Annotated in this window: 48 protein-coding genes and 1 tRNA gene (1 of these 49 running past the window's edge); 23 read left to right on the plus strand and 26 right to left on the minus strand. The window is 59.2% G+C overall.

The genetic code is table 11. The features are described from left to right. Positions 1-84: 84 nt before the first annotated feature. Positions 85-168, plus strand: a tRNA-Leu gene (locus G5287_RS12435). Positions 169-386: 218 nt separating this feature from the next. On the opposite strand, the gene G5287_RS12440 is transcribed toward G5287_RS12435, so the two are convergent. Next, a complete protein-coding gene (locus tag G5287_RS12440) occupies positions 387-2,219 on the minus strand; it encodes an SLC13 family permease (RefSeq protein ID WP_040066935.1) in 1,833 nt (610 codons plus the stop codon). A gap of 263 nt (positions 2,220-2,482) precedes the next feature. On the opposite strand from G5287_RS12440, the gene pnuC reads away from it, so the two are divergent. The 7 genes from pnuC (at position 2,483) to nifJ (ending at position 11,135) form a co-directional block, all read left to right on the plus strand. Then, complete coding sequence (gene pnuC, locus G5287_RS12445) at positions 2,483-3,199, plus strand: nicotinamide riboside transporter PnuC (protein WP_227341138.1); 717 nt, start codon at positions 2,483-2,485, stop codon at positions 3,197-3,199. Positions 3,200-3,202: 3 nt separating this feature from the next. After that, positions 3,203-3,928 carry a nucleoside phosphorylase gene (locus tag G5287_RS12450; protein ID WP_421231376.1) on the plus strand — a complete coding sequence of 242 codons (726 nt, stop codon included), beginning with the start codon at positions 3,203-3,205 and terminating at the stop codon, positions 3,926-3,928. 105 nt (positions 3,929-4,033) lie between these two features. Continuing rightward, positions 4,034-4,705 carry a Crp/Fnr family transcriptional regulator gene (locus G5287_RS12455; protein ID WP_371166999.1) on the plus strand — a complete coding sequence of 224 codons (672 nt, stop codon included), beginning with the start codon at positions 4,034-4,036 and terminating at the stop codon, positions 4,703-4,705. A 42-nt stretch (positions 4,706-4,747) separates the two neighbouring features. Then, the gene (yqfB, locus tag G5287_RS12460) at positions 4,748-5,071 is read left to right on the plus strand and encodes a N(4)-acetylcytidine aminohydrolase (RefSeq protein ID WP_421231377.1); all 324 of its coding nucleotides are present in this window, start codon (positions 4,748-4,750) and stop codon (positions 5,069-5,071) included. A 67-nt stretch (positions 5,072-5,138) separates the two neighbouring features. After that, positions 5,139-5,519, plus strand: a complete 381-nt coding sequence (locus G5287_RS12465; protein WP_080768662.1) for a DUF1622 domain-containing protein — start codon at positions 5,139-5,141, stop codon at positions 5,517-5,519. Positions 5,520-5,719: 200 nt separating this feature from the next. Beyond that, a complete protein-coding gene (locus G5287_RS12470) occupies positions 5,720-7,360 on the plus strand; it encodes an alpha-glucosidase (RefSeq protein ID WP_421231378.1) in 1,641 nt (546 codons plus the stop codon). A gap of 229 nt (positions 7,361-7,589) precedes the next feature. Beyond that, positions 7,590-11,135: a pyruvate:ferredoxin (flavodoxin) oxidoreductase gene (nifJ, locus tag G5287_RS12475; protein ID WP_421231379.1), complete on the plus strand. Its 3,546-nt coding sequence runs from the start codon at positions 7,590-7,592 to the stop codon at positions 11,133-11,135. Positions 11,136-11,246: 111 nt separating this feature from the next. On the opposite strand, the gene G5287_RS12480 is transcribed toward nifJ, so the two are convergent. Continuing rightward, on the minus strand, positions 11,247-12,611 hold the full coding sequence (locus G5287_RS12480) for an MDR family MFS transporter (RefSeq protein WP_421231380.1): 1,365 nt from the start codon (positions 12,609-12,611) through the stop codon (positions 11,247-11,249). A gap of 185 nt (positions 12,612-12,796) precedes the next feature. Between G5287_RS12480 and G5287_RS12485 the strand changes: the two genes are divergently transcribed. After that, positions 12,797-13,399 (plus strand): HAD family hydrolase, encoded by a 603-nt coding sequence (locus G5287_RS12485; protein ID WP_421172810.1) that lies wholly within the window; start codon positions 12,797-12,799, stop codon positions 13,397-13,399. Between the two features lie 54 nt (positions 13,400-13,453). Here the strand turns inward: G5287_RS12485 and G5287_RS12490 are convergent, their stop codons facing one another. After that, on the minus strand, positions 13,454-13,801 hold the full coding sequence (locus G5287_RS12490) for a hypothetical protein (RefSeq protein ID WP_254204217.1): 348 nt from the start codon (positions 13,799-13,801) through the stop codon (positions 13,454-13,456). An 858-nt stretch (positions 13,802-14,659) separates the two neighbouring features. Between G5287_RS12490 and G5287_RS12495 the strand changes: the two genes are divergently transcribed. Next, a complete protein-coding gene (locus G5287_RS12495; protein ID WP_421172809.1) occupies positions 14,660-15,925 on the plus strand; it encodes a RidA family protein in 1,266 nt (421 codons plus the stop codon). Between the two features lie 72 nt (positions 15,926-15,997). On the opposite strand, the gene G5287_RS12500 is transcribed toward G5287_RS12495, so the two are convergent. The 4 genes from G5287_RS12500 to G5287_RS12515 form a co-directional block, all read right to left on the minus strand. Next, positions 15,998-16,222 (minus strand): response regulator transcription factor, encoded by a 225-nt coding sequence (locus G5287_RS12500; RefSeq protein ID WP_421231381.1) that lies wholly within the window; start codon positions 16,220-16,222, stop codon positions 15,998-16,000. A 35-nt stretch (positions 16,223-16,257) separates the two neighbouring features. Beyond that, a complete protein-coding gene (locus G5287_RS12505; protein ID WP_421231382.1) occupies positions 16,258-16,467 on the minus strand; it encodes a hypothetical protein in 210 nt (69 codons plus the stop codon). 241 nt (positions 16,468-16,708) lie between these two features. After that, complete coding sequence (gene hchA / locus G5287_RS12510) at positions 16,709-17,572, minus strand: glyoxalase III HchA (RefSeq protein ID WP_120414986.1); 864 nt, start codon at positions 17,570-17,572, stop codon at positions 16,709-16,711. A 145-nt stretch (positions 17,573-17,717) separates the two neighbouring features. Then, positions 17,718-18,590 (minus strand): LysR family transcriptional regulator, encoded by an 873-nt coding sequence (locus G5287_RS12515; RefSeq protein ID WP_005358736.1) that lies wholly within the window; start codon positions 18,588-18,590, stop codon positions 17,718-17,720. A gap of 135 nt (positions 18,591-18,725) precedes the next feature. Here G5287_RS12515 and G5287_RS12520 point away from each other — a divergent pair, with 135 nt between their 5' ends. Then, positions 18,726-19,754: an NAD(P)H-quinone oxidoreductase gene (locus G5287_RS12520; protein WP_421231383.1), complete on the plus strand. Its 1,029-nt coding sequence runs from the start codon at positions 18,726-18,728 to the stop codon at positions 19,752-19,754. A gap of 280 nt (positions 19,755-20,034) precedes the next feature. Here G5287_RS12520 and G5287_RS12525 read toward each other — a convergent pair whose 3' ends face one another. Together G5287_RS12525 and tkt are read right to left on the minus strand one after the other, a co-directional pair. Then, positions 20,035-20,706, minus strand: a complete 672-nt coding sequence (locus tag G5287_RS12525) for a DNA-methyltransferase (protein WP_041201823.1) — start codon at positions 20,704-20,706, stop codon at positions 20,035-20,037. 536 nt (positions 20,707-21,242) lie between these two features. Next, positions 21,243-23,234 carry a transketolase gene (gene tkt / locus G5287_RS12530; protein ID WP_108539323.1) on the minus strand — a complete coding sequence of 664 codons (1,992 nt, stop codon included), beginning with the start codon at positions 23,232-23,234 and terminating at the stop codon, positions 21,243-21,245. A 349-nt stretch (positions 23,235-23,583) separates the two neighbouring features. Between tkt and metK the strand changes: the two genes are divergently transcribed. The 7 genes from metK (at position 23,584) to ruvX (ending at position 29,328) form a co-directional block, all read left to right on the plus strand. Then, positions 23,584-24,735: a methionine adenosyltransferase gene (gene metK / locus G5287_RS12535; RefSeq protein WP_005343827.1), complete on the plus strand. Its 1,152-nt coding sequence runs from the start codon at positions 23,584-23,586 to the stop codon at positions 24,733-24,735. A gap of 68 nt (positions 24,736-24,803) precedes the next feature. Beyond that, positions 24,804-25,331 (plus strand): SprT family zinc-dependent metalloprotease, encoded by a 528-nt coding sequence (locus G5287_RS12540; protein WP_266134109.1) that lies wholly within the window; start codon positions 24,804-24,806, stop codon positions 25,329-25,331. A gap of 73 nt (positions 25,332-25,404) precedes the next feature. Then, the gene (locus tag G5287_RS12545; RefSeq protein ID WP_421231384.1) at positions 25,405-26,109 is read left to right on the plus strand and encodes an endonuclease; all 705 of its coding nucleotides are present in this window, start codon (positions 25,405-25,407) and stop codon (positions 26,107-26,109) included. 118 nt (positions 26,110-26,227) lie between these two features. Continuing rightward, entirely contained in the window at positions 26,228-26,959 is a 732-nt protein-coding gene (gene rsmE / locus G5287_RS12550) for a 16S rRNA (uracil(1498)-N(3))-methyltransferase (RefSeq protein ID WP_421231385.1), read from the plus strand. 196 nt (positions 26,960-27,155) lie between these two features. After that, positions 27,156-28,106 (plus strand): glutathione synthase, encoded by a 951-nt coding sequence (gene gshB / locus G5287_RS12555; RefSeq protein ID WP_159158357.1) that lies wholly within the window; start codon positions 27,156-27,158, stop codon positions 28,104-28,106. Positions 28,107-28,307: 201 nt separating this feature from the next. Next, positions 28,308-28,862: a YqgE/AlgH family protein gene (locus G5287_RS12560; protein ID WP_266134113.1), complete on the plus strand. Its 555-nt coding sequence runs from the start codon at positions 28,308-28,310 to the stop codon at positions 28,860-28,862. Positions 28,863-28,905: 43 nt separating this feature from the next. Next, the gene (gene ruvX / locus G5287_RS12565; RefSeq protein ID WP_005343821.1) at positions 28,906-29,328 is read left to right on the plus strand and encodes a Holliday junction resolvase RuvX; all 423 of its coding nucleotides are present in this window, start codon (positions 28,906-28,908) and stop codon (positions 29,326-29,328) included. Positions 29,329-29,385: 57 nt separating this feature from the next. Here ruvX and dtpB read toward each other — a convergent pair whose 3' ends face one another. The 3 genes from dtpB to G5287_RS12580 form a co-directional block, all read right to left on the minus strand. Continuing rightward, positions 29,386-30,891: a dipeptide/tripeptide permease DtpB gene (gene dtpB / locus G5287_RS12570; protein WP_274160236.1), complete on the minus strand. Its 1,506-nt coding sequence runs from the start codon at positions 30,889-30,891 to the stop codon at positions 29,386-29,388. A 699-nt stretch (positions 30,892-31,590) separates the two neighbouring features. Further along, positions 31,591-32,553 carry an HTH-type transcriptional regulator YidZ gene (gene yidZ / locus G5287_RS12575; protein WP_139735835.1) on the minus strand — a complete coding sequence of 321 codons (963 nt, stop codon included), beginning with the start codon at positions 32,551-32,553 and terminating at the stop codon, positions 31,591-31,593. A gap of 18 nt (positions 32,554-32,571) precedes the next feature. Beyond that, the gene (locus G5287_RS12580) at positions 32,572-33,744 is read right to left on the minus strand and encodes an MFS transporter (RefSeq protein ID WP_421231386.1); all 1,173 of its coding nucleotides are present in this window, start codon (positions 33,742-33,744) and stop codon (positions 32,572-32,574) included. Positions 33,745-34,099: 355 nt separating this feature from the next. Here G5287_RS12580 and G5287_RS12585 point away from each other — a divergent pair, with 355 nt between their 5' ends. The 3 genes from G5287_RS12585 to G5287_RS12595 are packed head-to-tail and all read left to right on the plus strand — an operon-like array spanning position 34,100 to position 38,026. Then, the gene (locus G5287_RS12585; RefSeq protein WP_408082963.1) at positions 34,100-35,029 is read left to right on the plus strand and encodes an AAA family ATPase; all 930 of its coding nucleotides are present in this window, start codon (positions 34,100-34,102) and stop codon (positions 35,027-35,029) included. Then, on the plus strand, positions 35,029-36,024 hold the full coding sequence (locus tag G5287_RS12590; RefSeq protein WP_421231387.1) for a DUF58 domain-containing protein: 996 nt from the start codon (positions 35,029-35,031) through the stop codon (positions 36,022-36,024). The genes G5287_RS12585 and G5287_RS12590 overlap by 1 nt, the downstream gene beginning before the upstream one ends. Then, on the plus strand, positions 36,011-38,026 hold the full coding sequence (locus G5287_RS12595) for a transglutaminaseTgpA domain-containing protein (protein WP_421231388.1): 2,016 nt from the start codon (positions 36,011-36,013) through the stop codon (positions 38,024-38,026). The genes G5287_RS12590 and G5287_RS12595 overlap by 14 nt, the downstream gene beginning before the upstream one ends. Before the next feature lie 62 nt (positions 38,027-38,088). On the opposite strand, the gene G5287_RS12600 is transcribed toward G5287_RS12595, so the two are convergent. After that, the gene (locus tag G5287_RS12600) at positions 38,089-39,519 is read right to left on the minus strand and encodes an alanine/glycine:cation symporter family protein (RefSeq protein ID WP_041234090.1); all 1,431 of its coding nucleotides are present in this window, start codon (positions 39,517-39,519) and stop codon (positions 38,089-38,091) included. 701 nt (positions 39,520-40,220) lie between these two features. Between G5287_RS12600 and tal the strand changes: the two genes are divergently transcribed. Together tal and G5287_RS12610 are read left to right on the plus strand one after the other, a co-directional pair. Continuing rightward, a complete protein-coding gene (tal, locus tag G5287_RS12605; protein WP_139443195.1) occupies positions 40,221-41,171 on the plus strand; it encodes a transaldolase in 951 nt (316 codons plus the stop codon). A gap of 160 nt (positions 41,172-41,331) precedes the next feature. Beyond that, positions 41,332-41,514 carry a DUF3545 family protein gene (locus G5287_RS12610; RefSeq protein WP_005338547.1) on the plus strand — a complete coding sequence of 61 codons (183 nt, stop codon included), beginning with the start codon at positions 41,332-41,334 and terminating at the stop codon, positions 41,512-41,514. Positions 41,515-41,824: 310 nt separating this feature from the next. Here G5287_RS12610 and accA read toward each other — a convergent pair whose 3' ends face one another. The 13 genes from accA to uppS form a co-directional block, all read right to left on the minus strand. Then, positions 41,825-42,775, minus strand: a complete 951-nt coding sequence (accA, locus tag G5287_RS12615; protein ID WP_368226934.1) for an acetyl-CoA carboxylase carboxyl transferase subunit alpha — start codon at positions 42,773-42,775, stop codon at positions 41,825-41,827. Positions 42,776-42,790: 15 nt separating this feature from the next. Further along, complete coding sequence (gene dnaE, locus G5287_RS12620) at positions 42,791-46,270, minus strand: DNA polymerase III subunit alpha (RefSeq protein WP_421231389.1); 3,480 nt, start codon at positions 46,268-46,270, stop codon at positions 42,791-42,793. Between the two features lie 38 nt (positions 46,271-46,308). After that, positions 46,309-46,899 carry a ribonuclease HII gene (rnhB, locus tag G5287_RS12625; protein ID WP_042081102.1) on the minus strand — a complete coding sequence of 197 codons (591 nt, stop codon included), beginning with the start codon at positions 46,897-46,899 and terminating at the stop codon, positions 46,309-46,311. 118 nt (positions 46,900-47,017) lie between these two features. Next, positions 47,018-48,157 (minus strand): lipid-A-disaccharide synthase, encoded by a 1,140-nt coding sequence (lpxB, locus tag G5287_RS12630; RefSeq protein ID WP_040098041.1) that lies wholly within the window; start codon positions 48,155-48,157, stop codon positions 47,018-47,020. Further along, positions 48,150-48,941 carry an acyl-ACP--UDP-N-acetylglucosamine O-acyltransferase gene (gene lpxA, locus G5287_RS12635; protein ID WP_005338557.1) on the minus strand — a complete coding sequence of 264 codons (792 nt, stop codon included), beginning with the start codon at positions 48,939-48,941 and terminating at the stop codon, positions 48,150-48,152. The genes lpxB and lpxA overlap by 8 nt, the downstream gene beginning before the upstream one ends. A gap of 5 nt (positions 48,942-48,946) precedes the next feature. Continuing rightward, a complete protein-coding gene (gene fabZ / locus G5287_RS12640) occupies positions 48,947-49,408 on the minus strand; it encodes a 3-hydroxyacyl-ACP dehydratase FabZ (RefSeq protein WP_005338559.1) in 462 nt (153 codons plus the stop codon). Positions 49,409-49,432: 24 nt separating this feature from the next. Further along, positions 49,433-50,452, minus strand: coding sequence for a UDP-3-O-(3-hydroxymyristoyl)glucosamine N-acyltransferase (gene lpxD / locus G5287_RS12645; protein WP_219263302.1), 1,020 nt, complete (start codon positions 50,450-50,452; stop codon positions 49,433-49,435). A gap of 3 nt (positions 50,453-50,455) precedes the next feature. Then, on the minus strand, positions 50,456-50,968 hold the full coding sequence (locus G5287_RS12650) for an OmpH family outer membrane protein (RefSeq protein WP_005338563.1): 513 nt from the start codon (positions 50,966-50,968) through the stop codon (positions 50,456-50,458). 149 nt (positions 50,969-51,117) lie between these two features. Next, on the minus strand, positions 51,118-53,649 hold the full coding sequence (gene bamA, locus G5287_RS12655; RefSeq protein WP_421222304.1) for an outer membrane protein assembly factor BamA: 2,532 nt from the start codon (positions 53,647-53,649) through the stop codon (positions 51,118-51,120). Between the two features lie 34 nt (positions 53,650-53,683). Further along, entirely contained in the window at positions 53,684-55,036 is a 1,353-nt protein-coding gene (gene rseP, locus G5287_RS12660) for a sigma E protease regulator RseP (RefSeq protein ID WP_421222306.1), read from the minus strand. Beyond that, positions 55,036-56,232, minus strand: a complete 1,197-nt coding sequence (ispC, locus tag G5287_RS12665; RefSeq protein ID WP_421231390.1) for a 1-deoxy-D-xylulose-5-phosphate reductoisomerase — start codon at positions 56,230-56,232, stop codon at positions 55,036-55,038. The genes rseP and ispC overlap by 1 nt, the downstream gene beginning before the upstream one ends. Continuing rightward, complete coding sequence (locus G5287_RS12670; protein ID WP_026034918.1) at positions 56,232-57,089, minus strand: phosphatidate cytidylyltransferase; 858 nt, start codon at positions 57,087-57,089, stop codon at positions 56,232-56,234. The genes ispC and G5287_RS12670 overlap by 1 nt, the downstream gene beginning before the upstream one ends. A gap of 27 nt (positions 57,090-57,116) precedes the next feature. Continuing rightward, on the minus strand, positions 57,117-57,671 hold the 3' portion of the coding sequence (gene uppS, locus G5287_RS12675; protein ID WP_216951881.1) for a polyprenyl diphosphate synthase. The gene runs 222 nt beyond the window's last position; the window shows 555 of its 777 coding nt (coding positions 223-777); its start codon lies beyond the right edge, outside the window; the stop codon is at positions 57,117-57,119.

A 57,671-nucleotide genomic window follows, 5' to 3' on the forward strand; every position in this document is an offset into this window, starting at 1 on the left:
GCTATGTAGCTCAGTTGGTTAGAGCATCGCACTCATAATGCGGGGGTCACAGGTTCGAATCCCGTCATAGCCACCATTAATATTGCGGAAGTGGCGAAATTGGTAGACGCACCAGATTTAGGTTCTGGCGCCCTAGGCGTGAGAGTTCGAGTCTCTCCTTCCGCACCATTAATAGCAGTACCAAACAGACCAGCTCATGCTGGTTTTTTTGTATCTGAAATTTGCCTCTCCCCAGTTTTTCTCTCGCTCCTCTATTAACCCATCTCCACGTTAATTCCCGTCCATCTCACTCTTCACTGATTCCGAGCACGCCTTGCCACTCTTGTCTCCCGGCCACAAAAAAGCGGCCCGCAGGCCGCTGGTGCACAGATTCATCATCCCGGTTATCAGAACGGGAAGAACCAGGGGATCGCTACCACGCTGACCGCCATCACCAACAGGGTGAATGGCACCCCGATACGGATAAAATCGGCAAACTTGTAGTTGCCCGGCCCCAGTACCAGGGTATTCACCGGTGACGAGACCGGCGTCATAAAAGCGGCCGAGGCGGCAATGGCAATGGTCATGGCAAACGGATAGGGCGATACCCCCATCTGCTGGGCCGTACCCAGCGCAATGGGCGCCATCAGCACTGCGGTGGCGGTGTTGGAGATAAAGAGCCCGATCACCGCGCATAGGGCAAACAGGCTGGCCAGCATTACCCTTGGCCCCATCTCCCCTACCGCATTGATCAGACCACCGACGATCAGATCCACCCCGCCGGTTTTTTGCAGCGCCAGCGCAAAGGGGAGCATACCGACGATGAGGATCAGGGTCGGCCAGTGGATCGACTTGTAGGCACTCTCCATATCGATGCAGCGAAACTTGCCCATCAGCAGACAGGCGATCAGCGCGGCAATCACGTTGGGCACCGGATCGGTCACCATCAGCAGGATCATCACTCCAAGACAGAAGAGGGCATGAATGGCCTGACTGCGGGCGGGGGCCATCTCGTCCACTTCGGCGGGCAGCCCCATCAGCAAAAAGTCGCGGCTATGGGTCTGCAATTGTCTGATGTGGCTCCAGTTCCCTACCACCAGCAGGGTGTCGCCCATCTGCAGCGGCTCATCCACCAGCTTGCCTGCCAGTGCCTCACCGTCGCGGCGCAGCCCCACCACGCTCAGGCCATAGCTGGAGCGGAAGGTCACCTCACGCACGCTTTTACCCAGCAGCTTGGACTCAGGGATCAGCGATACCTCGGCCATCCCTACCTCCCGCGCCTGATCGGAGAAATACTCCCCGCGCAGGATCATGGGTTCAAGCCGCGCCTCGGTGCAAAACGCCCGCACATCCACCTCAGGGTCTGACATGTCGATCAGCAGCACATCCTTGGCCTGGAACTCACTGATCCCGGACACCGGCACCATCACCCGGCGAAACTTGCGCCAGCGCTCCACCCCGATGACGTGGGCACCATAACGGGCACGCAGTTGCAGCTCATCCAGGGTATGGCCAATCAGCGGGGAGTCAGGCCGCAGCGCCAGACGACGAGCACGGCCGGCCAGCCGGTAGTCTCGGATCAGATCGCGCAGGGTGCGGCGCCCGGTCGGCTTGCCTTTGCCCTCTTCCCCTTCACCCACCAAGGAGCCGCGCACTAGCAACATGTAGAGGATGCCCAGCCCCAGGATCAGCACGCCCATGGGGGTGAAATCGAAAAACCCGAAACCATGTATGCCGTGGCGCATCAGCTCGCTGTTGACCACCATGTTGGGGGGCGTGGCCACCAGCGTCATCATGCCGCTGATCAGCCCGGCAAAGCCGAGGGGCATCATCAGGCGACCGGCCGGGATCCCCATCCGGTTCGCCACACTCAGCACCACCGGGATAAAGATGGCGACCACCCCGGTGCTGCTCATCACAGCTCCCAGACTCGCCACCGCCACCATCAGCAGCACCAGCAGCTTGGTCTCGCTGCTACCCGCCACCTTCACCAATGCATCCCCCACCTGATAGGCGATGCCGGTGCGCACCAGCCCCTCCCCCACCACAAACAGGGCGGCAATCAGAATGACGTTGGGATCGCTAAAGCCCGCCAGCGCCTCCGGCAGGGTGAGGGTGCCGCTCAGCACAAAGAGGATAATGATCAACAGGGCGACCACGTCCATGCGAACCTTGTTGGTCATAAAGAGATAGATGGCGCCAGCCAGCAGACAGAGCACCCAGACAAGCTCGGAATTCAATACAACCTCCTTTTATCACGTGATTCTCCTCCCGGAGAGTGGACTCTATCAGACCACAGCCACGGCGCTATCATCTTGCTACATATCAATAAAGTCCGGCCCGCCGGGGCACCATAACCCATCACTGCTGGAATAACCGGGCGGCAGCGGCGATTTCTTTGATATGGGCCAAGCCCGGGGCGGACAAAAGTCCTGCCCCTCCTCCCCCTCACCCCTTAGAATGGCGCCCTCGCATACTAACCCTCATGCCCAAGGATCAGAAAATGAGCATATTCGAGCTGTTCAGCATCAATAACACGCTAGTGACCATACCGCTGGGTGGCGGCTATGCCATGTCATGGATTGAAGCCATCGGCACCCTGTTTGGTCTGGCCTGTATCTGGTTCGCCAGTCAGGAGAAAACCATCAACTACCTGTTCGGTCTGATCAACGTCAGCCTGTTTGCCATCATCTTCTTCCAGATCCAGCTCTACGGACTGTTGATGCTGCAGCTGTTCTTCTTCTGCGCCAACGTCTACGGCTGGTACGCCTGGACCCGCCCGGCCAACGATCAGGGGGATACCCTGCAGATCCGCTGGCTCAGCAAATCCAAACTGATGGTGACCGCCGCCGTGAGCGTGCTGGCCATCGCTCTGCTGACCCGCTATATCGACCCGGTCTTCGCCACCCTGGCACGCACCTCGGTCTCCCTGCTCAACCTGTTTGGTGCCAACCTTGCCATCCCCGAGCCCTCCCCCGATGCCTTCCCCTTCTGGGATGCCAGCATGACGGTGCTCTCGGTGGTCGCCCAGATCCTGATGACCCGCAAATATGTGGAGAACTGGATCCTCTGGGTCGTCATCAACATCATCAGCATCGGTGTCTATGCCGCGCAGGGCGTTTACGCCATGTCGCTGGAGTACCTGATCTTGCTCTTTATCGCCGCCAACGGCACCCGCCTCTGGGTGATTGCCGCTAAGCGCCAGCCACAGGGGGTATAAGCCATGACGCTGTTACCCCATCTCCAGTGCCGCCCCGACCAGATTGCCGAGCGGGTGGTACTGTGCGGCGACCCGGCCCGGGTCGATCGCATCGCCAGCCAGCTCGAACAGTGTGAAGTGCTGGGGCAAAACCGGGAGTTTCGCCTCATCAACGGCCACTATCAGGGGCTGCCCATCACGGTCTGCAGCACCGGCATCGGCGGCGCCTCGGCCATCATAGCGCTGGAGGAGCTGGTGCAAGCCGGTGCCCACTCGCTTATTCGGGTCGGCTCCGCCGGTGCCCTGCAACACGACATCGGTCTTGGCGATCTTATCGTGGTGGAAGGGGCGGTACGCAATGAAGGGGCCTCACAGGCCTATCTGCCCGCCGAGTACCCCGCCTGCGCCGATATCTGGCTGCAAGCGGCCCTGCTCAACCATGTGGCGACCGGCAGTCAGCCTCATTGGCATGGGCTGGTGCGCTCCCACGACAGCTTCTATCGGGATGATGAGCAGGAGGTGTGCCGCTACTGGCATGCCCGTGGTGTGCTCGGCGCTGACATGGAGACCGCCTCCCTGTTGACCGTGGGTCGCCTGCGCAAGGTGCGGGTCGCCGCCGTGCTCTGCAACGTGGTGCTGTTCGAGCAGGATGTGCAACAAGGGGTAGCGGATTACGCTAGCGCCGAACAGGCGATGATGACCGGTGAGCAACACGCCATCGCGGCCGCCCTCCACGCTCTGGTGCAATAAACCGCAAACCGTTAACTGCGGCACATCCGCTACCGTGCGGGCTGGTATCCGGCCCGCACTCTTGCTAGCCTCATGGCCCTCGTCATCCGGTGCGACAGGCAAGTCATGCAGCAACAGCCCTACCCCCTCGGCCGTTTTCACGCCGAACTCCAGCAGCTTGAACCCCGCTTTGCCGCGGCGCTCGACGCCTGCACCCTGTTTCTGCGCCGTTACCTACCGGGCGAATTGATCATGCGGCAGGGGGAGCAGAGCGAGCAGCTCTATCTGGTCGAACATGGCCGGGTCTCCCTCAACAGCACGGTACACTCTGGCCGCCGCTTCCAGCTTGGCGAAATTGAGTGCCACAGCCAAATCTTCGGCGAGATGGAGTTCTTCAGCGCAACCCCGGTACAGTGGAACGTGGTGGCCGAGACCGAGCTGGATGCCCGAGTCATCTGCGCCAACAAACTAGCCCAGCGCCTGCTGGCAGAACCTGAGTTGACCCTCTTTTTCGCTGCGGCGCTTGCCAGCGACTATCTCGACACCCTGGAGATCACCACCAGCCGGCTGCTCCACCCCATCGCCTACAACATCGCCTATGAGCTATGGCGTGAGCGCCAGCGCACTCCGATGCTGGGATCGCGCAAGCGGGCCCATGAGGCGGCGCGCTTCGGCACCACCGAGCGGGTTTACCGCCGCGCCCTCAAGGAGCTGGTCGAACAGGGCATAATTGCCGACAGCAGTGACGGCCCCGTTATCGCCGATCTGGCCAAACTGCGCGCCTATCTCGATCTTTGATTTCCATTCATCCCATTTCGATTCACCCTGTCAGGAGTCACCATGTCTGCCCATCCCTATCCCGAATTCACCTTCTTCAGCCGCTTCGTTGCCGATATTCAGGCGGGCCGCAAGACCATCACCATCCGCGACGAGAGCGAGGCCAACTGGCAACCCGGCCAGCGGCTGGCGCTGTTTACCAACCCGGAGCACCAGCCCTTCGGCACCATAGAGGTGCTCTCGGTCAAGGCGGTCACCTTCGATGAACTGAATGACGAGCACGCCCGTCAGGAGAACATGACCCTCCCCGAGCTCAAACAGGTGATCCGCAATATCTACCCCGATCTGCCGCCGCTCTATGTGATTGAATTCAAAATGATTGCCTGAACCGGATTTGGCCTTTGCCGAGCGATGTGTTAATAGTGTCCTCTTTTGAATCAGGGAGGTGACCCGAGTGTTTGAGATAGCGAGCCTGAAAGAGGGGATGATGCACGGGGTCGAGCTGTTCCAGCTGCTGCTGGAGATCATCTCCATCGCCTGTGTGGTGATAGGGCTTGGCAAGACCCTCTGGCTGGCGGCAAGAGTGCGGGATCACCAGCCCGGTTTTCCGCGTATTCGTCTCTGCTTTGGCAGTTGGCTCATTCTGGCGCTGGAGTTCCAGCTCGCCGCCGACATCTTGGCCACCACGGTCGCACCGAGCAAGGAGGAGCTGATCCGCCTTGCCATCATCGCGGTGATCCGCACCTTCCTGAACTACTTCCTCGGCAAGGAGCTGGAAGCACAAGCGGAACGCCAGCAGGAACCAAACGCCGAGCAGGCCAAGGCTGCTCAATAGCCTGTATCGCTGCGGTGCATCAGCGCTAAGTGCCGTGCCATCCCGACCACCTCCGTGGCTCGGGATGGCGCCTGTGTGACCCTCCCCGCACTTTTGGAAATCAGCCAACAATGGAACCCTTTTCAAGGTTTCCCCTGCCCTGTTGAGGGCCAGATCATCTGGGTAAGATAGGAATAACTCCCCCTCAACCGGCCGCACTGATGAATACGCACTCCCTCCACACGCCCGATATCGACCTCGATAGCTGTGTCATCTATCAGATCTACCCCATGAGTTTTCAGGACAGCGATGGCGACGGACTGGGCGACATCAACGGCATCCGCCAGCGCCTCGGTTATCTGGCCACCCTCGGGGTCGATATGCTCTGGCTCACCCCCATCTATCGCTCCCCCAAGCGGGACAACGGCTACGACGTGGCGGACTACCGTGCCATCGACCCCGCCTTCGGCACCCTGACCGAGATGGAGCAGCTGATAGCCGAAGCGGCCGCCCACGGCATCGGCATCATGATGGATATCGTCGCCAACCACACCTCCACCGAGCACGAGTGGTTTATGAAGGCACTGGCCGGGGATCCCCGTTATCAGAGTTATTACGTGTTTCGCGACCAGGCCTTCGTTGACGCTCACCCCATTACCTCGATTTTTGACGGCAGCGGCTGGCAGTACGTGCCGGAGCTTGATCGCTACTACCTGCACAACTTCGATCCCAGTCAGGCCGATCTGGACTGGGATAACCCGGCGGTGCGGGCCGAGATGGCAGAGGTGATCAACTTCTGGCTGGGCAAAGGGATCAAGGGATTTCGCTTCGATGTGATCGACATGGTGAGCAAGGAGTGGGACCGACTGGCCATGAACAACGGCCCGCGCCTGCACGACTATATCCGCGAGCTCAATGCCGCCAGCTTCGGCGGCAAGGGGATCATTACGGTGGGGGAGACCTGGGGAGCCGATCTTGCCCATATGCAGAACTATTCGAACCACGATGGCAGCGAGTTCAGCATGGTGTTCAACTTCGAGCATCTGGGGCTGGGCAGTGACAAGTGGTCATCCCGCTTCGATCCCCTCGCCTTCAAGCGAGCCATGGCCCGCCACCAGCAAGGGCTACATGGCCGTGGCTGGAACAGCCTGTTTCTCGGCAACCACGACCTGCCTCGCGCCGTCTCCCGCTTTGGCGATGACAGGCCTGAGTGGCGGGAAACCAGCGCCAGGCTGTGGGCCATGGTGCTGCACATGATGCAGGGCACGCCCTTTATCTATCAGGGGGAGGAGCTGGCCATGACCAACCGCCACTGGCAGCCGGACGAGCTGCGCGATGTGGAGGCAATCAACTACCGCGCCAGCCAGTCAGGGCTGGATCCTGCCGAGCTGAGTCGGCGGCTCGATGCCATCAGCCGCGACAATGCCCGTACCCCGATGCAGTGGGATGCAGGTCCCCACGCCGGTTTCACCTCCACCACACCCTGGATTGCCCTCAATGCCAACCACGTCGAGATAAATGCTGACGAGCAGCTGGCCCGCCCCGACTCGCCGTTTCACTGCTATCGCCAGCTTATCGCCCTGCGCAAGGCCCACCCGGTCATTCGCCACGGCAATTTCGAGCTGCTGGATGGGGATGATCCCGAGCGCATCAGCTATCGCCGCCACTGGCAGGATCCGGCGAACGGCGAGCAGCACACCATGCTGCTGCTCGCCAATCTCACTGCGAACCCCTTGCCGATGCCCCACTTCGACAAGGTGACAGACAAGATGCGGTTGCTGCTGGCCAATTACCCTGGCGAACCACTGCCACTCTTCGCCCCTTATCAGTGTGCCATCTGGCTGCGAGTGGATCAGGATTAACCCCGTGCTGACGGGCCATGCCAATGGCCCGTCAATCGCCACGCCACCGGCTACCAGCAGAAAATCATTCCCCCACGCGGCGGGATTAAATTAACCACTATTACTGACTTATTAATTGATTATTTATCCCGTTTGATACGCTCTCATTGCCCCTCTTACTATGCCTGCGACCTATCCATTGCCGATGCAACTATCGGCCTTCAAACTGGCATAGCAAAGTGGAAAACAGATGATCACCACAGACGGGAATAACGCAGTCGCCTCGGTGGCGTACCGCACCAGCGAAGTCATCGCCATCTACCCCATCACCCCCAGCTCGGCCATGGCTGAGCAGTCGTCGGCCTGGTCGAGCGAGCGGGGCAAAAACCTTTGGGGGGATGTGCCCCGGGTTGTCGAGATGCAGTCGGAAGGGGGCGCCATCGCCGCCGTCCACGGCGCCCTGCAGACCGGCGCGCTGGCGACCTCGTTTACCTCGTCGCAGGGTTTGCTGCTGATGATCCCCAACCTCTACAAGCTGGCGGGTCAGCTCATCCCCTTCGTGCTCCATGTGGCGGCGCGCACCGTGGCGACCCACGCGCTATCTATCTTTGGCGATCACTCGGACGTGATGGCGGTGCGCCAGACCGGCTGTGCCATGCTCTGTGCCAGCAATGTGCAGGAGGCGCAGGACTTTGCCCTGATCTCCCAGATAGCGAGCCTCAACAGCCGCCTCCCCTTTATCCACTTCTTCGACGGCTTTCGTACCTCTCACGAGATCGCCAAGATAGCGCCGCTCGCTGACGACACCCTGCGTGCCCTGCTGCCCGCAGATGCCATCCGAGCCCATCGTGACCGGGCGCTCACCCCCGACAAACCGGTCATTCGCGGCACTGCCGCCAACCCGGACACCTACTTCCAGTGCCGGGAGGCGAGCAACCCCTGGTATGACGCCGCCTATGGCCATGTGAGCGAGGCGATGCAGGCTTTTGGCGAGCAGACCGGCCGCCACTACCGGCCGTTTGAATATGTCGGCCACCCGCTGGCGGAGCGGATTGTGGTGCTGATGGGCTCGGCGATTGGCACCTGTGAAGAGGTGATCGAGCGCCTGCTGGCCCAAGGGGAGAAGGTAGGTCTGGTGAAGGTACGGCTGTTCCGTCCCTTCTCGGCCAAGCACCTGCTGGCCGCGATTCCCGAGAGTGCCCACACCATCGCCGTACTGGATCGCACCAAGGAGTCGGGCGCACAGGCCGAGCCCCTCTATCTCGACGTGATGACGGCGCTTGCCGAAGCGGTCAGCCGGGGCGAGCGGGCAAGCCTGCCACTGGTCATCGGCGGCCGCTACGGCCTCTCCTCCAAAGAGTTCGGCCCCGCCTGCGCGCTGGCGGTGTTTGCCGAACTGGCGCAAGAAAACCCGCGCCCGCGCTTTACCGTCGGCATCTTCGATGACATCACAGGTCTCTCGCTACCGCTGCCCGCGCTCAATTCGCAAAGCCCCATCCACAGCCAGCAACACAAGCTGGAGGCGCTCTTTTACGGTCTTGGCAGCGATGGCACCGTCTCGGCGGCCAAGAACAGCATCAAGATCCTCGGCAACCACACCGACCTCTATCCGCAGGGCTATTTCGTCTACGACTCCAAGAAGGCGGGCGGCCTCACCGTCTCTCACCTACGGGTGGGCGAGCGGCCGCTCCAATCGGCCTATCTGGTGGAAGAGGCGGACTTTATCGGCTGCCATCAGTGGCAGTTTGTCGACAAGTACCGGATGGCGGAGCGCTTGAAAGCGGGCGGCATCTTCCTGCTCAACACCCCCTACAGCGAAGCGGATATCTGGCAACGTCTCCCCAGCGAGGTGCAGCATGCCCTGCGCGAGAAAGAGGCGCGTTTCTACATCATCAACGCCGCCAAAATTGCCCGCGACTGCCAGCTCGGCAACCGCATCAATACCGTGATGCAGATGGCCTTCTTCCAGCTCAGCGCCATCATCCCCCCCGCAGAGGCGACCAGCCTGCTGAAGCAGGCTATCGCTACCAGCTATGGCAGCAAGGGACAAGCGCTGGTCGAACGCAACTGGCAGGCTCTGGAGGCAACCTGCGCCGCACTGACCAGGGTGCAACTTGGCGAGCTGGATCCTGCCAGCCGCCCGCGCCCACCGGTGGTTTCGGCCAAGGCCCCCGACTTTGTCCAGACCGTCACCGCCGCCATGCTGGCGGGGCTGGGTGACAGCCTGCCGGTCTCCGCCTTCCCGCCGGATGGCACCTGGCCGGTCGGTACTACCCGCTGGGAGAAGCGCAACATCGCCAAGGAGATCCCCATCTGGGAAGCGGAGCTCTGTACCCAGTGCAACTACTGCGTCGCCGCCTGTCCCCACTCGGCCATTCGCGCCAAGGTGGTAGAACCGGATGCACTGGCCGCTGCTCCCGCTACCCTGGATGCGCTGGATGTGAAATCCCGTGACATGCGCGGCCAGCAGTACGTGCTGCAGGTGGCGCCGGAGGATTGCACCGGCTGCAATCTCTGCGTTGAGGTGTGCCCGGCCAGGGATCGCAGCAACCCGGATCGCAAGGCGATCAATATGGCTTCGCGCCTCGATCACCTCGACGAGCAGAAGGCCAACTACGACTTCTTCCTCGACCTGCCAGAGCGCAGCGCCGAGCAGCTGGAGCGCATCGACATCCGCACCTCCCAGCTCATCTCGCCGCTGTTTGAATACTCGGGCGCCTGCTCCGGCTGTGGCGAGACCCCCTATATCAAGCTGTTGACCCAGCTCTATGGCGATCGGCTGCTGATTGCCAACGCCACCGGCTGCTCGTCCATTTATGGTGGCAACCTGCCTACCACCCCCTACACCACCAACGCCGACGGGCGTGGGCCGGCCTGGGCCAACTCGTTGTTTGAAGACAACGCCGAGTTCGGACTGGGCTTCCGTCTTACCGTCGATCAGCACAGGGAGCGGGTGCGCCGTCTGCTGGCGAGCCTGGGCGACACCATACCGGCAGCGCTGCGCGAGGCGCTCGGCGATGCCACCCTGCCGGTTTCCGAGCAGCGGGCCCATATCCAGCAGTTGCGAGCGCTTCTGCAGGAGAGCCAGACCCCGGCAGCCCAAGAGCTGGCTCGCGATGCAGACTATCTGGTGGAAAAATCGGTCTGGCTCATCGGCGGCGATGGCTGGGCCTACGACATCGGCTTTGGCGGGCTCGACCATGTGCTGAGTCTGGGGGAGAACATCAATGTGCTGGTACTCGACACCCAGTGCTACTCCAACACCGGCGGCCAGCAGTCGAAGGCGACGCCACTCGGTGCCATTACCAAGTTTGGCGAGCAGGGCAAGCGCAAGGGGCGCAAGGATCTCGGGGCCAGCGTGATGATGTATGGTCACGTCTATGTGGCGCAGATCTCCCTCGGTGCCCAGATGAACCAGACCGTGAAGGCGATTCAGGAGGCGGAAGCCTACCCGGGGCCGTCGCTCATCATCGCCTACAGCCCCTGCGAGGAGCATGGCTACGACATGGCCGAGAGCCACGAGCAGATGAAACAGCTGACTGCCACCGGTTTCTGGCCTCTCTACCGCTTCGATCCGCGCCGCGCTGACGAGGGCAAGTTGCCGCTGGCACTCGACTCGCGGGCACCCAATGCCTCGCTGGCCGAGACCTTGCGCCATGAGCCCCGCTTCCAGCGGCTGGAGCGCCAGCTGCCGGAGGTGGCCAGCCAGCTCTATGAAGAGGCAGAGCAGGAGGCCAATCGCCGCTTCGCCTGGCTGAGCCAGCTGGCGGGCAAGGAGAGTCCGGCGCAGGAGTAACCTGAGAATGGCTTGATGGCAACAGCCACTCTATTCGCCAAATAACAATCAGGGCTCCCCGCGGGGAGCCCTGATGCTAGCTATGGTGAGCCTATGTCGGCGCAGGTCAAATCAGGCGCTGATAGAGGCCAGCTCATGGCGCTTCAACGCCAGCAGGGTGATGAGCAGAGCCAGCGTGGCGATCAGTGCCATGCCGATATAGGTCGCGCTGAAGCCCGGGGCCAGCAGATCGGGGGCGAGCCGGCTCAGATCGCCACCGCTGCCAGCAGGCAGGCGCAAGTGGAACAGCATGGAGCAGATAGCCACGCCGACGGCACCGCCGAGCTCCCGCCCGAAGTTGAACAGCGACATGCCGATGCCGCGATCCTGCCGCGGCAGGGCATTCTGCACCACCACCGAGAGGGCGGGCAGCACCAGACCGAGACCAATACCGGCAAACCCGAGCGCCAGTCTGACCCAGGCATCGAAGTGGATCTGCCACAGAGCCACTGCCGCGAGGCCAAAGCCCACCGCGACAAAGCTCTTGTAGTGACCGGTACGGCCAATCAGCTTGCCGCCGACAAAGGCCCCAGCGGTGATGCAGATCATGAAGATGACCATGATGGCGCCGCTCTCGCTGGCGCTCATCCCCTTCTGCCACTGCATCTGCAACGGCAGATAGACCAGCACGGCAAACATCAGCAACTGGGAGAGCATCACCAGCAGCACACTCACCAGATAGCCGGGCAACCGGGCCAGATGGGCGGGCAATATGGGGTCGTGGGCGCGCCGTTCAATCAGAATCAGCAGCAGCAATGCAACGCCCAGCGCCGCCGAAAGCCAGACGGCGGGCAGCGCCGCTTCCGGCGAGAGCAGCAACAGGGTGAGCGTGGTGACGGTAATCAGCAGACCCGCCCCCTTCCAGTCGAAGCGACTGTGGCGACGCACGTTGAGCTGCTTGAGGTTGCGGTTGATGAGAAAGACTGCCAGCGCCCCGAGCGGCAGATTGATCCAGAAGATCCAGCGCCAGCTGAGCTGCTCGGTGAAGTAGCCGCCGAGCAAGGGGCCAGCGATACTGGAGACCGCATAGACCGCCGAAATGTAGCCCTGATATTTGCCCACCTCCCGCGGCGGAATGGTGTCGGCAATCACGGTAAACGCGAGGGCAATCAGACCGCCGCCCCCCAGCCCTTGCAGCACCCGCGCTGCCAGCAGGGTCTGCAGATCCTGGGAAAGAGCACAGGCCACCGAGCCCGCCAGAAACAGGCCGATGCCGATATTGAGCATCCGCACCCGACCAAAGAGATCGCTCAGCTTGCCATAGAGGGGCAGCACGGCGGTGGCCGCCAGCAGGTAGGCGGTGACCACCCAGGTGAGGGCGGCACCGGCATGCAGCTCGGCGCCAATCATGGGCAGCGGGGTAGTGACGATGCTCTTTTCCAGTGAACCGAGCGCGATCACAACCGCCACACTGGAGAAGATGGTTTTGGGGGACATTTTCGAGGTCATAAGCGGACTCGCAGATCTGATATGCCAAAGTATCCGGCAATGAACGGATTATTGTCTCACAAATCAGCAAGAGATAGAAAAAACGGCGGCCACAATCTGCCCAACCATGAGGCCGATCCCACAAAACGCCGACCGTTTCTGCTAGCCTGCCCTATTTGATTCGAGGAGCCCCCATGAGCGAGCGTGAGCAGTACGGGTTTGATCACTACGATGCCCTGATTTTCGATATGGATGGCACTTTGGTAGATTCCATGCCCCTCCATCTGGATGCCTGGGAGCTTACCTGCGCCGAATTCGGCATCCCCTTCGAGCGGGATCAGCTCTATCAGTACGGCGGCATTCCCACCCGCAAGATCATCGCCATGCTGGCCGAGCAGCAGGGGCTGACGGTGGATGTCGAGGCTTTTACCCGTCGCAAGATTGCCCTCTATATGGAACATATCGACAAGGTCAGCGTCTTTCCCAAGATGTGGGAGCTGGTCAGGCACTATCACGGCAAGGTCAAGATGGGGATTGGCACCGGCTCACCGCGCAATCAGGCGGACTCCATCCTCAAAAGCACCGGGCTCGATGCCTATATCTCTGTGGTGGTCAGCGCCGATGATGTCACCAACCACAAACCGCATCCCGACACCTTCTTGCGGGTGGCCGAGCTGCTCGGCGCCAATCCCGCCAACTGTCTGGTGTTTGAAGATACCCGGATCGGGCTTGAGGCTGGCAAGGCGGCAGGGATGGATACTCTACTGGTAATGGAAGGCGAACTGCACCAGAGGTAGATCGCAAGCGGACAGCGGCAACATGGCGCCACCTCGATGGTGCCATGATGCTGTTCAACTCGCGGATAAAGGGTTCTCCTGCAAACAGGAGACGAGCGTCGGCCCAGTGGCAACTGTCAAGGAGAGTGCATCGACCATGGCTTCCTCCTTCCATGCCTGATGCTGGCGCAACAACGCCAGTGCTTCAACCGGCGTATCTGCAAAGATGGGGGCCGCCATGGCGGCAAATCCCTGCTCAACCAGTTGACGACGCTCATCGCTATAGCGCGGGGCATTGGCATCGAGATAGGTAAGCGCCTGGCCCAGCGTGAAAAAGTGATAGTTGGGCATCGAATGACCCTCAAAAATAAAGTGCCATTCTACTCCTTTCTGCTCCATTTCCAGCCTTAAACCCTTGTCCATCCGGTGATCTCGTTCACATTTTTGTTAACAATCCCGCAGACAACCATGCCACGGCAGCTGGCCTCGCCCGCGACCCTTTCATCCCTGGCAGGCTGTAGACTACAACCGGCGCAGAGAGCCCGATCCATAGCGCTGCGTCGAGCCAACGTCATCCTCTCTTGACCATGCCGCACCCGGTCAGCCGATATATTGCCAACCCTGGTCACCTCGATATGGGACCACTGGGCTGTGTCACGCATATTTCACCAGATACATAAAAAGATAAAAACGCTCCGAGTCTTGGCCAACCGTCAGCCTACCGATAATTAACAAGCATCCCCCATGCAAATATTTGAATTATATTCCAGCCACATCTTTAACTACTGTTACAGTAATGTCTGCTAACATATTTTTGCGCGGCAAGATAGATGACTAAAAAAACATAAAGTACATATCTATGCACAATAAAATAGTTTGATGGCAGCTTGATGCATCGCATTAACCCTTTCTTTACACTCCTTCACTGCCAAGGTATCTGCCCCAACCCCCGCCCGGACTGGACTATTGCTCGATGCATGGCCATTGGCGGACAAACAGGTGACTATTCAGCATGAATTGAATAGCAATCACATTAAATTTGCACCCATTGAGCCATCTCATAGAAATGCAATCAGCGGTTTGCAACCCCTGATAGCCACTCATAGAATCGCAGCGTCTGAAATATCTACCCTGTCCTCTCCTCCCTTATTGCTCTCAGTAATTGAGTGGATCACAAATAATAACCGGGGATGCCGCCGCTGGCGCAGTGGCCATGGCGCACAACGAGATGGGGTAAACCTGTACCTGAATGAACAACAAATATTAAAAAGAGGCATATCTATGAGTGGCACCATCATCAAGTCGGCAAGAAATACCCCCCATGCACCCCAGGATCTGGGCCCCTGCACCCAAACGGTGGCGTTTTCTCATTACAACAATATCTCCGCCCAGCTGCCGGTCGATCCCGCCACCGGCAAGATGGTAAGCGGCGATGTCACCGCGCAGGCCAGACAGTGCCTGAGCAACCTCAAGGCGATCATCGAGAGCATCGGCCATGTGATGGACGATATGGTGAAAGCGACCATCTTCCTGAAAGAGATGGCGGATCTGGAGGCGGTCAACGCCGTCTATCGCGAATTCTTCCCGGGCTATCTGCCGACCCGCACCACCCTCGCCGTCGCCGCCCTGCCGCTGGGTGCGCTGGTGCAGATTGATGCCATCATCTCCAACGGCGAAGGCACCTTCCCGCAAGATCCTTGCCCGCTGGTGAAGCTCGCCCGCAACAGTGACAAGGCGCCGCACAATCCGCTCTCCACCCATACCGTGGCCTTCTCCCACTACAACAATATCGGCGCCCAGCTGCCGGTGGATGCAGCCTCGGGCCAGCTGGTTGCTGGTGGCATCAAGGAGCAGGCGGGCCAGTGCCTGCGCAATATCAAGGCGGTGCTGGAGAGCATCGACGTGCCGTTTGACGATATCGTCAAGGTCACCGTCTATCTGACCGATCTGGCCGATCTGGAGGCCGTCAACGAGGTCTACACCACCTTCTTCCCCGACTCTGCCATTGCCCGCGCCGTGGCCTACCTGCCTGCCCGCTCGGTGGTCAGTGCCGCCGCCCTGCCCATGGGGGCACGGGTGCAGATGGATGCGGTCATCTCCCACGGTGACGGCACCCCGCCGCAACTGGTGGAAGATCGTCACAATCTGGTGATCCGCGCCCGCAATACCGACAAGGCACCGCGCAGCCCCTTGCACACCCAGACCGTCGCCTTCTCCCACTACAATCATCTCTCTGCCCAACTGCCGATTGACCCCGCAACCAGCAAGATCCTGGCTGGCTGCATCAAGGAGCAGACCGCCCAGTGCCTGAGCAATATCAAGGCGATTGTGGAGAGCATCGGCCATGTGATGGACGATATCGTCAAGGTGAATATCCAGCTCGCCAATATCGCGGATCTGGATGCGGTCAACGCCATCTACACCAAATACTTCCCGGGTTATCTGCCTGCCCGCACCGTATTCGGGGTCAGTGAGCTGCCCGCTGGCGCCCTGGTGCAAATTGATGCGGTGATGTCCAACGCGGAAAGCACCCCGCCGCAGGCGTAAAGGTTGCGGAAATAAAAAAAAGACCGGCTGATGGCCGGTCTCTTTTTACATGCCAGACAAAGGGGTAGCCCCTCAGCCCTCAATATCGCGGTTCCTGATCGCCACTCTGACCGCCTCTGCCGTGGTGGCTACACCGAGTCGACGGAGAGCACTGCGCAGATGGTTCTCGACCGTGCGCACCGAGAGTTTCAGGGTGGTGGCGATATCGGCATGGCGCCAACCCCGGGAGACCCACTCCAGCACTTCGCGCTCGCGCCCAGTGAGGCCACGCTCGTGACCCGCTACCGGCATCTCCATCAGCCGACGAGCTGCATGAAAAGCCGCCGCCGCGATCAGCGCAAGGCCAACCCGAGTGTGGGAGCTGGCATCGCGCCGCCAAAGCTCATCGCCCCTTCCAGTCCCAACGGCCCATAGACGGGTACCTGCAAGCCATGTCGGCCCGGCCCCTCAGGCTGGCGAACGATACGGTACTGCTCACCAACGGCACCAACCGTTTTGCTCCAGAAGAAGGGCTGGTCTCGCTCCCTGATATGCATCGCCATCGGGCACTCGCGCATATAGGCATGCAGGTCGACCGCCTCGCCGCTCTCCAGCCACTCCCCTCCAGCCAGTAGAGATGCTCGACCACCCCCTCCTCGCTGGCACTGATGGAGAAGAGCGCAAAGCGGTGATACCCCAGCGGAGCGGCAAAGGTGCGCACCAGTTGCTGGATCTCCTCCAGCCGCTGGCACCCTTCCAGCGCCACCGCGACCTGCAATGCATTCGCTGGCGATGACGACAACCTCATCGCTTGGCAACCGCCTCCAGCAAGGTGGTGGCGGCCAGCTTGCCGAGGTTATTACCAGCCAGCGGGCTGTCACCGGTCAGCAGATTGCGATCCCGGCACACCTCTCCCGAGATGCCGTTGTTGACGATCTCGAAGCCTATCTCTTTGAGCTTCTCGCCAAACTTCCAGGTGAGGTGGCCCGGCATATAGCCAATTGCCGGGGTCTGGGCATCCAGCTCGTCGGGGAAGGCGCAGATCTTGTAGCCCGCGAAGGTCTCTGGATTGGCCACCGCCAGCAGCGCAGCAGGCCCGTGACAGAGGGAGATGATGAAGCGATCGTTGGCCATCGCCCACTCCAGCAGCGCTTTCACCTCGGCACTCTCCGGCAGCCCCATCAGGGCGCCGTGCCCGCCGGGAATAAAGACGCCGATATAGTCGGAGTCGGCAGCCAGCGCATCTTTCAGCAGATCAGCCAGCTTGGCCGGTTGGCGGAACTGCGCCTGATATTTGGCATAGAGCCCCAGCACCTCTTCATCTTCGCCGGGCATGGCCCACCACTCGAACTTGACCGGATTGCCGGAGAGGGTGGCCACATCAAAGGCAAAGCCCGCCTTGTCGAGGTGATACATGGGCAGCAGGGTTTCGACCGGATGGTTGCCGGTGGAAAACAGGGTGCCGTTGTCGGTGGGCAGATAACGCTCATCGGCCCCGATCAGCAGGATCTTCCAGCGCCCCTCCCGATAGGGAGCGGGATAGTCGGCCCCGGCAAGGTCAGATTTGCGCGAGGTGAACTGGCTCAGGGAGTAGGGCGACGGGAAGAAGGCATTCTGCTCTGCCGGATCCGGGGTCGGTTGTTTATCGTCAACAAGCATGTCGGTCATGGGTCAAGCTCCAGTAGTGGTGGACTCGGTCTCACAGTATTGACTGTCAGAGACCAAGTAAATGAGGGTTTTCCCTCAACCGCCATGACTATGGCAAGAGGTGTGACCACGCTGCGACAAAACCTGAACAGAATCCCCGCCAGACTTAGGCCATCGCGGCAAATGCCCTGACGATGGCATCCATGACCGCCCTGACCCGCGCGGCATGCTGCACATCCTGATGGGTCACCAACCACACATCGTAGGATTGCTGTAACTGCCGCTCGGGCCAGACCCGCACCAACCCGGCTTGCTCTGCGAGCGGAACCGCTACCTCGCCAAGCCCCAGCCCCATCAACAGGGCCTGACGCAGCATCAGGCTGGTATTGACTCCCGCAGCGACCGTGGCCCCCTCGGCCGCCTCTTCGAGCATCATTGGCGAGCGAGCGCTCTGCCAGTGGGGCTCATACACCACCAGCGAATGGCCCGCAAAACCGGTGCCCGCTTCGGGAATGCCATGGCGAACCAGATAGTCGGCGGAGGCATACAACCCGACCGGCCAGGAGGCCAGCTTGCGGATAATCAGGTCAGGATTGTCCGGCTTCACCGTCCGGATCGCGATATCCGCTTCCCGCAGGGACAGATTGACCACCTGGGTCGAGGTATTGAGGATGACCCTGATATCGGGATAACGCTGATGCAGCTCGGTCAGGGCCGGTATCAGAAAATCCATCCCCAGGGTGTCTGTGGTCGCCACGCTGACCTCACCGACCAAGCGGTTGTCGACCCCTTGCGCCGCCCGCACAAAATCAATGGCCGCCAGCTCCATCTGCTGGGCGCTGGCCAGCACTATCTCCCCGACATGGGTCAGCACATACCCTTTGGATGTGCGGAGAAACAGCGTGGCCGCCAGACGATGCTCCAGTGCGGCAATCCGTCTGCCAATGGTGGCCTGATCGACCCCGACTACACGGGCGGCGCCTCGCAGGCTCCCTTCCCGATGCAACGCCAGAAAAATTTTCGCATCATCCCAGTTCATCACGACTCCCGGTTGAAATGCATTTTTGCATTACAGATAAAGGATAATACTGCGTTTATTCATCAGTAATCTCCACTATCTTGGTGCTCATCCCATCCGGGGAACCGCATATCACCTCGTTACAAGGAGCCGCTGATGCATAACGCCTATTCCATTCCCGCCACCATGAGCGCGGTAGAGATTACCCAGCCAGGTGGCCCCGATGTCTTGCAACTGACCACCCGCGCCACACCGGCGCCCAAGCCCGATGAGGTCTTGATCCGGCACTATGCGACCGGCATCAATGGGCCGGATGTGATGCAGCGCAAAGGGCTCTACCCGCCTCCGGCAGGGGCATCGGATATTCCCGGGCTGGAGGTCGCCGGGGTCGTGGTCGCCAAGGGGGAGCAGGTGGACCATCTCAAGGTTGGCGACAAGGTCGCCGCACTGATTTCGGGTGGCGGCTATGCCGAATACAGCGTCGCCCACCAGAGCAATGTCCTGCCCCTGCCGCCCGGATTGAGCTTTGTCGAAGCCGCGGCACTGCCGGAAACCTTTATGACGGTCTGGTCAAATATGTTTGAACGGGGCCAGTTTAAAAAAGGCGACATCATCTTGATTCATGGCGGCGCCTCCGGCATCGGCACGACCGCCACCATGCTGGCCAAGGCATTTGGCGCCGCAAAAATCATCACCACGGTCGGCTCACCCGAGCAGCAGGCCGCCAGCATCAAGCTGGGCGCCGATGTGGCCGTGCTCTATAAGGAGGAGGATTTTGTCGAGGCAGTGCATGCAGCCACCGATGGCCATGGCGCCGACATCATTCTCGATATCATTGGCGGGGAGTATGTCGCGCGCAACTATGCGGCGGCCGCCATCAATGGCCGCATAGTCCAGATCGGCATTATTGCGGGCGCCGCCCCCAATCTGGATCTGTTTCCCATGCTGCAAAAGCGGCTGACCCATATCGGATCCACCCTGCGCTCGCGTACTCCGCAAGAAAAAGCCGAACTGATTGCCCAGTTGCCAACTCATGTCTGGCCATTTATCGAACGCGGTGAGGTCAAACCGCAGGTTTACCAGACCTTCCCGCTGCATGAGGCCGCCGCCGCCCACCATTTGCTGGATTCAGGCCGTCATATCGGCAAGCTGGTATTAACCATGGCGCCGTTGTCGTCAGATTGATAAAGCCCATCGTGGAGCAGGCCGAGGTGGATGCGGTGATATCCAACGCCGAAAACATCCCACCGCATGTGTAAGGTTTGTTGAAATAAAAAAGAGACCGGCTATATGCCGGTCTCTTTTTTGGTAAAAGGGAGGAACATTATTTTTATTGATTCGCCTTAAAAACGCGAACGTCCGATTACGCTTCGCTAATCGAACCTACTAGCTACGTTCAATAATTAAAAAAGCACCAGCTTAGGCCGGTGCTTTTTCTGAAACGAAAAGAGAACAACAATATATTTTAATTGTCATTTGAATGATTTTTCATTCGTTCATAGACATGTTCATGGGCTGCACTTGAAATATCACACCCCATAGTCCTCCTTCCAAGGTTTTTGGCTGCAACCAAGGTTGAACCTGAACCAAAGAATGGATCTACAACCAAATCATCATGACTGGAGCTCTGAGATATAAGAGTCTCTAATAATGCAACAGGTTTTTCTGTAGGATAGCCACGATGCACTCGTTTACACTCCAGAACATCAGGTATACCCAAGTCGTTTAGTTTTCTTTTCCCTTTCTCAAAGAAAAGAATAAATTCATACTTGGCCCGATAATGATACCCCATACCAATTGCCATTTTATTCCAAACGATTGGTTTCCAAAATTTAAAACCAACCTTCTCCGCAATTGGTTTTACATAAAACATCGTTTCTTGATCGCAGAAAAGATAGAAATGTGAGTTTTTCTTTAACACTCGATAAAGCTCTAAAAATAAGCTTTCGAAACGTTCATTAGGGAAAATATCAAACCATTGATTACTTGATCCTTCACTTACTTTAAGACGAGTTGTCGTTCCTATTTTCCGATGCTTCTCAAGAGATTCATAAGGAGGGTCAGTAATAACAAGATCAACGCTTGCATCCGCAAGCGTCGACAACCATTTCACAGCATCATCACAAAATAGATTCATTTTATCTGCTTAATAAAGAACTACAGGGTCTACCATTCGAGTATACCGTTGATGGTGCCCCAGGGTCTAATGTCCGGCAATCGACACAATAGCTCTGATCACCCTGAGGATTAGCAGGTGTCCTACGTGCAGGTGTTTGTCCAAAAGCCTCCGGATGACGATGAAATACATGCTCCTGCCCATTGGTAGCAGAGCAACGAGGACATGACTTGTACTCATTACCCAATTCATCATACTTATGTAAAACACCAACATTTAAACGCTGGCCACAACATTGGCAAGGCATATCGAAGCTCCTTATTCTAGCTTTCAAGTCTAAGAGTAAATAAACACTCAAATTTAACAGTATTGACACATAACATATCAGCACTAAGACTCAAACTAACACCAGCTAAGGGCTATATGAAGCCTCTCACTCTTATTTTGAGATCCTCATCATTGGCGGATCAATATATATACAGCCGTGTGTTCCGATACACCTAAAAAAGCGCCTCCCAAGGGAGGCGCTTTTCAGTTCAATACAAAGCAATCAGCGATTACAGGGATTCAGCGGTCGCAACCACGTTTTCCACGGTAAAGCCGAATTCCTTGAACAGCAGCTCGGCCGGTGCAGACTCACCGAAGGTGGTCATACCGATGATCTTGCCGCCGAAACCGACGTACTTGTACCAGTAGTCAGCGATGCCGGCTTCGATGGCCACACGCTTGGTGACGGAGGACGGCAGGACGGACTCTTTGTACTCGGCAGACTGGGCGTCGAACACGTCGGTAGACGGCAGAGAGACCACGCGCACGGCACGGCCCTTGGCAGTCAGCTGCTCATAGGCAGCAACGGCCAGTTCCACTTCGGAACCGGTGGCGATCAGGATCAGCTCCGGAGTACCGGCGCAATCCTTCAGCACGTAACCCCCCTTGGCGGTGTCAGCCAACTGCTGGGCAGTACGGTCCATCTGGGCCAGGTTCTGACGAGAGAAGATCAGAGAGGTCGGGCCGTCGGTACGCTCGATGGCGTGTTTCCAGGCGATGGCAGATTCAACCTGGTCACACGGACGCCAGGTGCTCATGTTCGGAGTCAGACGCAGGGAGGCGATCTGCTCAACCGGCTGGTGAGTCGGGCCATCTTCACCCAGACCGATAGAGTCGTGGGTGTAAACGAAGATGGCGCGCTGCTTCATCAGGGCGGCCATGCGCAGGGCGTTGCGGGCGTACTCCATGAACATCAGGAAGGTAGCGCCGTAGGGGATGAAACCACCGTGCAGGGCGATACCGTTCATGATGGCGGACATGCCGAACTCGCGTACACCGTAGTGGATGTAGTTGCCGGAGGCATCGTCGTTGGTCAGGGACTTGGAGCCGGACCACATGGTCAGGTTGGACGGAGCCAGGTCAGCAGAGCCGCCCATGAACTCCGGCAGCAGCTTGCCGAAGGCTTCCAGAGAGTTCTGGGACGCTTTACGGGTCGCAATCTTGGCCGGGTTGGCTTGCAGGGTTTCGATGATCTTGGCGGATTCGGCAGCCCAGTTGGCCGGCAAGTCGCCTGCGGTGCGGCGCTTGAATTCGGCAGCCAGCGTCGGGTGAGCGGCTTCATAGGCGGCGAACTTGGCAGCCCAGTCGGCTTCCAGTGCAGCGCCCTTCTCCTGAGCGTTCCACTCGGCAGCGATATCGGCCGGGATAACGAACGGCGCGTGGTCCCACTTCAGGAAGGCACGAGCAGCGGCGATCTCGTCGTTGCCCAGCGGTGAGCCGTGGCAGTCGTGAGAACCGGATTTGTTCGGGGAGCCGTAACCGATGATGGTGCGGCAGCAGATCAGGGTCGGCTTGCCGGTCTCGGCCTTGGCGGCTTCGATGGCGGCATTGATGGCTTCCGGGCTGTGACCGTCAACAGCCGGGATAACGTGCCAGCCGTAAGCTTCGAAACGCTTGACGGTGTCGTCGGTGAACCAGCCTTCTACGTGACCGTCGATGGAGATACCGTTGTCATCCCAGAACGCGATCAGTTTGCCCAGTTGCAGGGTACCTGCCAGGGAGCACGCTTCGTGGGAGATACCTTCCATCAGGCAGCCGTCGCCCATAAAGGCGTAGGTGTAGTGGTCAACGATGTCGTGGCCCGGCTGGTTGAACTGCTCAGCCATGGCTTTCTCGGCGATCGCCATACCAACGGCGTTGGTGATGCCCTGACCCAGCGGGCCAGTGGTGGTTTCCACGCCCGGTGCATAGCCGTACTCCGGGTGACCCGGGGTGCGAGAGTGCAGTTGGCGGAAGTTTTTCAGATCGTCGATGGAGAGGTCATAACCGGAGAGGTGCAGCAGGGAGTACAGCAGCATGGAGCCGTGGCCGTTGGAGAGAATGAAACGGTCGCGGTCGGCCCACTTGGGGTTGTTCGGGTTATGTCTGAGGTGGCTACGCCACAGCACTTCGGCGATATCCGCCATTCCCATGGGGGCGCCCGGGTGACCGGAGTTGGCTTTTTGAACGGCATCCATACTCAATGCACGAATGGCATTGGCAAGCTCTTTACGAGAAGGCATCTGAATCTCCTGCGATTGCTTCATTTGATGGCCAAGATTAAGGCGCGTTATTGTCCCAGCAGGGCGCGCGGCGTGCAAATATTATCTGGATGAATAAAGTGGCTTTGGGAGGACAATCGCTTTTCTTGCCCTCTATTGGCCAAAGCAACCAGAGAAAAACGTTTGATTTCCATCCCTTTCGGGATAGGAGAGCACCGCTTGTGACCCATTGGACACTGCGCGACAAAATAGTGCTGGCAATCGCGGGGGGCGCTAATTAATATAGACGTCCAGATGTAGATACCTCTACACCATCCCATTCACCCGGTTATTGCTGTGGCGATAACCCAGACAAGCTGAGATTCATATCATGGCAAAGCTGTTTACTTCCGAGTCGGTCTCCGAAGGCCATCCAGACAAGATTGCGGACCAGATCTCCGATGCGGTACTGGACGCCATCCTCAAGCAAGATACCAAGGCCCGTGTCGCCTGCGAGACCCTGGTCAAGACCGGTATGGTCATGGTGGCCGGCGAAGTAACCACCTCTGCCTGGGTTGATATCGAAGAGATCGTGCGTGATACCGTGCGTGAAATCGGCTACACCCACTCCGACATGGGCTTCGACGCTGACTCCTGCGCCGTGCTGAACGCCATCGGCAAGCAGTCCCCGGACATCAACCAAGGTGTTGACCGCAGCGATCCGCTGGAGCAGGGCGCTGGCGACCAGGGCCTGATGTTCGGCTACGCCACCAACGAAACCGACGTGCTGATGCCGGCCCCCATCACCTACTCTCACCTGCTGGTGAAGCGTCAGGCTGAAGTGCGCAAGAACGGCACCCTGCCGTGGCTGCGTCCGGATGCCAAGAGCCAGCTGACCTTTGCCTACGACGACGCAGGCAAGATCATCGGTGTCGATGCCGTTGTACTGTCTACCCAGCACGCTGAATCCATCAGCCACAAGGATCTGGTTGAAGCGGTACGCGAAGAGATCATCAAGCCGGTGCTGCCGGCCGAGTGGGTCAACAAGGACACCAAATACTTCATCAACCCGACCGGCCGTTTCGTTATCGGCGGCCCGATGGGTGACTGCGGTCTTACCGGTCGCAAGATCATCGTCGACACCTACGGCGGCATGGCTCGTCACGGTGGTGGCGCCTTCTCCGGTAAGGATCCGTCCAAGGTTGACCGCTCCGCTGCCTACGCCGCCCGCTACGTTGCCAAAAACATCGTGGCCGCCGGTCTGGCCGATCGCTGTGAAATCCAGATCTCCTACGCCATCGGTGTGGCCGAGCCGACCTCCATCAGCGTCGAGACCTTCGGTACTGCCAAGGTTGCCGAGGATCTGCTGGTCAAGCTGGTACGCGAGCACTTCGAACTGCGCCCGTATGGTCTGATCGAAATGCTGGATCTGAAGCGCCCAATCTATCAGGCCACCGCTGCCTACGGTCACTTCGGTCGCGACGAGTTCCCGTGGGAGCAGACTGACAAGGCCGAACTGCTGCGTTCCGCCGCTGGCCTGTAAGGCTCGCTGTTGTGATAAAAGGGGAGCCTGGCTCCCCTTTTGCTTATCCGCCATTTGACGAGATGTTGATGTCTGCCACCCCTGCCCAGCTTGTCGCCCTGCTGCAACAACGCGTAGAAGCCTGCTTTGTGCAAGCCGAGGCGCGCCTTGGCCGCACCTTCCCCCGCCCGCGGATCTACTGCAATATGCGGGGCCGGGCGGCAGGATCGGCGCGGCTGCAAACCTGGGAGCTGCGCTTCAATCCTGCCCTCTATCAGGCCAACCAGCAGGCGTTTCTGGATGAGGTGGTGCCCCACGAGGTGGCCCATCTGCTGGTCTATGCCCTATGGGGTGACGGGCACGGCAAAAACCGGGTGCTACCCCACGGCCGCCAGTGGCAGTCGGTGATGCGGGAGGTATTCGGCCTTGAGCCCAGAACCACCCACAGCTTCGATCTGGCGGTATTGGCCCAGCGCACCGTGCCCTATCGCTGTCACTGCCAGCAGCATCAACTCTCTATTCGCCGTCACAACAAGGTGGTGCGTGGCGAGGCCCGCTATCACTGCCGCCGCTGCAAGCAGCCGCTGGAGCGGGAACGGCCGGAGCCAGAGCAGTAAGCCAGCTTGTGTCGCGCCCCTGTGGTAGGGTGCCCGCCATCGTTCGTCAATCACCTCGTTTGCAAGGAATCCCATGCGTTTCATCTCCTCCCTCGCCCTGACCCTGCTGGCCGGTTTACCGCTGCTCAGCTCCCCCCTGCACGCCCAGACCTTTCGCGAAGCCAAGCAAGATCTGGTGAAGCTCTATCGCAGCCAACCTGCGGTCACCACCTTCTACTGCGGCTGTGACATCGACTATCAGGGCAAGAAAATGAGCCCGGATCTCGCCAGTTGCGGCTATGAGCCGCGCAAGCAGGCCAAGCGCGCCGCCCGCATCGAGTGGGAACACGTGGTCCCCGCCTGGGAGTTCGGCCACCAGCTGCAGTGCTGGCAGGATGGCGGTCGCAAGAACTGCGAAAAAGCGAGCCCCGAGTTCAACAAGATGGAGGGGGACATGCACAACCTCTTCCCCGCCATTGGCGAAGTGAACGGCGATCGGGCCAACTACCGCTTCTCCGACTGGAACGGCAAGCCGGATCAGTACGGCCAGTGTCAGATGCTGGTGGATTTCAAGGATCGTCGGGTGCAGCCGCCCAAGGGGCAGGTACGGGGCCAGATTGCCCGCGCCTACCTCTACATGAGCCAGCAGTATGGGCTGCGTCTGGCAGCGCAACAGCGTAAACTGTTTGAAGCTTGGGACAGGCAGTACCCGGCAGAGGGCTGGGAGTGCGAGCGCAACCGCCGCATCGGCAAGCTGCAGGGCAACACTAATCCCTTTATTGAAAAGCAGTGCCAATAACCCCATTTGACCAGGGAGGGGATCACCCCTCCTATCATGAAGCCCTTCCCTTCTGCCGCGTGAGCCTTGCTCACCGCAGGATATAAAGGGTTTCCAAGCAAGAGACTGACAAGCAGCCATGCGCATTCCACGTATCTATGAACCGGCCACCCTGCAAGTTGGCCAGACCATCGCCCTGTCGGAAGACGGCGCCAACCATATCGGCCGGGTACTGCGCATGCAGCCGGGCCAGCAGCTCGAGCTGTTCAATGGCGATGGCAATCAATATCCCGCCACCATCGCCAACGTCGGCAAGAAGTCGGTGGACGTGACCATCGACAGTTGTGACGCCCAATCGGTGGAGTCACCGCTGGCCATCCACCTCGGTCAGGTGATCAGCCGTGGCGACAAGATGGACTTCACCATCCAGAAATCGGTGGAGCTGGGCGTCACCTGTATCACCCCGCTCTTCTCCGAGCGCTGCGGCGTCAAGCTGCCAGCCGATCGACTGGAGAAGAAGCGCGAGCAGTGGCAGAAGGTGGTGATCAGCGCCTGCGAACAGTGCGGCCGCAACGTGGTGCCCGAAGTGCGTATGCCAATGGAGCTGGACGCCTGGCTGGCGGAAGAGACCAAAGAGTTCAAGCTCAACCTGCACCCGCGCGCCGAGTACAGCATCAACACCCTGCCCGTTCCCGAGCATGGCGTGCGCCTGCTGATTGGCCCGGAAGGGGGATTGTCGAGCGACGAGATCGCCCGTACCGTGCAGGAAGATTTCAAAGAGATGCTGCTGGGGCCGCGGGTGCTGCGCACCGAAACCGCCGCCCTGACTGCGATCACTGCGCTGCAGTGCCGCTTTGGCGATCTCGCTTGAAACCAGTCCAATGTCTTACTGCGAGGTCGTGATCAAGGCCCATGCGCTGCTCGCTTATGTGGAACCAAGAGGCTCACGTATGTCTATACGCTCCGGTTCCTGCGCTGCTCTTTACCTTGCTGACGACCTCTCGTGACAGACTTTGAACAGGTTTTAAGAATCTCACTCGCAATCGAGCCACAAGAAGGATATTCGGATGACCATTAAACTCGGCATCGTGATGGACCCCATCTCGGCCATCAACATCAAGAAAGATTCCAGCTTTGCCATGCTCGAAGAGGCGCAAAAGCGCGGCTATGAGCTCTTCTATCTGGAGATGAAGGATCTCTACATGGAAGCCGGTCGCGCCTTTGGCACCATGCGCCCGCTCACCGTCAAATATGACTATGCCGACTGGTATACGCTGGGCGAGGTGGTGGATCACCCCCTCTCCAACCTCGATGTGATCCTGATGCGAAAGGATCCGCCGTTCGACACCGAATTTATCTACGCCACCTACATGCTGGAGCGGGCCGAGGATGAGGGTTGCCTTATCGTCAACAAGCCGCAGAGCCTGCGCGACGCCAACGAGAAGCTCTACACCGCCTGGTTTGCCGAGCACACCCCGACCACGCTGGTGACCCGCCGCGCCGACAAGCTGCGTGCCTTCCACGCCAAGCACAAAGACGTCATCCTCAAACCGCTGGACGGCATGGGCGGCGCCTCCATCTTCCGCATGAAGGAGGATGACGCCAACGTCGGTGTGATTATCGAGACCCTGACCGCCCACGGTAGCCAGTACTGTATGGCGCAGACCTATCTGCCCGCCATCAAGGATGGCGACAAGCGGGTGTTGGTGGTGGACGGTGAGCCGGTTCCCTACTGCTTGGCGCGCATTCCGGCGCAAGGTGAGACCCGTGGCAATCTGGCGGCCGGTGGCCGTGGTGAAGCGCGTCCCCTGAGCGAAGCCGACTGGGCCATCGCCCGCGCGGTGGGCCCGACGTTGAAAGAGAAAGGCCTCATCTTCGTCGGTCTCGACATCATCGGCGATCGCCTGACCGAGATTAACGTCACCAGCCCGACCTGCATTCGCGAGATTGAAGCGGCCTTCGATGTACACATCACCGGCATGCTGATGGATGCCATCGAGCGTCGGCTGGGCAAATAATCGCCTGGCAGGCTAACCGGCCTGTTCAGGGGTAACCCGCCCCTGACAAGCCCGGAAACAGAGAGGGTGGCCCGGCGCCACCCTCTCTGTTTAAAGGCAATCCGGAAAGGGGCAGGATCTCGCCCTGCCCAAAAAGCGGTTTTTCCCATGGGGATCAACTGCCATAATTGACCTCAAATACCTTTGCACTATTTGGCCTCTATGCAAACACTGCAAAATCACTTCCTGCTTGCCATGCCAAGCCTGACGGATCCCTACTTCGAGCGCTCGCTGGTCTATCTGTGCGAGCACAACGAAGAGGGTGCCATGGGACTGGTAGTCAACATTCCGGTCGAGATGTCGCTGGAAACCATGCTGACCCAGCTCAAGCTCAATCCGCCCAACAACCCGGAGCTCAAGCAGCCGGTACTGCAAGGGGGGCCGGTTCACGCCGATCGCGGCTTCGTGCTGCACAGCTTCCGCCCCGGTTTCAACTCCACCCTGCAGGTGGGGGATGAGATGATGGTAACCACCTCCAAGGATATTCTGGAAACTCTGGGTACGAGCGAGGCCCCTGCCCATTGGCTGGTGGCCCTTGGCTATGCCGGCTGGAGCGCCGGGCAGCTGGAGCAGGAGCTGGTGGATGGCGCCTGGCTGGTGATCCCCCCCAATCCGGCTCTGGTGTTCAAGACCCCCATTCACAAACGTTGGCAGCAAGCTGCCGCCAGCATAGGGGTGAACCCGGTTCACCTCTCCAGCGACGTCGGCCACAGCTGATCGGCTGGCCCGCTCCGCTCTCTATTTCGAGGATTTATCAGTTATGTCATCACGCAGCATCATGGGCTTTGACTATGGCACCAAGAGCATTGGCGTCGCCATCGGTCAGGAGCTGACTGGCACTGCCCAGCCTCTGCGCGCCCTCAAGGCCAACGACGGCATCCCCAACTGGGACGAGATTGAGAAGCTGCTCAAGGAGTGGCAACCGGACCTGCTGGTGGTCGGTCTGCCGCTGAACATGGATGGCACAGATCAGGAGATCACGGTACGGGCCCGCAAATTCGGCAACCGGCTGCATGGCCGCTTCGGCAAGCCGGTGGAGTTCAAGGATGAGCGACTCACCACCACAGATGCCCGCGCCCGCCTGTTTGAGCGAGGCGGCTATCGCGCGCTGGAAAAAGGCAGTGTGGACGGGGTCTCGGCGCAGTTGATCGTCGAAGCCTGGATGGAAGAGCAGTACAACTAAACCATCAACAAAAAGGCAAGGGTCGCCGCCCTTGCCTTGTCTCGCACTATCCTCTCATTACGCCTGTGACTGACCTGGCACCAGCCCTTCGGCCTCTGTCGGGTTCGCATTCATCATCCGGTTCAGCCAGGGCACCATCAGCCCCATCACTACCGCAATCAGCAGGGTCGCCATCCCGATCTTGCCAAATACGCCGGTGTAAATGGGCAAAGTTTGCATCGGATCCGTCATCCCTTGCGGCACGGCGGTAAAGGTCGCCACATAGCCACCCAGCAGGGACGCCATCGCCTGAGTCAGGAACCACATTCCGAGAATGAAGCCCATCAGGCGTTGTGGCACCAGCGCGGCGACCATCGCCAGTCCCAGCGCACTGATCATCAGCTCGCCCAGACTCTGGAACAGGTAGATAAGCACCATAAACCAGGGGGAGGTCAGCCCCTGCTCATCGGCAAACCACCAGCCGGATGCCGCCGCCGTCAGAAAGCCCAGCGAGCAGAAGAACATCCCGAGAGTGAACTTGAGCGGCATGGTGAGATCCCGCCCCTTGCTGCCCATCCGGGTATAGATCATCGCGAGTACCGGGCTACCCACCACCACCCAGAAGGGGTTGAGCGCCTGGAAGCTGACCGGGTTAACGCTCATGCCCAGCATTTCGTGGTGCATGTTGTTGATGGCAAAGAAGTTGAGAGACGTCGGCATCTGGGCATACAGCACATAGAAGAGCACCGCCTCCAGCATCAGCACGAAGGCCACATACATCTTGTTGCGGCCCACGGTATCGAGCCTGAATGCCTCGCGAAAAAAGAATATCACCACGGCGATGGTCACCGTCATCAGCACCATGTTGGCGATCACCACGTGGTGCATCAGCCAGGCGCAGAAGAAGACCATGGCTACCGAGCCCAATATAACCAGCAGCAGCTTGCTGTAATTCAGTGGCAGGTGATCCGGCTCGGAGCCAATATCCTTGACCATATTGCGGCAGGCAAAGAAGGTGAGCAGCGCAATAATCAGTCCCACCCCGCACAGGTTATAGGTCACGGTATAGCCGTAGTGATCGGCAATCACCGGAGCGAGCGAGAGGGAAATAAGGGAGCCGATATTGATCGACATATAGAACAGGGTAAAAGCCCCATCCAGCCGCGGATCTTTTGGCTGGTAGCATTTTGAAAGCAGGCTGGCCGGATTGGCCTTGAACAGGCAGTTACCAACTGCAATGGTGCCCAGCGCATAGAAAATCAGGTCGGGATTGTAGATAGAGAGGCCGGTCATAAAGTAGCCTATCACCAGCGCCACGGCCCCCAGCACCATGGTGCGCTTGGTGCCGAGCACATGGTCACCGACATAGCCACCGACCGAGATCAGGCCATATACCAGCGCCGAGAAGGCACCGAAGGTAATAAAGGATTGCTCTTGGGAAAATCCCAGTTGTTGCACAAAGAAGACCGCCAGGATCCCCTGCACGCCGTAATAACCGAAGCGCTCCCAGAGTTCGACGAAAAATATCATAAAGAAGGGTTTGGGCTGTTGTAACAACCCTGTGGGTGCTGTTGCTGGACGCATATCAACCTGCCTTTGCTGAGATTTATTTTTATTAATCTGGTGGTGGCTACCGCACTATTTTTTTGCCCGCCATTGCTATAACGGGGAGCACAGTCAGCCTGCCAATCTGGCTATTTTCGGGTGCACACGCCCCGTTCGATGAAAGGTGTTTTTCATCTAGCCGGTTTCAATTACGGGTTATCGGGGGATGGTGAGTGGCGTCTCCCAGTACAGTTACCGGCTCCAGGTGCTACCTTTGCTGCATCCCTTCACTCAAGCCGGTTTTGCTTATTCCCCTCTGCTCCGTCACTCATGGCTGGTGGCCAGATAGCTGGGGCATGACACGGCCACAGACGACCTGTGGGGCTGGCTCACGCCGCGCTCTACTGGCAGTCACCTACGCAGGCGCTATCTAACCCCGCCACTCCAAGGGGTGTCATGCTATATCACTGCAAATACAGGAACTTAATGGTCGATCACACTTTAAAAGTGACCATCAGTGAAGTTTTCTAATGAAACCACATGAATTTTTTTCGTGAAAAGAGCTTCACTCGAGACGTGCAACCAAGGCCAATCTGTGCATAAAGAGAGTTGAATGGCACACAGTTGAACCCGAACTCGGCACTTAAGTCGTGCAAAAGCCCACTCATCCGGACGCTGCGACAACAAAAAGCCGGAGCAGATGGCTCCGGCTGATCGATGGGCACCGTCACGGCCACATTAGCGTGGCGATTCATCGTTGTAGAGTCGCCGGATCTCGTTGCGCAGCCACATCACCTTGGCATCCTGATTGTGCCGCTTGTGCCACAGCAAGATGAAGGCGATCTCCAGCTGGGCGTAGAGCTTCTCGGGGAGCGGCAGCGGCATGGCGATCAGATTGCCGTGATGCCGACTGGCATAACCACCACAGTAAGAGGGCGCCACCGCTATCAGCTCGTGGCTCGACTGGGAGGCAATATGCAGCGCCTGCTCGAAGCTTGAGACCATGATGGGCACCTCCCGCTTCAGCCCCTCGTCCTCCAGCAGACTGTCGAGGGCCCAGGTATCGTTCGCTTCCCACACCATGCTGATCTGGGGGCAGGCCAGAAAGTTCTCCAGCGACCACTTCTGCTGGAGCAAGGGGTGATCCTTGCGCAGAAAAACCACCGGGCGATCGGTGAACAGCACCTCGTGATCGATGTAGTAGGGCAAGCGGTTGACCTTGGCCCGGGAACGGCCATGGGTCTCGCGGGCACAAAAGCCGAGATCCGCATCGCCATTGACGATATCGTTGAGGGAGTGGTGATCCCACCCCAGCATCCTGACCACCGAGTTGGGGTACTTCTGGTAGATGGTCATGGGCAGATCGCTCAGGAAGCTGATGTAGAAGGGGGACTCCATCACCAGCGTGAAGCGGGCACCGTCGGGGATCGCCTCGCTATTGAGCGAGGTGATGCTGTCGGTGAGCTGGAACCAGACCTTCAGCTCCTCCTCCAGGGTCAGGGAGAGGTTGGTGGGCTGCAATCCCTGCCGCACCCGCACAAACAGGGGATCGTCAAACCACTCCCGCAATTTGGCGAGGGACTTGCTCACCGCCGACGGGGTGACACAGAGCTTTTTGGCCGCCCCTGCCACACTGCGCTCCTGCATCAGGTACTTGAAGACCACCAACAGGTTCAAATCGAGTTCACCCAGATTGCGCATATCCCCTCTCATCTTCCATCAGCCCTGCGACTGCGCTTCACGAAGCGCGAGCCATGGTAACAGCCCTTTGACAGCCAGGTAACTGAGCAGTGCCAGCAGCAAGGCGCAGATCAGCATCTCGGTCGGGGCAAAGCCAAGTTGACCCAGCAGCCAGATGTAGAGGCCGGAGAGGCTGATCTGCATGATGCAGAGCACCGCGCTGGCAAAGGCCACATTGTGCTGACAACCATCGAGCGCCTCCCCCATCGCCACCCCGAAGCCACAGGAGAACCCGACACAGACCAGCGCAAACCCCGACAGCAACAGATGGATATCGCCCCCCGCCTGCCAGCTGCCGATCAGTGAGCAGGCCGCCAGCAGATAGGAGAGATGAGCCACCGCCAGCACCTTCTTTTTGCCCAGCCAGCGCAACAGCAGGGGCGTCAGGAAGGAGGTAGACATGCTCACCCCGGCCATCACCATCATCACGATAGAATACTGCTCGGTGGTGAAACCAAACTCCTTCATCAGGATCAGCGGCGAGACGCTGACATAGACCAGAATGGAGGTCACGCTGGCACTGCTCAGCAGGGAGAGCAGCATAAAGCGCGGCGAGCGCAGCAGGGCAAAGGGCAGCGCAGCGCCACTCCCCGGTTGCCGGGCCGGACGGGTCTCCTTGAGCAGCAACAAATTCACCAGACCGCTGACGGCAGCCACCAGCGCCATCGCCACGAAGATCCCGCGCCAGTCAAAATGGGACAGGATGAGGTAACCGAGCACCGGCGCCAGCACCGGGATCACGCAGATCACCCCGTTAATCATCGAGAGCGCCATCGCCAACCGCTCCTCACTCAGCACATCCCGCAGCACGGTAAAGGTCATGATATAGAGCGCCCCCGCCCCGACTCCCTGCCAGAAACGGCCGAAATAGAACTGGCCAATCCCCTCCGCATTGCCTGCCACCAGCGAGGCGAGGACAAAAATCAGCGCGCCCCCGAGCACCACCCAGCGCCGCCCGAAGTGATCGGCAATCATCCCCCCCAGTAGCACGGTCGCTGCCATGCCAAACAGATAGATAGAGAAGGCGGTGTGGATCTGCGCCTCGCTCGCCTGCAGGGTATCGGCAATCTGGGGCACAGCGACCAGATAGAGATCGATCCCGACCGGATAGAGAATGATCATCAGAAAAGTGCACAACAGGAATACAGGCATGAACGCTCCATAACAGATTGGCGTGCCGATGCCTGCCAGATCACAGTGACAGGCGAACAATGGCGGGGCAAAGGTGGTGACAAAGCTAGCAACGCAGCGCGTCGCAATGGGGCAACTATATGGGCGCCCACCGCTCTCACCTAGTGAAGAGATGGCGATCGGTACATTCCAATCAGGAAATATTGTATTGAGTTACGTGCCATAGCGGCCATATTGAATCAAGCAGACTCAGCAATAAACCGGGTCACCTCCCGCTCATTACCATCCCTGCGCTGCACTTTACCGCCCGTCTGTTATCTGCCTTCGCCCTTGCGGGCGTATAAGCTGTAGGTGCGACGCAATACAGGGAATGTGTATGAAGGGAATGAAGAGAGAAGAGCAGATTGCCGGGCTGCTGGCGGCACTGGAGCAAGTCATTCTGGGCAAGCCGCTACAGCTGAAAATCGCGCTGGTGACCCTGCTGGCGCGCGGTCATTTGCTGATCGAAGATCTGCCCGGCATGGGCAAAACCACCCTGGCCCACGCCCTGGCGCAGGTGCTGGGGCTGGCATGCAGGCGGATGCAGTTCACCGCCGATCTGCTCCCCGCCGACCTGCTGGGGCTTCAGATTTTTGACCCCCAGCAACAAACATTTCGCTTTCACCCCGGCCCCATCTTCACCCAGGTGTTGCTGGCGGACGAGATCAACCGCGCCAGCCCCAAAGTACAGAGCGCCCTGCTGGAGGCGATGGCCGAAGGCAAGGTGAGCATCGAGGGCCACACGCACCCACTCCCCGATCCGTTTTTCGTCATCGCCACCCAGAATCCGGCGGATCAGGCGGGCACCTATCCACTGCCGGAATCCCAACTCGACCGCTTCGCCGTGCGACTCTCTTTGGGTTTTCCGCCGCGAGAGGCGGAACGCCAGCTACTGCGCGGCCACCAGCCGACGGGCCCTTTGCCCGCCATGCTGGATGCTGCCGGACTCGCCACCTTGCAAAGCGAAGGGGATGCCATCCATGTTTCCGATGCCACCCTCGACTACCTGCTGGCGCTAGTGCACCAGAGCCGCTTTGATGGGGATCTGCCACAGCCCCTCTCCCCTCGGGCAGCCCAGACCTTGCTGGCGGTGAGCCGGGCCTGGGCGATGGTAGCCGGGCGGCGCTTTGTCACGGTAGAGGATGTGCAGGCGGTCTTCCCCTATGTGGCCGAGCATCGGCTGCGGGGCAGCTTTGGCGTACAGCACGGCGAAGCCTGTCCCCTGAGCCAGCGGCTGCTGGCCCGGGTCGATCCGGACAATCCCTGATGAGCGCCTTGCTCACCCGCTGGCGGCAAAAGAGAGAAAAGTGGCAGCGGCGCTGGCTCGATCGCCGTATACCCCCGGCGCGCCAGATCACGCTGGGTACCCGCAGCCTCTTTATTCTCCCTACCCGCATGGGGCTGCTCTATCTGCTGGTGCTGCTCGTCATCTATCTGCTCGGCACCAACTACCAGAACAATCTGGTACTGCTGCTGGCCTACTGCCTCGGCAGCCTGTTTATGGCCGCCATGTGGCTTACCCACCGCAACCTGCTGGGGCTGGAACTGCTGGGTGGCCAGCTGGTACTGGGGGAAGCGGGTAGCCAGCTGCCGATCCGTATCTTGGTGCAGAGCCCTCGCCCGGTGCAGGCGCTCCGGTTTAGCCTCAACGAAGGCACCCTCTGGCTGGCACAGGCCGACGCTGTGCCCAGCACAGTTATCCTGCCAGTATCGGGCTCGCGCCGTGGGCCACTGCCCCTTGGCCGATTGCGGGTCGAGAGCCGCTACCCCCTCGGTCTGTTTCGCTGCTGGTCCCTGCTGGACTTGCAGTTGGAGGGCTGGCTCGCCCCCAAACCGGCGTTCGGGGCGCTAAGAGGGGAACATGCGACCGAAAGCGAGGGGCATCAGGGCCAGCCCGCTCCGGCCACTCTCGGTGACTTTGACTCTCTGCGGACACATCAGGCCGGTGAACCACTGAGCCGGGTCGCTTGGAAGCAACTTGCCCAAGGGCGCGGCCTGCTGACCAAGCAGTTCCATGAACCGCAGCAGGATGAGACTCACCTCACCTTGCAGCGGGTCGCGGGCGGGGATCTGGAGCAGCGGCTGGCGGTGCTGGCCTGGTGGTGCGCCGATTACGGCAAGCGGGGCATCCCCTTTACCCTGACACTGGCAAACCAGACGCTGGGGCCCGATAGCGGTGCCGCCTTTGTGCAGCGCTGCCTGCTGGCACTGGCCCAATTCGATGCAACACCACCGAAGATCACGCCAGATGCTGCTCGATAACCGCCGCCTGCTGCCACTCATCGCCCTGCAACAGCTGCTGCTGGTCGCGGCGCTCTGGCCCCAGTTGCAACTCTGGGTAGTGGCAGTGGGCGCCATCACTCTCGGCGTCCGGGCCATGATGCTGTGGCGCGGCTTGCCGCCCCTGCCTGCCCGCTGGTTGGCGCTGCTGGCCATCACAACCGTGGTGTTGCTGGGGTTGCAGTGGCGCACATTGGGCACCCTGCCCGCCCTGATCAATCTGCTCTGGCTCGGCTATAGCCTCAAGATGATCGAGGTACGGCGCGAGCGGGATATCGAGCAGGTGCTGCTGCTCGCCTTCTTCCTCATCGCGCTGGCGCTGGTACAACGCCAAAGCATCGGCTGGACAGCCGGGATGGCAGTGGCACTCTGGCTGGCAGTGACCGCGCTGGTGACCGCCGTCGTCCCCGAGCAGAAACGGCCTTGGCGCAGTGCGGGGAGCGCCCTGCTGCTGGCGCTGCCCTTGCTTATCACCCTGTTTATACTACTGCCAAGGCTGCCGCCCCTCTGGCAGATGCCCACCACCAGCCGTGCCCTGTCCGGCCTCTCGGAAGAGCTGGCCCCCGGCGATATCAGCGAACTGGTCAACTCCTCGGAACTGGCGTTTCGGGTCAGCTTTGCCGATGGCCAGCCCCCTGTCCGCGAGCGCTATTTTCCGGTGATGCGCCAAGAAGTTTTCGATGGTCAGCGCTGGTTGCTGAGCCCCGAGGTCAAAGCATGGCAGCAGACAGTGCCGGTGCAGACCGGGCTGACCCTTCTGGCATCATCTTCACGGGCAAGCAATCAGCTGGCAGATAGTCCATTACCCGCCGGGAGCTACGAGGTGATCGCCGAGCCCCAGCGCCACCGCTGGGCCTTTGCCCAAAGTGAACCGACTATTCTGACTGGACCAGTGCTGCTCACCCCCATTCACACCCTCTATCGGCAGGGGAGCGGCGAGGTGGCAATCCGCTATCGCATTGGCCGCGGCGAAGCACAGATCGAGGACGACCACCAAGCCGCTCAGCGCAACCTGCAACTGCCAGCCGGAGGCAACCCGAGAGCGCGCGTCCATGGCCAAGTGCTGGCTGTGCGCTATCCGGATCGCGCAGAGCTGGTCGCCGCCCTGCTCGCGCAGTTTCGCAGCCAATCCTATTACTACACCCTGACACCGCCACGACTTGGCGGTGACGGGGTGGATGAGTTCCTGTTCGATACTCGGCGCGGCTTTTGCGGCCACTACGCCATGGCGACCGCTTTCGTGCTGCGCGCCGCCGGTATTCCGGCACGGCTGGTCACCGGTTATCTCGGCGGTGAGTGGAATCCCACGGGCAACTATCTGGCGGTACACCAGTTCGATGCTCACGCCTGGGTGGAGTATCTCGATGAAGGAGGAACATGGCGGCGAATCGACCCCACTGCGGCAGTGGCACCGGAGCGCATTGAAGGCGGCGTGAGGGAGGCCCTGAGCGACGAGTTTACCGCCGCCGACCCTCTCGCTCTGCAGCGTTATCGCAACTGGGCCCTGCTCAATCAGCTGCGCTGGTGGGGGAACAATATCGACTACCAGTGGAGTCGCTGGGTGATTGGTTACGATGCGGGCCAGCTCTGGCAGCAAATCGGTCTGCGCTGGCCTGCACTGGCGGGATACACTCCCTGGTTGATCCTCGCCAGCCTGATGCTGGTCGCCCTGCTGGTGAGCTTGCCCCTGCTGTTGCCCGCCCGTCTGCCGCCAGAGCGGCGCATCTGGCAACCCCTGCTCAAACGGGGCAAACGCAGCGGCTATTCCCCAGAGCCTGCCGAGAGCATGGGAGCATGGTGCGAGCGGCTGGCGCGGCTGCGCCCCGACCTTGCCCATCCCCTGCTAAAGAGTGCGTGGCTCTATCGCCGCTGGTGTTATGCCCTCCTCAACGACCGGCAACAAGGGCGCTGCTGGCGCCAGTTGCAACGGCGTATCAGACAGCTCGCCCAGCGCTGGGATCAACAGCCAACGAGTGCGCCATAAAAGAAGGGGGAGCCACCGGCTCCCCCTTCAGGTTTTAATCAAGAGGTTTGATTCACCGCTTGTTATTTTTTGGTCGGATTGTCCCAAATTCCCTCTTCCAGCTGGGAGCGGATCTCGGGGTACTTGTTGGCATCAAAGGTGGGCACCTTGCCCAGCTTGAGCTGATCGTTGTAATCCTTCGCCAGCTTGATGGCGACGCCGGAGAGCAGCAGGATAGCCACCAGGTTGACGATGGCCATCAGTCCCATGGAAACATCCGCCATGGCCCAGACAGTGGGTAACTCGCCCACAGAGCCGAACATCACCATACCCAGCACAAACATCCGGAACAGCATCAGGCCGCCCTTGTGGTTGTGCTCGAGGAACACCAGATTGGTTTCGGCATAGGAGTAGTTGGCCACGATAGAGGTGAAGGCGAAGAAGAAGATGGCTGCCGCGATAAAGATGTTGCCACCGCTGCCAATCTGGGAAGAGAGCGCACGCTGGGTCAGCTCGACACCGGTCACACCGGAGCCCGGCTCAAACTGACCTGACATCAGGATGATGGCGGCGGTACAGCTACAGATTACGATGGTGTCCATAAAGACCCCCAGCATCTGCACATAACCCTGGGAGGCCGGGTGCGGCGGATAGGGAGTGGCTGTCGCCGCGGCGTTGGGCGCAGAGCCCATGCCCGCCTCGTTGGAGAAGAGACCGCGCTTGATACCGTTGATCATCGCCTGGGAGATGGCATAACCCAGCGCACCCGAGCCTGCCTGCTCAATCCCGAAGGCAGACTTGATGATCAGCATGAAGACATGGGGCAACTCGGTGATGTTCATCGCCACGATCACCAGCGCCAGCAGGATGTAGGCCAGCGCCATAAAGGGCACCACCAGCTCGGCAAAACGGGCAATGCCACGAATGCCGCCGAAGATAATCAGGCCGGAGAGTGCCACCAGCGCCAGACCGCTGACCCAGTCAGGAATGCCAAACGCCACCTTCATCGCCAGACTGATGGAGTTGGCCTGCACCGCGTTGAACACCAGACCAAACGCCAGGATCAGGCAGAGCGAGAAGACCACCCCCATCCAGCGCATGCCAAGGCCTTTCTCCATGTAGTAGGCCGGGCCACCACGGTAGTTGCCATCCTCATCCTTGACCTTGTAGAGCTGGGCCAGGGTGCTTTCGACGAAGGCGGTCGCCATGCCGATAAAGGCAATCAGCCACATCCAGAAGATGGCGCCGGGGCCACCCAGATAGATAGCGACAGCCACACCGGCCAGGTTGCCGGTGCCGACTCGGGCGGCAAGGCTGGTACAGAGGGCCTGGAAGGAGGAGATGCCTGCGTTGTCCGATTTACGGCTGTTTTTCAGCACGGAAAACATGTGGCCAAAGTGACGGATCTGGATAAAACCCAGGCGGAAGGTGAAAAAGATACCGACCCCGATGAGCAGGTAGATGAGCACGGCTCCCCACATCAGGTCGTTTAGCATCGCAATCAAGGTGTCCATAATTCTCTCGTTGTTATTCACATCCATGGCCAGTCTGCGCTGACCGTTTTCTGTCTGTCGTTTAATTAGCGTTTCGCTAAAGGGGCGGAATCTAGCACAGCGGGAGAGCCCGGAATAGTGATCCCGGTCACGCGAGACACAAAAAACGAACGGTAAAAGCCCATAAAGCTCCATTTAAATCGCAAACTTTCAACAAACTCAATAATTCAATCAGACAGGCCACCATTAAGCCCCATAAGAGAACCATTTTGATATATCCCTGATGAGCTATCCGAAAACGCAAACGCTTGCATGAAATGGCTTTCAAACGGAGACATTTCGCCAAACGTTTTCGCTGTAATTAAATTTCAAGTACGTAGCGAGATAATTTATGTGATCGACGACACAAATATGGATATTGGCTAAAAAAGTTCAGCTGAAAGCAAACCGGAGCGAGGTCGGGAGGAAATGTAAAAAACCTTACTAATCATATAGTTTCACGCCATAAAACGGGATGACTCAACAGCCTGAATGTTTAACAACCAAGCGCCCCTATTGCAGGATGCAGCACATCAGTATTAATTAGGCAGGCAATGACGATGGGCCGCCCCCATCGCGCTTTTCTGAGCCTGAGGCACCAAGATCCTGTAATTTTATTTCAGAACCACCGTCTCAAGCCCGCAACCCAGGGATTACTCCCTCATTAAGAGATGATATTCGCTATGGCCGATAAATTAACCCAGCTGAAAGCCCTGACCACTGTTGTTGCCGACACCGGTGATATCGAAGCCATCAAACGCTATCAGCCCATCGATGCCACCACCAACCCCTCTCTGGTTCTGAAGGCCTCCGAGATCCCCGAGTACGCTCCGCTGATCGAAGACGCCATCAAATGGGCCAAAGCCCAGAGCCAGGACAAGGCACAGCAAATCATCGACGCGGGCGACAAGCTGGCCGTCAATATCGGTCTGGAAGTGCTGAAGATCGTTCCGGGCCGTATCTCCACCGAAGTGGATGCTCGTCTCTCCTTCGATACCGAAGCCAGCATCGCCAAGGCGCGCAAGCTGATCCGTCTCTACAACGAAGCGGGTATCAGCAACGACCGCATTCTGATCAAGCTGGCCTCCACCTGGGAAGGGATCCGTGCCGCCGAGGTACTGGAGAAAGAGGGCATCCAGTGCAACCTGACCCTGCTGTTCTCCTTCGCCCAGGCCCGTGCCTGTGCCGAAGCCGGTGCCTTCCTGATCTCCCCGTTCGTAGGCCGCATCCTCGACTGGTACAAGGCCAAGCACAACCGTGACTACACCGCCAGCGAAGATCCGGGCGTGGTCTCTGTCACCTCCATCTACAACTACTACAAGCAGCACGACTACCCGACCGTGGTGATGGGCGCCAGCTTCCGCAATACCGGCGAGATCCTGGAACTGGCCGGCTGCGACCGCCTGACCATTGGCCCGGCTCTGCTGGAAGAGCTGAGCAAGACCGAAGGCGCCGTGGTACGCAAACTGGACTACACCGGTGAGCGCAAGGCCAAACCGACCCCGATGACCGAAGCCGAATTCCGCTGGGAACTGAACCAGGACGCCATGGCTCACGAGAAGCTGGGCGAAGGCATCCGCATGTTCGCCATCGACCAGGGCAAGCTGGAAACCATGCTGGCAAGCCGCCTGTAATCAGTTCTTTTTTCTAATAAAAACCGGGCCCCTACCAAGGGGCCCGGTTTTTTTTCATGGGCTTTTTTAGCGCTGTCATAGAGTCGTCACGAAAACGTTTTAATTTCAGATTCGTTATGTTATACGGGTGGTGAAAACGATAAAAACCAAGGAGGGAGCCATGGAAATGTTCAACTTCGATTATGACGAGGTGGTTGAACTCGGTTCGCGTAGCCGCGGGACAACGGGAAAAAAACGTAAATGGCGTGAAATCGAGGCGTTGAAAGACAAACATCGCCTGCAGAAGGAGCTGCAATCCATCGATATCGCCTATGAAGGTCTTACAGACGAGATTGAACTGTAATCGCCAGACACCTGTAAAAGCGCTCCGCACAGCCGGGGCGCTTTTTTATGCCGCAATCGGATGATCACGTGGCTTATCATGCCATCGCTAGCGATGCCGCAGGATGCAGCGGGCAGGCGACAGACAACGGGTTGCCACAGTCCCTGACAGCCCTCACCAACAGCGTGGCATACCAACCCTGCCCCTCACCCGCGAAGAGTGAGCAGCGCCGTTTCAGGGCGCGTTGGGGCAATCACCGCAAGACAAGTCATCAGCAATAAAAACCCCCGTCGATGACAGGGGCCTGAATACTCGGGATTGACGGCTGCGCTTAGCAGTAGCCGTAGCCCAGCAGACGCTGGTAACGCTGCTCCAGCAGTTGCTCGGTATCGAGCGGACGCAGGGCGTCCAGATCCTGCTTGATGCGGGCCTTGAGGTTTTTGGCCATCTTCTCCACATCGCGATGGGCACCACCGAGGGGCTCGTCGATCACATGGTCGATCAGCTTGAGCTCTTTCAGACGCTGGGCAGTGATCCCCATCGCTTCGGCAGCCACAGAAGCTTTGTCAGCACTCTTCCACAGGATGGAGGCACACCCTTCAGGCGAGATGACGGAGTAGGTGGAGTACTGCAGCATGTTGACGCGGTCACCCACCCCGATTGCCAACGCACCACCGGAGCCACCCTCACCGATCACGGTGCAGACCACCGGCACGGTCAGACCGGCCATCACTTTCAGGTTGCGGGCAATCGCCTCGGACTGGCCACGCTCTTCGGCACCGACGCCAGGGTAAGCGCCCGGGGTGTCGATAAAGGTGATGATCGGCATCTTGAAGCGTTCGGCCATCTCCATCAGACGCAGGGCCTTGCGGTATCCTTCCGGACGCGGCATGCCGAAGTTTCGCTTGATCTTCTCTTTGGTCTCGCGACCCTTCTGGTGACCAATCACCATCACAGGCTCGCCGTCGAGACGGGCGATGCCCCCGACGATAGCCTTGTCATCGGCATAGGCACGATCGCCAGCCAGCTCGTCGAAATCGGTGAAGATATGCTCGATATAATCGAGGGTGTAGGGGCGCTGGGGATGACGCGCCATCTGGGATACCTGCCAGGCCCCCAGATCACCGAAGATCTTCTTGGTCAGCTCTTCGTTTTTCTTCTCCAGCCGGCGGATCTCGTCTTTCAGATCCACGGCGTGATTGCCTTCACTCACATGTTTGAGCTCATCAATCTGCGCCTGCAACTCGGCAATCGGCTGTTCAAAATCCAGAAAAAGACTCATAGGGCCTTAGAACCTCTAATCAAAAACCAACTCGACCCGCTCTCGTCCAAGCAGGACGCGCAAGTCATCTAACAGTTGATCGGTGGGTGTCACCCGCCACTCGGTACCGAGCGTCAATCGCACCCGGGAACCGGGGCGACGATAGTTTACCTGAACCGGACAGACTCCGGCACGGGCGGGCTCCAAAATCTCGCACAAACGCGGAAAAAAGCGATCATCGATACGCTGTTCATCGAGGGAGATGCGGATTGCTCTGGCAAAACGCTCCCTCGCATCGTTGATATCCAGTAATTCTCGAGCCGACATTTTAAGGCCACCGGAGAAGTCATCAAAGCTGACCTGTCCAGAAACCACCAAAATGCGGTCTTTTTGCATCAATTCTTCATATTTTTCCAGCGCTTCACTGAACAGGGTCACATCGAGGCGACCGGAACGGTCGTCCAGGGTGAAGATCCCCATCTTGTTGCCACGCTTGGTCACCATGCTGCGGGCCGCAATCACCAGCCCCGCCGCCGTGGTTACGGTATCGCGGGAGGTGGGATGCAGATCGCACAGGCGACCCGAGGTATAACGACGCAATTCGCTGCTGTACTGGTTGATGGGGTGGCCGGTGAGATAGAGTCCGAGGGTCTCGCGCTCCCCTTCCAACCACACCTTGTCAGGCCAGTGCGGCACATTGGCAAACGCCTTCTTGACGTCGTCAATCTCTTCGGTAAGCACGCCGAACATGTCGACCTGCCCCACCGCCTGCGCCTTGGCGTGCTGCTCGGCGGCCCGCATCGCCTCCTCCAGCGTCGCCATCAGGGCGGCGCGGTGGGGGCCGAGCCGATCCATGGCGCCGGAGAGGATCAGCTTCTCCATCACCCGCTTGTTGAGCTTCTTGATATCGACCCGGTTGCAGAAGTCGAACAGATCGCGGAACGGGCCGTCCTGATCCCGGGCGCTCAAGATCGCATCGATGGGGCCTTCACCCACCCCTTTCACCGCCCCTATGCCGTAGACGATATGACCGTCTTCGTTGACGCTGAAGCGATAGCGGCCGGTGTTCACATCCGGCGGGATCACGGTGAGCCCCATCCGCTGGCACTCGTCCACCAGGGTCACGATCTTGTCGGTGTTGTCCATATCGGCGGTCATCACCGCCGCCATAAACTCGGCCGGGAAGTGGGTCTTGAGCCAGAGGGTCTGGTAGGAGACCAGCGCATAGGCGGCAGAGTGGGATTTGTTGAAGCCGTAGCCCGCAAACTTCTCCACCAGATCGAAGATCTTCATCGCCAGTTCGCCGTCGACGCCATTCTTGACGGCACCCTCCTCGAAACCGGCTCGCTGCTTGGCCATCTCCTCGGGCTTTTTCTTACCCATCGCCCGGCGCAGCATATCCGCGCCACCCAGGGTATAACCCGCCAGGGTCTGGGCGATCTGCATCACCTGCTCCTGATAGAGGATGATGCCGTAGGTCGGTTCCAGAATCGGTTTCAGGCTCTCGTGCTGCCACTTTTCGTCCGGATAGGAGATCGCTTCATTACCGTGCTTGCGGTCGATGAAGTTATCCACCATGCCTGACTGGAGCGGGCCCGGTCGGAACAGGGCCACCAGTGCGATCATATCTTCGAAGCAGTCGGGGCGCAGCCGCTTGATGAGATCCTTCATGCCGCGGGATTCGAGCTGGAATACCGCTGTGGTCTCGTAGCGCTGCAGCAGGTCAAACGACTTCTTGTCATCGATGGGGATGGCGGCAATGTCCACCGGCGGCTTGCCCTCTTTGGCAAGACGCGGGTTTATCATGCCGAGCGCCCAGTCGATGATGGTGAGCGTTCGCAGACCCAGGAAGTCGAACTTCACCAGACCGGCGTACTCCACGTCGTTCTTGTCGAACTGGGTGACCGGGTGATGGCCTTCGTCATCGCAGTAGAGCGGCGCAAAGTCGGTGATCTTGGTGGGTGCGATCACTACGCCACCGGCGTGTTTACCGGCGTTGCGCACCACCCCTTCGAGGCGACGAGCCATGTCGATGAGGTCTTTGACCTCCTCATCCTGCTCGTAGAGTTCGGGCAGCTTGGGCTCAGCCTCGAATGCCTTGGCAAGCGTCATGCCCGGATCCGGCGGGATCAGCTTGGAGATACGATCGACAAAGCCGTAGGCGTGACCCAGCACCCGGCCCACATCCCGCACCACCGCCTTGGCCGCCATGCTGCCGAAGGTGATGATCTGGGAGACCGCCTCCCGACCATACATATCGGAAACGTGCTCGATCACTTCATCGCGCCTGTCCATGCAGAAGTCGACGTCGAAGTCGGGCATGGATACCCGCTCGGGGTTCAGGAAACGTTCGAACAGCAGGTCAAATTCCAGCGGGTCGAGGTCAGTGATCTTGAGGGCGTAGGCCACCAGAGAGCCCGCACCCGAGCCCCGGCCCGGGCCAACGGGGATGCCGTTGTCCTTGGACCACTGGATAAACTCCATCACGATGAGGAAGTAACCCGGGAAGCCCATCTGGTTGATCACTTTCAGCTCAACATCGAGACGCTCGTCATACTCGGGACGACGCTCAGCCCGCACCGCCGGATCCGGGAACAGGAACTCGAGACGCTCCTCCAGACCCTCTTTCGATTTGGCCACCAGAAAATCTTCGGTGGTCATGTCGCCGGTCGGGAAGTTGGGCAGGAAGTACTCGCCGAGACGCACCGTCACGTTGCAGCGTTTGGCGATCTCCACCGTGTTTTCCAGCGCTTCGGGGATATCGGCAAACAGCTCGGCCATCTCCTCCTGACTGCGCAGGTACTGCTGGGGGCTGTAGCGACGGGGACGGCGTTTGTCCATCAGGGTATAGCCATCGTGGATGGCAACCCGGATCTCGTGGGCGTCGAAGTCATCGGCGTTGAGGAACACCACCTCGTTGGTGGCGACCACCGGCAGCTCGAACTCGGTGGCGATGGCCACCGCCATGTGCAGGTAGACCTCTTCGTCGGGTCGACCGGTACGCAGCAGTTCGAGGTAGTAGGCATCGGGGAAGTGGGTCTGATAGAAGGCGACACACTGCTCGGTCATCTGCCGGTTGCCCTTGAGCAGGAACTTGCCCACATCCCCCTCGCGGCCACCGGAGAGGACGATCACCCCCTTGGCGTGTTCGGCGAGCCAGCTCTTGTCGATAACCGGCCGCCCTTGCACGTGGCCGCGCTGGTAACCGCGGGAAATAAGCAGGGTGATGTTCTGGTAGCCGTCGTTATCCATGGCGAGCAGGGTGAGACGGAACTGCTCGTCGCCGAGCTCATCGCTCTGCACCCAGAAGTCGGCCCCGACGATGGGCTTGATCCCCTTGCCGTGAGCTGCGCCATAGAAGCGCACCAGACCGCACATGTTCATCTGATCGGTCAGCGCCAGCGCCGGCATGTTGTTGGCCGCAGCCGCCCCGACGATGGGATTGATCTTCTGCAGGCCATCGACCATGGAGAAGTCGGAGTGGACTCGCAGGTGGATAAAACGGGGTTCAGCCATCGTCATCTCCTCTCGCTGCTCAAACTAAATGGCATGGTCTACTCGATCCCCAGTGCGCGGCGCACCGGTTTGAAGCTCTTGCGATATTCGGGCAACGGGCCGCGCTCAGCCAGAATGGCGAGGTGCTCAGGCGTAGGGTAACCCTTGTGGCGGGCAAAGCCGTACTCGGGATGGCGGCTGTCCAGCTCGGTCATCTCGCCGTCGCGGGTCACCTTGGCGAGGATCGAAGCGGCACTGATGGCGGCCACCAGACTATCGCCCTTGACCACGGCGCGCGCTTCCATCGGCAATGCAGGGCAGCGGTTGCCATCGATAAAGACCAGCTCGGGGGTGACCTTCAACCCCGCCACGGCTCGCTGCATCGCCAGCATGGTGGCATGCAGGATGTTGAGCTCGTCGATCTCCTCCGGAGTGGCGCGACCGATGGCCCAGGCGAGCGCTTTCTCTTTGATCTCGTCAAACAGGGCGAAGCGCTTCTTCTCGGAGAGCTTCTTGGAGTCGTTGAGCCCCGCGATCGGATTGGCGGGATCGAGAATGACCGCAGCGGTGACCACGTCACCCACCAGGGGGCCACGGCCCACTTCGTCCACACCGGCAACCAGCTTGTCGTCAGGAATATCGATCATCATCTTGTAGCCTTGAATCAAAACAGGCCCCGTGGGGCCTGACAGGGGTCGACTGGCGCGGCATTACCGCTCGAAAACGAATGAACGGGTAGCGCGGCGCAATCGACGGTCCGAAATAGCGTTATCTGCCGAGCAGATCCGCCACCGCATCGGCGGCCTGCGAGTCGGCATTGCAGCGGATCAGCTGGTGCAGCTCGGTGAAGGTGTTGACCAGCGCACTGTTGTCGTGCTCGAAGTACTTGCTCACCTCTTCCACCAGATTCTCCGGGGTGCACTCATGCTGGATGAGTTCCGGCACCAGCATGCGACCGGCGAGCAGGTTGGGCAGAGAGACAAATTCGGTCTTTACCAGTCGCTGGGCCAGCCAATAGCTGAAGGGCTTGAGCTTGTAGCCCACCACCATCGGCTTTTTCACCAGCATGGCTTCAAGCGCCGCGGTACCAGAGGCCAGCATCACCACGTCAGCGGCGATCATCGCCTCGCGGCCCTGCCCTTCCAGCAGCACCATGTCGAGACCCGGTGCTACCTCGGCCTTGATGGCCATAAACTGCTCACGCCGTTTCTGGTTGACCAGCGGCACGATGAAGCCGAGATCCGGATAGCGCACCGTCAGGTGTTTGCACGCCTCGAGAAACAGGGGAGACATAAAGCCCACTTCTGCGGTTCGGCTGCCCGGCAGCACCGCCAGCCAGCGGCGATTGGCATCGATACCGAGATTACGACGCACGGCAGCCTGATCCGGCACCAACGGAATATCATCCGCCATGGTGTGACCGACAAAACGGCAAGGGGCGTCGAAGCGGTCGTAGAAGGCTTTCTCGAACGGCAGGAAGGCGAGCACCATGTCGGTAGCGGCCTTGATCTTGTGAATGCGGTTCTGACGCCAGGCCCACACCGAGGGGCTGACATAGTGAACCGTCTTGATACCGGCGCGGCGCAGTTTCAGCTCCACTCCGATATTGAAATCCGGTGCATCCACGCCGATGAAGATATCGGGCGGGTTGGCAATAAAGTGGCGCAACAGTTCGCGACGGACCTTGAGGATGCGCGGCAGACGGCCCAGCACCTCGGTGATCCCCATGACGGAGAGCTCTTCCATCTCGAACAGGGCCTTGACGCCGAGGGCCTGCATCCGCGGCCCGGCGATCCCTTCAAACTGCGCATCCGGGTAGCGGGCCTGCAGCTCGCGCACCAGACCGGCAGCCAGAATGTCGCCGGAGACTTCTCCGGCGACGATACCGATACGAACCGGATCAGGCACGGATGATCCCGCGCTCGTTATCTTTGAGGAAGTCCACATAGAGCTGGACGGCCGGTTCGGCTTGCGCCATCTCAATCAGCACCGGCAGCACCTCTTCGATGGTCTTGCCGGAGCGGAAGATCTCTTTGTAGGCACGCTTGACGGCAGAGATGGCCTCCGCACTAAAACCGCGGCGACGCAGACCTTCAGAGTTGACCCCGAATGGCTTGGCGTAGTTGCCGGCGGCCATCACGTAAGGCGGCACGTCTTTGTTCAGGGCGGCGCAGCCACCGACGAAGGCGTGGGAACCGACGCGACCGAACTGGTGAATGGCGGAGAGACCACCAAAGATCACGAAGTCACCGATCACCACGTGGCCCGCCAGGGTCGCGTTGTTGGCGAAGATGCAGTTGTCACCGATGATGCAGTCGTGGGCAACGTGAACGTTGACCATGAACAGGTTGCCACTGCCCACCTTGGTCAGGGATTGATCCTGAATGGTGCCACGGTGGAAGGTGCAGTTCTCGCGAATGACGTTGTTGTCGCCAATCTCGAGGAAGGTGCGCTCACCGGCGTACTTCTTGTCCTGGCAATCCTCACCGATGGAGGTGTGCTGGAAGATCTTGTTGCCACGACCAATCTTGGTCGGGCCCTTGATCACCACATGGGAACCTACCCAGGTGTTGTCACCGATTTCCACCTCGGCGCCGATGACAGAAAAGGGGCCGATTTCAACCCCTTTACCGATCACGGCAGACTCATGGACGATGGCAGTATCGTGAATGATGGCAGTCTGGTCGATCACGTGTGTTAAACCTCGCGTTTGGCGCACATCAGCTCGGCGGTACAGACCACTTCACCGTCGACGGTGGCGACACCGGTGAACTTGGCAATACCGCGACGCTCTTTCAGGAACTCCACGTCCAGCACCAGTTGGTCACCGGGGCCGACCGGGCGCTTGAAGCGAGCGTTGTCGATTGAGGCAAAATAGTAGAGTTCGTTGGGAGACGGCTTGCCCACCATGGTAAAGGCCAGGATACCGGTGGCCTGTGCCATCGCTTCCAGGATCAGTACGCCAGGAAACACCGGCTTGGCCGGGAAGTGCCCCTGGAAGATCGGCTCGTTGAACGAGACGTTCTTGATGGCGCGCAGAGTTTTGCGCTCATCGCTGATCTCGTAGTCGTCTACACGATCCACCATCAGAAACGGATAACGGTGGGGCAGCAGATCCATGATTTCCTGGATACCCAGGCTCTTCTTTTCAGTAGTCAAAACAGTACCCTATACCAATCGTGATTATTCTTGATCCAGCTTCTTCTCAAGCTTGCTTAACCGCTTGTGCATCTCTTCGATACGCATCACCCGGGCGGCGGTCTTGCGCCACTCTTTATTGGTTTGCAGAGGGATGCCGGAAGAGTAGACACCGGGCTCGGTAATGGGTCGCATAACCATGGCCATACCGGTAACGGTGGCCTGGTCGCAGATCTCCATATGCCCGTTAAAGACGGAAGCGCCGCCAATGATACAGTATTTGCCGACCTTGAGACTACCAGCCATCACGGTAGAGCCCGCCACGGCGGTACCGTAACCGATCTCCACGTTGTGGGCGATCTGGCATTGGTTGTCGATGATGACGTTGTCAGCGATGCGGGTATCTTCCAGCGCACCGCGGTCAATGGTGGTACAGGCACCGATCTCGACCCGGTTGCCAATGGTCACACCGCCGAGCTGGGGGATCTTGATCCACTCGCCACGCTCGTTGGCATAACCGAAACCATCGGCGCCGATCACTGTGCCGGATTGAACCAGACAGTCGGTGCCCATAGTCACATTGTGATAGAGGGTGACGTTGGCCCACAGCCGGGAGCGGGCTCCCAGCCGGGTGTTCTTGCCAACGAAACAACCCGGGCCAATGCGTACATCATCACCCAGCACGACGCCGGATTCGATCACTGCATTGGCGCCGATGGCCACTCTCTCGCCCAGTTGCACGTCAGCCGCGATGACGGCGCTCGGATGAATATCCGTGGCCGGCTGCGGGGTGGTGTCCAGCAGTTGGGCTACCCGGGCAAAGCCCACATAGGGGTCTTTGAGCACCAGGGCATTGGTGGGACAAAATGGCAGATCCGCTTCTGTAATGAGCACGGCGGTCGCCTTGCTCTGCTCCAGATAAGAACGGTACTTCTTGTTGGACAGGAAGGTAATCTCACCCTCCCCGGCCTTTTCCAGTGTCGCTACCTTGCGGATTTCCAGGGTTCCGTCGCCATGGACCTGGGCCCCCAGTTGCTGGGCCAGCTGTGCGAGAGTGAATGCCATCAATTAGTTGCTCTTGCTTACCTGAGAAATAACCTGGCCGGAGATGTCCAGCTTGCTGGCGGCATACGGGGCGGCATTGCGCTCCAGCACCAGATCGTAACCATTGCTCTTGGCGATGGAATCGATGGCAGCCTGCACCTTGGTCAGGATCTTGTTGCGCTCTTCGGACTGACGGCGGCCGTTGTCCTGCTCAAAGGCTTGACGCTTCTGGTTGAACTCCATCTGCAGCTTGGCCAGCTTCTCCTGGTTCTGCTTTTTCTGCTCGGCGCTCATGAAGGCTTCATCCTTGCGGAACTTCTCGACCAACTTCTGGCCTTCCTGTTCCAGCTTCTGCAGCTCACGCATGCGCGGCTCGAATTCACCTTTCAGCTTGGCTGCAACGGCTTCACGCTGGGGCAGCTTTTGGAAGACTTCGCCCATGTCGACCACGGCGATCTTGGTCTCAGCGAAGGCAGAACCCATGCCGGCAGCCATCAGTGCAAAGCTCAAACCAGCTACTTTCAACGCTTTATTCACACTTACTCCTTGTTCCCTCATGGCGAGGGCTACCTGATTTACCCGATTATGCAAGCGGCGTTAGGACCGTCTTGTTACCTGGTGAGGCACGCATACCGCGCGTCCCATCATTGAAGACCCCCACCGCATGGGTGGGGGCGAAACTCTGCTTAGAAAGTACGACCGATGTTGAAGGAGAAGAACTCGGTGCGATCCCCTTCATATTTCTTGATCGGCTTGGCCAAGGCGAACACCAGCGGCCCCATCGGCGAGAGCCACTGCAGGGAGACACCGGCAGAGACCCGGATATTGCCCGGGTTGGAGTAGTCCTGGCTCAGATAGTTGCAATCAGAACCGGCGGCGCAAGGATATGCTCCGTTGGCAAAATCGGTGCTCCAGACGGTACCTGCGTCCATAAAGACGGTGGAACGGATCTGCGGACGATAGGTCTCGGAGACGAACGGGGTCGGGAAGACCAGCTCCAGTGAAGCGACGGCCAGAGCGTTGCCCCCCACCGAGGTGTCGGAACCTTCGTAGTAACCAGTTTCACACGGCTGAGAACCCGTGCAACTGCCAGCACCCGGCTTGTTGTAGGTTTTGTAGATGGCCTTGGGACCAATGGTATTGCTCTTGAAGCCGCGTACTGTATCGAAACCACCGGCATAGTAGTTCTCGAAGAACGGCAGCATGGAGTCATCGCCATAGCCGTTACCGTAGGAGACACGACCCTTGCCGATCATAACCCAGCTGTGATCCGCATCGAGCGGGAAGTAGTGGGCATCTTCGGCGGAGAGCTTGTAGTACTGCAGTTCCATGCCCGGCACGGTCACCTTGGCGTTGATACGCTGACGATCGCCAGAAGTCGGGAACATCCCCTTGTTCAGGGTAGAGCGGGTCCAGCCAGCGGTGACATCAACGGTCACGAAATCGAGGTTGGAACCATCCTGTGAGTAAGCATTCCAGAACTGATCCATCTGTACCGACTGGCGGTTATCATTCCACTGATCCCAGCAGTAGGTATTGCCATCAGTATCCGGATTGTCCTTCAGACACTCCTGATAGTTCTGGGCATTGAATGACGGACGACTCAGCTTGGTGCTCTCGATACCGGTACTGAAGTCGAGACGGTTGAACTCATTGACCGGGAAGCCGCTGGAGAGACGGAAACCGATGGTTTCGTTCTCGTAATCGACGATATCGGCATCATCGGCGCGGAACTGGTTGTAGTAGACCCGACCACCCAGGCTGACACCATCCACGGTGAAGTAGGGGTCGTTGTAGCTCAGGTCAACGTTCTTGGAGTAGTCGTTGGTGCTGGCATTGATGGAGACCTTTTTACCGGTACCCATAAAGTTGTCCTGGGAGATCCCCGCCTGCAGGCTCAGACCTGACTCGGTGCCGTAACCGATACCGGCGTTGATGGAGCCAGCAGGCTGCTCCTTGACCTTGAAGTCGAGGTCAACCAGGTCATCGTTGCCCGGTACCCGCTTGGTGTCCACTTCGACACTCTCGAAGTAGCCAAGGCGGTTGAGACGGCTCTTGGACTGCTCGATGTTGTCGGAGGAGAGCCAGGTGCCCTCCATCTGGCGCATCTCGCGACGCAGCACCTGGTCTTCGGTGGTGGCGTTACCGCTGAAGTTGATGTTGCGCACATAGACACGGGGGCCAGGCTCAACGTTGACGATCAGCTCGACTTCCTTGGTCTTGTCATTGACCTGTGGGAAGGTGACCACTTTCGGATAGGCGTAGCCGTAACGGCCGAGGAACTTGGAGAGCACCTCTTCGGTATGAGTCACCTGACTGGCAGAGTAAATGCTGCCGGCAGCGATCGGGATCAATCCCTTCATCTCGCCACCGCGGTCGATCAGGTCACCCTTGAGCTGGACACCGGAGACCTTGTACTGATCCCCTTCCTTGATGTTGAGGGTGACGTAGACGCCCTTCTTGTCGGGGGTCATGGAGACCTGGGTAGACTCCTGCTGGAAGCGGATATAGCCGCGATCCATGTAGTAGGAGCGCAGGGTCTCGATATCGCCGGCCAGTTTCTGCTTCTGATAGCGCTGATCGGCGGTGAAGTTCCACCAGGGCACTTCGTCGCGCAGGGAGAGCTGGGCAATCAGCTTCTCTTCAGGGAAGACGCTGTTGCCGACGATGTTGATCTGCTGGATCTTGGCCGCTTCCCCTTCCACGAAGGTGAACTTGAGGTCGACCCGGTTGCGCGGCAACGGGGTGACGATGGCCTTGACCTTGGCGGAGTATTTACCCACGCCATAGTAGAAATCTTCCAGTCCCTTCTCGAGGGAAGTGAGTACGGTGCGATCCAGCGGATCACCCACACGAATACCGGAGGACTCCAGACTCTGGGTCAGTTGCTCCTCTTTGATATCCTTGTTGCCGGCAAACTCGATGCTGGAGATGGTCGGACGCTCCTTGACCATCACCTGCAGCACCTGGCCGTCACGGTAAACCTTCACATCCTCGAAGTTACCCGAGGCATAGAGCTTTTTGATGGCGCTGGCCAGAGCCACGGAGTCGACGGTATCACCGACCCGGATCGGCAGGTTCAACAGTGCGGCACCCAGGGTCACCCGTTGCAGACCTTCGACCTGGATATCTTGCACCACAAAAGAGGCAGGGGCCGCCTGGGCCAGGAAACTGGCACCCAGCAGGCAACTCAACACCAATGCTTTTTTAACAGCCATTTTGTTCTTGTGTGTCCTTGTTGATGCTCTGGCCTCAGAGGCGAGCGAAATCGTTAAACAGCGCAATTCCCATCAATAACATCAGAATGGCGGCGCCGATCCTGAAACCCACTTCCTGTATTTTCTCTGATACCGGCTTGCCGGTGACCGCTTCGATAAGGAAATAGACCAGATGGCCACCATCGAGCACCGGCAGGGGGAACAGATTGATAATCCCCAGGTTGACGCTGATCAGCGCCAGAAAACTCAAGAAATAGACCAGACCATAGTCGGCACTGCTGCCGGCGCCCTTGGCAATGGAGATGGGGCCGCTCAGGTTGTCCAGCGACACGATGCCACCGATCAACTTGCCAATCATGTCAAAGGTGAGCGTGATCAGGCTCCAGGTCTTGTTCGCGCCATGCCACAGCGCCTGCAAAGGCCCATACTGTAACAGAATTCGATATTCATCCGGTAATGGAACCAGTTGCGGCGAGAGACCGACGAATCCTACCAGCTTGCCCTGCACCTTGCGGCTATCCGGGGTCAGGGTCACGTTGAGCTCACTGTTGTTGCGCTCAACCACCACTTGCAGGGGTTCGCCCGGTGCCTGCTGCACCAGTTCGACAAACTGGGCCCACGCGGTAATAGGCTGATCGCCGACCTGTTTGATACGGTCACCGACCTGCAGCCCCGCCTTTTCACTGGCACTCTTGGCCACCACTGCAGCCACGACTGGCAGCACTTTGCCACTCAGGGGGACAATTCCCAAGCTGCCGATAGGCGACTCTTTATCCGGATCGAAGGTCCAGCCGGTCAGCGACAAGGTTTTATCGGTGGCATAGCTGGTATTGGGTGCCTGCACCTTGAGAGTCACTGCATCATCACCCAGATGACTGATAAGAGCGTAGGTGACGCTCTCCCAGTCACCGGTCAGCTCATCGCCGACCCCGACAATCTCCATCCCGGGCAGCACACCCGCCTCGGCCACGATGGATGCGGGACGCACCTCACCGATCACCGGCTTGACGCTCGGCACCCCGATGATAAACATCAGCCAGAGGGCAAACAGGGCAAAGACGAAGTTGGCCATGGGACCTGCGGCGACAATCGCCATCCGCGCCCAGACACTCTTGTGGTTGAAGGCATACTGCTCGTCACCGGGCTTGAGTTCATCGACCCGGCCATCGAGCATCTTGACGTAACCACCGAGCGGGATCAGCGCCAGCACATATTCGGTGCCATCTTTACCCATCCGGCGCCAGATCGCCTTGCCAAAACCGATAGAGAAGCGCTCAACCTTGACGCCACAACGACGGGCCACCCAGAAGTGACCAAACTCGTGCACCGCGACCAGCAGGCCCAGCGCAACAACAAAAGCACCGATATTCCACAACACACCGCCCATCAGCCAAGCTCCTCAATCAAAGTGTGAGCACGGGCTCTTGCCGCACCGTCCAGGGCAAACAGATCATCGAGCGAGCAGATGGCGCTGCTCTCCAGCGCCAGCATCACTGCCTCGTTGATCCGGGCAATATCCATAAAACCGATGCGCCCGGCCAGGAAGGCGGCAACCGCCTCCTCGTTGGCCGCATTGAGCGCAGTGGTCGCCGCTTGTCCCTTCTGGCAGGCATTGATGGCCAGCGCCAGACAGGGGTAGCGATCATAATCAGGCCGGATAAAGCTGAACTCTCCGACACTGAAGAAATCCAAAGGTTCCACACTGGAGGGGATGCGATTGGGATAAGCAAGCGCATGGGCGATGGGGGTACACATATCCGGATTGCCAAGCTGGGCCAGCACGGAGCCATCCTTATACTGCACCATGGAGTGGATCACCGACTGCGGGTGGATCACCACCTGGATCTGCTCGGGCGCCGCATTGAACAACCAGCGCGCCTCGATGTACTCCAGCCCCTTGTTGATCATGGTGGCGGAGTCGACCGAAATCTTGGCCCCCATCGACCAGTTGGGATGAGCGATGGCCTGCGCCGGCGTCACCTTCGCCAGCTCGCTGATCTCGGTGTAACGGAACGGACCGCCGGAACCGGTCAGCAAAATCTTGCTGATCCCCGCCGCCGCCAGATCGCAAAAACCGGGCTGGCGCTGCACGGCAGTCGGCAGACACTGGAAGATCGCATTGTGTTCGCTGTCGATGGGTAGCAGCTCGGCGCCATGCTCGCGCACGGCCTCCATGAAGAAAGCACCGGACATCACCAGCGCCTCCTTGTTGGCCAGCAAAATACGCTTTCCGGCACGAACCGCAGCCATGGTCGGGGCCAGTCCGGCCGCCCCCACAATGGCGGCCATCACGCTATGGGCGTCGGGGTGAGCGGCAACCTCGCAAAGGGCTGCTGCACCAGACATGACCCGGGTTGTACTACCGTGCGCTTTCAGACGGGCAGCCAGTTCACGGGCGGCATCCTCATCGACCATCACGGCAAAACGGGGGGAGAATTCGAGGCAGTCCCGCAACATGGCATCCACGTTGCGGGCGGCGGTCAACGCCAACACTTGCCAACTGCCCGGGTTATGGCGCAGCACTTTCAAGGTACTCTGACCGATGGAGCCGGAGGCTCCCAGAATAACCAGTGACTTGTGCATCAAAACTCCTGACTGAGTAGCAGATAACTGAGCAGAAACACCGGCAGGGCGGCGGTCAGGCTGTCGATCCGGTCGAGAATACCGCCATGACCCGGCAGCAGGGTGCCGGAATCCTTGATGCCCGCTTCGCGCTTGAACATGCTTTCGGTCAGATCGCCGAGTACGGAGGCCAGCACCGCCAGCAGAGAGCAAAACAGCACGGTGATCATCTTGGCAGGAACAAATCCCATCGACCAGGTGACGCCGATGGCCAGCAGGCTGGCGGTAAAGAGGCCGCCGCACATCCCTTCGATGGTTTTGCCCGGACTCACAGCCGGTGCCAGCTTGTGCTTACCGAACGCCTTGCCGAAAAAATACGCGCCAGAATCTGCCGCCCAGACCAGTCCCATCACGAACAACAGGATCCAGGCCCCCATCATGGGGTCATGGTAAAAGTTGTAACCACGAATGGCGACCAGCGACCAGAAGAAGGGAACCAGGGTCACCAGACCAAACAGCGACTTGAGCCAGATAGACTCTTTCCACAGCTTGGCGCTTTGGGGATAACGCAGCACCAGCAGCAGACCCAGCAACCACCAGCTTACCGCGGTCCAGAGCACGCCCATCACCAGGGGGTGCAGGTGAGGCGTCCAGAGTTGCTCCACCGGCAGCCAAAAGAGGCTGGCACCGAGCAACAGACAAAATACGATGGGTAACCATTGCTGCGGAGCAGCAGAGACAAACCCACTCCATTCGCGACTGGCCAACAAAAACACCAGCGCGGCCAACAGGGCAAAAAATTTCAATGGCAGAAAGAAGAGCGCCCCCAACACCAGGGGGATCAACATCAAAGCAGTAATAATTCGTTGTTTTAGCAAAAGAAACCTCTCTCTTGGGAGCGGGGTTTAGCCGGTCTGCTGCTCGGCGATCAATTCCCGTATCTGTTCACCCGTGCAACCGAAGCGACGCTCGCGGGCAACGAAAGAGGCAACCGCCTCACTGAACTCGGCCTCGTTGAAATCGGGCCACAATACCGGGGTAAAATAGAGCTCTGCATAGGCGAGCTGCCATAACACAAAGTTGCTGATGCGATGATCGCCACCGGTACGGATCAGGAGATCCACCGGCGGCAGGTCGGCCATACACACTTCGCGACCAAGCATGGATTCATCGATGTCATCGGCGGCCAGTTCACCGGCAACAACCGCGCGGGCCAGCTTGCGAGCCGCCTGAGCGATATCCCACTGGCCGCCATAGTTGGCCGCAATATTCAGGGTCAATCCCTTGTTATTGGCGGTCAAGGCTTCCGCCTTGGCGATTTTGGCCTGCAACCGATCACTGAAGCGAGCGGTATCGCCAATCACCCTGAGCCGGATCCCGTGACTGTGAAGTTTGTTCACCTCGCGGCCCAGCACGGTAATGAAGAGCTCCATCAAGGCGCTGACTTCCCCTTCCGGACG

Origin of the sequence: Aeromonas sp. 603079 (assembly GCF_049172135.1) — a bacterium.
GTDB lineage: Bacteria > Pseudomonadota > Gammaproteobacteria > Enterobacterales > Aeromonadaceae > Aeromonas > Aeromonas veronii.

What these genes read in the sequence shown, in the direction of transcription:
- pnuC (WP_227341138.1), top strand. Translation starts at nt 2,483, where the DNA reads ATGAGCATATTCGAGCTGTTCAGCATCAATAACACGCTAGTGACCATA.
- G5287_RS12450 (WP_421231376.1), top strand. Translation starts at nt 3,203, where the DNA reads ATGACGCTGTTACCCCATCTCCAGTGCCGCCCCGACCAGATTGCCGAG.
- G5287_RS12455 (WP_371166999.1), top strand. Translation starts at nt 4,034, where the DNA reads ATGCAGCAACAGCCCTACCCCCTCGGCCGTTTTCACGCCGAACTCCAG.
- yqfB (WP_421231377.1), top strand. Translation starts at nt 4,748, where the DNA reads ATGTCTGCCCATCCCTATCCCGAATTCACCTTCTTCAGCCGCTTCGTT.
- G5287_RS12470 (WP_421231378.1), top strand. Translation starts at nt 5,720, where the DNA reads ATGAATACGCACTCCCTCCACACGCCCGATATCGACCTCGATAGCTGT.
- nifJ (WP_421231379.1), top strand. Translation starts at nt 7,590, where the DNA reads ATGATCACCACAGACGGGAATAACGCAGTCGCCTCGGTGGCGTACCGC.
- G5287_RS12480 (WP_421231380.1), bottom strand. Translation starts at nt 12,611, where the DNA reads ATGTCCCCCAAAACCATCTTCTCCAGTGTGGCGGTTGTGATCGCGCTC.
- G5287_RS12485 (WP_421172810.1), top strand. Translation starts at nt 12,797, where the DNA reads ATGAGCGAGCGTGAGCAGTACGGGTTTGATCACTACGATGCCCTGATT.
- G5287_RS12490 (WP_254204217.1), bottom strand. Translation starts at nt 13,801, where the DNA reads ATGGACAAGGGTTTAAGGCTGGAAATGGAGCAGAAAGGAGTAGAATGG.
- G5287_RS12495 (WP_421172809.1), top strand. Translation starts at nt 14,660, where the DNA reads ATGAGTGGCACCATCATCAAGTCGGCAAGAAATACCCCCCATGCACCC.
- G5287_RS12500 (WP_421231381.1), bottom strand. Translation starts at nt 16,222, where the DNA reads ATGGAGATGCCGGTAGCGGGTCACGAGCGTGGCCTCACTGGGCGCGAG.
- G5287_RS12505 (WP_421231382.1), bottom strand. Translation starts at nt 16,467, where the DNA reads ATGGCGATGCATATCAGGGAGCGAGACCAGCCCTTCTTCTGGAGCAAA.
- hchA (WP_120414986.1), bottom strand. Translation starts at nt 17,572, where the DNA reads ATGACCGACATGCTTGTTGACGATAAACAACCGACCCCGGATCCGGCA.
- G5287_RS12515 (WP_005358736.1), bottom strand. Translation starts at nt 18,590, where the DNA reads ATGAACTGGGATGATGCGAAAATTTTTCTGGCGTTGCATCGGGAAGGG.
- G5287_RS12520 (WP_421231383.1), top strand. Translation starts at nt 18,726, where the DNA reads ATGCATAACGCCTATTCCATTCCCGCCACCATGAGCGCGGTAGAGATT.
- G5287_RS12525 (WP_041201823.1), bottom strand. Translation starts at nt 20,706, where the DNA reads ATGAATCTATTTTGTGATGATGCTGTGAAATGGTTGTCGACGCTTGCG.
- tkt (WP_108539323.1), bottom strand. Translation starts at nt 23,234, where the DNA reads ATGCCTTCTCGTAAAGAGCTTGCCAATGCCATTCGTGCATTGAGTATG.
- metK (WP_005343827.1), top strand. Translation starts at nt 23,584, where the DNA reads ATGGCAAAGCTGTTTACTTCCGAGTCGGTCTCCGAAGGCCATCCAGAC.
- G5287_RS12540 (WP_266134109.1), top strand. Translation starts at nt 24,804, where the DNA reads ATGTCTGCCACCCCTGCCCAGCTTGTCGCCCTGCTGCAACAACGCGTA.
- G5287_RS12545 (WP_421231384.1), top strand. Translation starts at nt 25,405, where the DNA reads ATGCGTTTCATCTCCTCCCTCGCCCTGACCCTGCTGGCCGGTTTACCG.
- rsmE (WP_421231385.1), top strand. Translation starts at nt 26,228, where the DNA reads ATGCGCATTCCACGTATCTATGAACCGGCCACCCTGCAAGTTGGCCAG.
- gshB (WP_159158357.1), top strand. Translation starts at nt 27,156, where the DNA reads ATGACCATTAAACTCGGCATCGTGATGGACCCCATCTCGGCCATCAAC.
- G5287_RS12560 (WP_266134113.1), top strand. Translation starts at nt 28,308, where the DNA reads ATGCAAACACTGCAAAATCACTTCCTGCTTGCCATGCCAAGCCTGACG.
- ruvX (WP_005343821.1), top strand. Translation starts at nt 28,906, where the DNA reads ATGTCATCACGCAGCATCATGGGCTTTGACTATGGCACCAAGAGCATT.
- dtpB (WP_274160236.1), bottom strand. Translation starts at nt 30,891, where the DNA reads ATGCGTCCAGCAACAGCACCCACAGGGTTGTTACAACAGCCCAAACCC.
- yidZ (WP_139735835.1), bottom strand. Translation starts at nt 32,553, where the DNA reads ATGCGCAATCTGGGTGAACTCGATTTGAACCTGTTGGTGGTCTTCAAG.
- G5287_RS12580 (WP_421231386.1), bottom strand. Translation starts at nt 33,744, where the DNA reads ATGCCTGTATTCCTGTTGTGCACTTTTCTGATGATCATTCTCTATCCG.
- G5287_RS12585 (WP_408082963.1), top strand. Translation starts at nt 34,100, where the DNA reads ATGAAGGGAATGAAGAGAGAAGAGCAGATTGCCGGGCTGCTGGCGGCA.
- G5287_RS12590 (WP_421231387.1), top strand. Translation starts at nt 35,029, where the DNA reads ATGAGCGCCTTGCTCACCCGCTGGCGGCAAAAGAGAGAAAAGTGGCAG.
- G5287_RS12595 (WP_421231388.1), top strand. Translation starts at nt 36,011, where the DNA reads ATGCTGCTCGATAACCGCCGCCTGCTGCCACTCATCGCCCTGCAACAG.
- G5287_RS12600 (WP_041234090.1), bottom strand. Translation starts at nt 39,519, where the DNA reads ATGGACACCTTGATTGCGATGCTAAACGACCTGATGTGGGGAGCCGTG.
- tal (WP_139443195.1), top strand. Translation starts at nt 40,221, where the DNA reads ATGGCCGATAAATTAACCCAGCTGAAAGCCCTGACCACTGTTGTTGCC.
- G5287_RS12610 (WP_005338547.1), top strand. Translation starts at nt 41,332, where the DNA reads ATGGAAATGTTCAACTTCGATTATGACGAGGTGGTTGAACTCGGTTCG.
- accA (WP_368226934.1), bottom strand. Translation starts at nt 42,775, where the DNA reads ATGAGTCTTTTTCTGGATTTTGAACAGCCGATTGCCGAGTTGCAGGCG.
- dnaE (WP_421231389.1), bottom strand. Translation starts at nt 46,270, where the DNA reads ATGGCTGAACCCCGTTTTATCCACCTGCGAGTCCACTCCGACTTCTCC.
- rnhB (WP_042081102.1), bottom strand. Translation starts at nt 46,899, where the DNA reads ATGATGATCGATATTCCTGACGACAAGCTGGTTGCCGGTGTGGACGAA.
- lpxD (WP_219263302.1), bottom strand. Translation starts at nt 50,452, where the DNA reads ATGGCATTCACTCTCGCACAGCTGGCCCAGCAACTGGGGGCCCAGGTC.
- bamA (WP_421222304.1), bottom strand. Translation starts at nt 53,649, where the DNA reads ATGGCTGTTAAAAAAGCATTGGTGTTGAGTTGCCTGCTGGGTGCCAGT.
- rseP (WP_421222306.1), bottom strand. Translation starts at nt 55,036, where the DNA reads ATGGGCGGTGTGTTGTGGAATATCGGTGCTTTTGTTGTTGCGCTGGGC.
- ispC (WP_421231390.1), bottom strand. Translation starts at nt 56,232, where the DNA reads ATGCACAAGTCACTGGTTATTCTGGGAGCCTCCGGCTCCATCGGTCAG.